This is a genomic window from Brachybacterium endophyticum, assembly GCF_003130585.1.
Lineage (GTDB): Bacteria > Actinomycetota > Actinomycetes > Actinomycetales > Dermabacteraceae > Brachybacterium > Brachybacterium endophyticum.
Genome location: NZ_QFKX01000007.1, coordinates 1 through 55440, shown reverse-complemented (window position 1 = coordinate 55440; position 55440 = coordinate 1). Strand labels below are relative to the sequence as shown.

54 protein-coding genes and 3 pseudogenes (1 of these 57 only partly in view) are annotated in these 55440 nt (G+C 70.5%); 34 read left to right on the top strand and 23 right to left on the bottom strand.

Annotated features, from left to right (window positions below; translation table 11 throughout):
* A protein-coding gene (locus DEO23_RS14990) for a DUF808 domain-containing protein (RefSeq protein ID WP_109276837.1) crosses the window boundary here: on the top strand, positions 1–630 show its 3' portion. 324 nt of this gene lie to the left of the window's left edge; only the last 630 of its 954 coding nucleotides appear in the window; the start codon falls outside the window, past its left edge; it ends in the stop codon at positions 628–630.
* 60 nt (positions 631–690) lie between these two features.
* Here the strand turns inward: DEO23_RS14990 and DEO23_RS14985 are convergent, their stop codons facing one another.
* On the bottom strand, positions 691–1335 hold the full coding sequence (locus DEO23_RS14985; RefSeq protein WP_109276836.1) for an NAD(P)-dependent oxidoreductase: 645 nt from the start codon (positions 1333–1335) through the stop codon (positions 691–693).
* 198 nt (positions 1336–1533) lie between these two features.
* Here DEO23_RS14985 and DEO23_RS14980 point away from each other — a divergent pair, with 198 nt between their 5' ends.
* Complete coding sequence (locus DEO23_RS14980; protein ID WP_109276835.1) at positions 1534–3144, top strand: glycoside hydrolase family 10-like protein; 1611 nt, start codon at positions 1534–1536, stop codon at positions 3142–3144.
* A gap of 40 nt (positions 3145–3184) precedes the next feature.
* Here DEO23_RS14980 and DEO23_RS14975 read toward each other — a convergent pair whose 3' ends face one another.
* A complete protein-coding gene (locus DEO23_RS14975; RefSeq protein ID WP_109276834.1) occupies positions 3185–3700 on the bottom strand; it encodes a phosphoribosyltransferase in 516 nt (171 codons plus the stop codon).
* Positions 3701–3940: 240 nt separating this feature from the next.
* Between DEO23_RS14975 and DEO23_RS14970 the strand changes: the two genes are divergently transcribed.
* From DEO23_RS14970 to DEO23_RS14935, 8 genes are all read left to right on the top strand, one after another.
* Complete coding sequence (locus DEO23_RS14970) at positions 3941–4702, top strand: DeoR/GlpR family DNA-binding transcription regulator (RefSeq protein WP_109276833.1); 762 nt, start codon at positions 3941–3943, stop codon at positions 4700–4702.
* Positions 4699–5694, top strand: a complete 996-nt coding sequence (locus tag DEO23_RS14965) for a 1-phosphofructokinase family hexose kinase (protein ID WP_109276832.1) — start codon at positions 4699–4701, stop codon at positions 5692–5694. The genes DEO23_RS14970 and DEO23_RS14965 overlap by 4 nt, the downstream gene beginning before the upstream one ends.
* A 71-nt stretch (positions 5695–5765) precedes the next feature.
* Positions 5766–7874 (top strand): PTS fructose transporter subunit IIABC, encoded by a 2109-nt coding sequence (locus tag DEO23_RS14960; protein WP_420808031.1) that lies wholly within the window; start codon positions 5766–5768, stop codon positions 7872–7874.
* Positions 7875–7937: 63 nt separating this feature from the next.
* On the top strand, positions 7938–8771 hold the full coding sequence (locus DEO23_RS14955; RefSeq protein WP_240613441.1) for a YwaF family protein: 834 nt from the start codon (positions 7938–7940) through the stop codon (positions 8769–8771).
* Positions 8768–9397 (top strand): mismatch-specific DNA-glycosylase, encoded by a 630-nt coding sequence (locus tag DEO23_RS14950; protein WP_109276830.1) that lies wholly within the window; start codon positions 8768–8770, stop codon positions 9395–9397. Before DEO23_RS14955 ends, DEO23_RS14950 begins: the two co-directional genes overlap by 4 nt.
* A 63-nt stretch (positions 9398–9460) precedes the next feature.
* Positions 9461–9895, top strand: coding sequence for a hypothetical protein (locus DEO23_RS14945; protein ID WP_109276829.1), 435 nt, complete (start codon positions 9461–9463; stop codon positions 9893–9895).
* Positions 9896–10023: 128 nt separating this feature from the next.
* Positions 10024–10353, top strand: a complete 330-nt coding sequence (locus tag DEO23_RS14940) for a plasmid stabilization protein (protein ID WP_109276828.1) — start codon at positions 10024–10026, stop codon at positions 10351–10353.
* 126 nt (positions 10354–10479) lie between these two features.
* On the top strand, positions 10480–11610 hold the full coding sequence (locus DEO23_RS14935; protein WP_109276827.1) for a baeRF2 domain-containing protein: 1131 nt from the start codon (positions 10480–10482) through the stop codon (positions 11608–11610).
* Positions 11611–11719: 109 nt separating this feature from the next.
* Here the strand turns inward: DEO23_RS14935 and DEO23_RS14930 are convergent, their stop codons facing one another.
* Positions 11720–12415 (bottom strand): FadR/GntR family transcriptional regulator, encoded by a 696-nt coding sequence (locus tag DEO23_RS14930; RefSeq protein ID WP_109276826.1) that lies wholly within the window; start codon positions 12413–12415, stop codon positions 11720–11722.
* 258 nt (positions 12416–12673) lie between these two features.
* Here DEO23_RS14930 and DEO23_RS14925 point away from each other — a divergent pair, with 258 nt between their 5' ends.
* The 8 genes from DEO23_RS14925 (at position 12674) to DEO23_RS14890 (ending at position 22215) form a co-directional block, all read left to right on the top strand.
* A complete protein-coding gene (locus DEO23_RS14925; RefSeq protein ID WP_109276825.1) occupies positions 12674–14287 on the top strand; it encodes an ABC transporter substrate-binding protein in 1614 nt (537 codons plus the stop codon).
* A 110-nt stretch (positions 14288–14397) separates the two neighbouring features.
* Positions 14398–15363 (top strand): ABC transporter permease, encoded by a 966-nt coding sequence (locus DEO23_RS14920; RefSeq protein ID WP_109276824.1) that lies wholly within the window; start codon positions 14398–14400, stop codon positions 15361–15363.
* 28 nt (positions 15364–15391) lie between these two features.
* Positions 15392–17422: a dipeptide/oligopeptide/nickel ABC transporter permease/ATP-binding protein gene (locus DEO23_RS14915; protein ID WP_165831871.1), complete on the top strand. Its 2031-nt coding sequence runs from the start codon at positions 15392–15394 to the stop codon at positions 17420–17422.
* Positions 17419–18249 carry an ABC transporter ATP-binding protein gene (locus DEO23_RS14910; RefSeq protein ID WP_109276822.1) on the top strand — a complete coding sequence of 277 codons (831 nt, stop codon included), beginning with the start codon at positions 17419–17421 and terminating at the stop codon, positions 18247–18249. The genes DEO23_RS14915 and DEO23_RS14910 overlap by 4 nt, the downstream gene beginning before the upstream one ends.
* Positions 18250–18299: 50 nt before the next feature.
* Entirely contained in the window at positions 18300–19256 is a 957-nt protein-coding gene (locus tag DEO23_RS14905; RefSeq protein WP_109276821.1) for a dihydrodipicolinate synthase family protein, read from the top strand.
* The gene (locus tag DEO23_RS14900) at positions 19243–20223 is read left to right on the top strand and encodes an ROK family protein (RefSeq protein WP_109276820.1); all 981 of its coding nucleotides are present in this window, start codon (positions 19243–19245) and stop codon (positions 20221–20223) included. Before DEO23_RS14905 ends, DEO23_RS14900 begins: the two co-directional genes overlap by 14 nt.
* Positions 20224–20270: 47 nt before the next feature.
* Entirely contained in the window at positions 20271–20954 is a 684-nt protein-coding gene (locus tag DEO23_RS14895; protein ID WP_109276819.1) for an N-acetylmannosamine-6-phosphate 2-epimerase, read from the top strand.
* A gap of 19 nt (positions 20955–20973) precedes the next feature.
* Positions 20974–22215: a sialidase family protein gene (locus DEO23_RS14890; protein WP_109276818.1), complete on the top strand. Its 1242-nt coding sequence runs from the start codon at positions 20974–20976 to the stop codon at positions 22213–22215.
* A 16-nt stretch (positions 22216–22231) separates the two neighbouring features.
* On the opposite strand, the gene DEO23_RS14885 is transcribed toward DEO23_RS14890, so the two are convergent.
* From DEO23_RS14885 to DEO23_RS14870, 4 genes are all read right to left on the bottom strand, one after another.
* Entirely contained in the window at positions 22232–23116 is an 885-nt protein-coding gene (locus DEO23_RS14885; protein ID WP_109276817.1) for a helix-turn-helix transcriptional regulator, read from the bottom strand.
* Between the two features lie 77 nt (positions 23117–23193).
* Positions 23194–24720, bottom strand: coding sequence for a tripartite tricarboxylate transporter permease (locus DEO23_RS14880; RefSeq protein WP_109276816.1), 1527 nt, complete (start codon positions 24718–24720; stop codon positions 23194–23196).
* A 1-nt stretch (position 24721) separates the two neighbouring features.
* Positions 24722–25357, bottom strand: coding sequence for a tripartite tricarboxylate transporter TctB family protein (locus DEO23_RS14875; RefSeq protein ID WP_240613440.1), 636 nt, complete (start codon positions 25355–25357; stop codon positions 24722–24724).
* Positions 25354–26346, bottom strand: coding sequence for a tripartite tricarboxylate transporter substrate binding protein (locus DEO23_RS14870; protein WP_109276815.1), 993 nt, complete (start codon positions 26344–26346; stop codon positions 25354–25356). Before DEO23_RS14870 ends, DEO23_RS14875 begins: the two co-directional genes overlap by 4 nt.
* A gap of 527 nt (positions 26347–26873) precedes the next feature.
* Between DEO23_RS14870 and DEO23_RS16540 the strand changes: the two genes are divergently transcribed.
* From DEO23_RS16540 to DEO23_RS14840, 6 genes are all read left to right on the top strand, one after another.
* Positions 26874–27884 (top strand): transglycosylase family protein, encoded by a 1011-nt coding sequence (locus tag DEO23_RS16540; protein WP_109276814.1) that lies wholly within the window; start codon positions 26874–26876, stop codon positions 27882–27884.
* 192 nt (positions 27885–28076) lie between these two features.
* Positions 28077–28913: a SurA N-terminal domain-containing protein gene (locus tag DEO23_RS14860; RefSeq protein ID WP_109276813.1), complete on the top strand. Its 837-nt coding sequence runs from the start codon at positions 28077–28079 to the stop codon at positions 28911–28913.
* A gap of 411 nt (positions 28914–29324) precedes the next feature.
* Entirely contained in the window at positions 29325–30497 is a 1173-nt protein-coding gene (locus DEO23_RS14855; protein ID WP_109276812.1) for a Gfo/Idh/MocA family protein, read from the top strand.
* A gap of 51 nt (positions 30498–30548) precedes the next feature.
* Entirely contained in the window at positions 30549–31403 is an 855-nt protein-coding gene (locus DEO23_RS14850; RefSeq protein WP_240613439.1) for a sugar phosphate isomerase/epimerase family protein, read from the top strand.
* A gap of 84 nt (positions 31404–31487) precedes the next feature.
* Positions 31488–32255, top strand: a complete 768-nt coding sequence (locus tag DEO23_RS14845; protein WP_240613438.1) for a helix-turn-helix transcriptional regulator — start codon at positions 31488–31490, stop codon at positions 32253–32255.
* A 114-nt stretch (positions 32256–32369) separates the two neighbouring features.
* Entirely contained in the window at positions 32370–33167 is a 798-nt protein-coding gene (locus tag DEO23_RS14840) for a VOC family protein (protein ID WP_109276809.1), read from the top strand.
* Between the two features lie 58 nt (positions 33168–33225).
* On the opposite strand, the gene htpX is transcribed toward DEO23_RS14840, so the two are convergent.
* Positions 33226–34092 carry a zinc metalloprotease HtpX gene (gene htpX, locus DEO23_RS14835; protein WP_109276874.1) on the bottom strand — a complete coding sequence of 289 codons (867 nt, stop codon included), beginning with the start codon at positions 34090–34092 and terminating at the stop codon, positions 33226–33228.
* Positions 34093–34329: 237 nt separating this feature from the next.
* On the opposite strand from htpX, the gene xylB reads away from it, so the two are divergent.
* Together xylB and DEO23_RS14825 are read left to right on the top strand one after the other, a co-directional pair.
* A complete protein-coding gene (gene xylB / locus DEO23_RS14830) occupies positions 34330–35736 on the top strand; it encodes a xylulokinase (RefSeq protein WP_109276808.1) in 1407 nt (468 codons plus the stop codon).
* 267 nt (positions 35737–36003) lie between these two features.
* On the top strand, positions 36004–37581 hold the full coding sequence (locus tag DEO23_RS14825) for an AMP-binding protein (RefSeq protein WP_109276807.1): 1578 nt from the start codon (positions 36004–36006) through the stop codon (positions 37579–37581).
* A gap of 105 nt (positions 37582–37686) precedes the next feature.
* On the opposite strand, the gene DEO23_RS16175 is transcribed toward DEO23_RS14825, so the two are convergent.
* Positions 37687–38016: a DUF4282 domain-containing protein gene (locus tag DEO23_RS16175; protein ID WP_165831870.1), complete on the bottom strand. Its 330-nt coding sequence runs from the start codon at positions 38014–38016 to the stop codon at positions 37687–37689.
* A gap of 782 nt (positions 38017–38798) precedes the next feature.
* Between DEO23_RS16175 and DEO23_RS16170 the strand changes: the two genes are divergently transcribed.
* Positions 38799–39524, top strand: a complete 726-nt coding sequence (locus DEO23_RS16170) for a hypothetical protein (RefSeq protein ID WP_165831869.1) — start codon at positions 38799–38801, stop codon at positions 39522–39524.
* A gap of 167 nt (positions 39525–39691) precedes the next feature.
* The gene (locus DEO23_RS14810; RefSeq protein ID WP_109276805.1) at positions 39692–40012 is read left to right on the top strand and encodes a putative quinol monooxygenase; all 321 of its coding nucleotides are present in this window, start codon (positions 39692–39694) and stop codon (positions 40010–40012) included.
* A gap of 187 nt (positions 40013–40199) precedes the next feature.
* Here DEO23_RS14810 and DEO23_RS14805 read toward each other — a convergent pair.
* Together DEO23_RS14805 and DEO23_RS14800 are read right to left on the bottom strand one after the other, a co-directional pair.
* Positions 40200–40760, bottom strand: a pseudogene (locus DEO23_RS14805) (DUF899 family protein); the annotation flags it as partial.
* 222 nt (positions 40761–40982) lie between these two features.
* A pseudogene (locus DEO23_RS14800) lies at positions 40983–41636 on the bottom strand (dihydrofolate reductase family protein).
* A gap of 86 nt (positions 41637–41722) precedes the next feature.
* On the opposite strand from DEO23_RS14800, the gene DEO23_RS14795 reads away from it, so the two are divergent.
* Positions 41723–42313, top strand: coding sequence for a 1-acyl-sn-glycerol-3-phosphate acyltransferase (locus tag DEO23_RS14795; protein WP_109276804.1), 591 nt, complete (start codon positions 41723–41725; stop codon positions 42311–42313).
* Here DEO23_RS14795 and DEO23_RS14790 read toward each other — a convergent pair.
* Both DEO23_RS14790 and DEO23_RS14785 read right to left on the bottom strand, forming a co-directional pair.
* Positions 42253–43065, bottom strand: coding sequence for a phosphatase PAP2 family protein (locus DEO23_RS14790; RefSeq protein WP_109276803.1), 813 nt, complete (start codon positions 43063–43065; stop codon positions 42253–42255). The genes DEO23_RS14795 and DEO23_RS14790 overlap by 61 nt on opposite strands.
* A 106-nt stretch (positions 43066–43171) precedes the next feature.
* On the bottom strand, positions 43172–44500 hold the full coding sequence (locus tag DEO23_RS14785) for a hypothetical protein (protein ID WP_109276802.1): 1329 nt from the start codon (positions 44498–44500) through the stop codon (positions 43172–43174).
* 75 nt (positions 44501–44575) lie between these two features.
* Between DEO23_RS14785 and arfB the strand changes: the two genes are divergently transcribed.
* The gene (arfB, locus tag DEO23_RS14780) at positions 44576–45016 is read left to right on the top strand and encodes an alternative ribosome rescue aminoacyl-tRNA hydrolase ArfB (protein ID WP_109276801.1); all 441 of its coding nucleotides are present in this window, start codon (positions 44576–44578) and stop codon (positions 45014–45016) included.
* 14 nt (positions 45017–45030) lie between these two features.
* On the opposite strand, the gene DEO23_RS14775 is transcribed toward arfB, so the two are convergent.
* Both DEO23_RS14775 and DEO23_RS14770 read right to left on the bottom strand, forming a co-directional pair.
* Complete coding sequence (locus DEO23_RS14775; protein WP_109276800.1) at positions 45031–45240, bottom strand: hypothetical protein; 210 nt, start codon at positions 45238–45240, stop codon at positions 45031–45033.
* 191 nt (positions 45241–45431) lie between these two features.
* Positions 45432–45995, bottom strand: a complete 564-nt coding sequence (locus tag DEO23_RS14770; protein ID WP_109276799.1) for a dihydrofolate reductase family protein — start codon at positions 45993–45995, stop codon at positions 45432–45434.
* A 244-nt stretch (positions 45996–46239) separates the two neighbouring features.
* Here DEO23_RS14770 and DEO23_RS14765 point away from each other — a divergent pair, with 244 nt between their 5' ends.
* Complete coding sequence (locus DEO23_RS14765) at positions 46240–46494, top strand: PspC domain-containing protein (protein ID WP_109276798.1); 255 nt, start codon at positions 46240–46242, stop codon at positions 46492–46494.
* A 12-nt stretch (positions 46495–46506) separates the two neighbouring features.
* Here the strand turns inward: DEO23_RS14765 and DEO23_RS14760 are convergent, their stop codons facing one another.
* The 4 genes and pseudogenes from DEO23_RS14760 to cmtR all read right to left on the bottom strand — a co-directional run bounded on the left by DEO23_RS14760 (position 46507) and on the right by cmtR (position 49462).
* Positions 46507–46800: a putative quinol monooxygenase gene (locus tag DEO23_RS14760; RefSeq protein WP_109276797.1), complete on the bottom strand. Its 294-nt coding sequence runs from the start codon at positions 46798–46800 to the stop codon at positions 46507–46509.
* A 137-nt stretch (positions 46801–46937) separates the two neighbouring features.
* Positions 46938–47069 carry a hypothetical protein gene (locus tag DEO23_RS16535; RefSeq protein WP_276309462.1) on the bottom strand — a complete coding sequence of 44 codons (132 nt, stop codon included), beginning with the start codon at positions 47067–47069 and terminating at the stop codon, positions 46938–46940.
* 15 nt (positions 47070–47084) lie between these two features.
* Positions 47085–49101: pseudogene (locus tag DEO23_RS14755) on the bottom strand (heavy metal translocating P-type ATPase).
* Complete coding sequence (gene cmtR / locus DEO23_RS14750; protein ID WP_109276796.1) at positions 49094–49462, bottom strand: Cd(II)/Pb(II)-sensing metalloregulatory transcriptional regulator CmtR; 369 nt, start codon at positions 49460–49462, stop codon at positions 49094–49096. Before cmtR ends, DEO23_RS14755 begins: the two are co-directional and overlap by 8 nt.
* 117 nt (positions 49463–49579) lie before the next feature.
* Here cmtR and DEO23_RS14745 point away from each other — a divergent pair, with 117 nt between their 5' ends.
* Together DEO23_RS14745 and DEO23_RS14740 are read left to right on the top strand one after the other, a co-directional pair.
* The gene (locus DEO23_RS14745; protein ID WP_109276795.1) at positions 49580–50188 is read left to right on the top strand and encodes an acyl-CoA-like ligand-binding transcription factor; all 609 of its coding nucleotides are present in this window, start codon (positions 49580–49582) and stop codon (positions 50186–50188) included.
* Between the two features lie 33 nt (positions 50189–50221).
* Positions 50222–51772, top strand: a complete 1551-nt coding sequence (locus DEO23_RS14740) for an FAD-dependent monooxygenase (protein ID WP_109276794.1) — start codon at positions 50222–50224, stop codon at positions 51770–51772.
* A 30-nt stretch (positions 51773–51802) separates the two neighbouring features.
* Here DEO23_RS14740 and DEO23_RS14735 read toward each other — a convergent pair whose 3' ends face one another.
* The 4 genes from DEO23_RS14735 to DEO23_RS14720 form a co-directional block, all read right to left on the bottom strand.
* Positions 51803–52660, bottom strand: a complete 858-nt coding sequence (locus DEO23_RS14735; protein ID WP_109276793.1) for an aldo/keto reductase — start codon at positions 52658–52660, stop codon at positions 51803–51805.
* Positions 52657–53091, bottom strand: a complete 435-nt coding sequence (locus DEO23_RS14730) for a cupin domain-containing protein (protein ID WP_109276792.1) — start codon at positions 53089–53091, stop codon at positions 52657–52659. The genes DEO23_RS14735 and DEO23_RS14730 overlap by 4 nt, the downstream gene beginning before the upstream one ends.
* Positions 53092–53306: 215 nt before the next feature.
* Positions 53307–53564 (bottom strand): toxin-antitoxin system YwqK family antitoxin, encoded by a 258-nt coding sequence (locus tag DEO23_RS14725; RefSeq protein ID WP_109276791.1) that lies wholly within the window; start codon positions 53562–53564, stop codon positions 53307–53309.
* A 14-nt stretch (positions 53565–53578) separates the two neighbouring features.
* Positions 53579–54454, bottom strand: coding sequence for a LysR family transcriptional regulator (locus tag DEO23_RS14720; RefSeq protein ID WP_109276790.1), 876 nt, complete (start codon positions 54452–54454; stop codon positions 53579–53581).
* A 68-nt stretch (positions 54455–54522) separates the two neighbouring features.
* Here DEO23_RS14720 and DEO23_RS14715 point away from each other — a divergent pair, with 68 nt between their 5' ends.
* Positions 54523–55269 (top strand): SDR family NAD(P)-dependent oxidoreductase, encoded by a 747-nt coding sequence (locus DEO23_RS14715; RefSeq protein WP_109276789.1) that lies wholly within the window; start codon positions 54523–54525, stop codon positions 55267–55269.
* Positions 55270–55440: the final 171 nt, after the last annotated feature.

Sequence of the window (55440 nt, the reverse complement as noted above, 5' to 3'; positions counted from 1 at the left end):
GGCGCCGAGAAGATCTGGGAGCTCGTCCATCCCCACGGTGAGCACGAGGAGGAACCGGCGGCGGCATCGGGCGCCGACGCCGAGAAGAAGGTCGTCAAGGGCGCCGTGCGCACGGACCTGATCCTGTCGGCCGAGATCATGGTGATCTCCCTGAACACCGTCGCCCAGGAGCCCTTCCTCCTGCGCACCGCGGTGCTGATCGTCGTCGGCGTGGGACTGACGGTGCTCGTGTACGGCGCCGTCGGTGTGCTGGTGAAGATGGACGACATCGGTCTGGCGATGGCGCGACGCGATTCCCCCGGCGCCCAGCGCTTCGGTCGCGGGCTCGTCGCCGCCATGCCCAAGGTGATGACCGCGATCAGCTACATCGGCATGGCCGCGATGCTCTGGGTGGGCGGGCACATCCTGCTCGAGGGCACCCACGAGCTCGGCGCCGCCGTCCCCTACGAGTGGGTGCACCACCTCGAGGAGGCGCTGGCGGGCGTCCCGGGCGTCGGCGGGGTGCTCGCCTGGCTCGGCGCGACGGTGTGCGCCATGATCCTCGGCGTGATCGTCGGAGCACTGGTGCTGCTCGTCGTGCTGGGGATCGGACGACTGCGTGGCAGGACCGCCGACGCCCAGGAGGCGTGAGCGGCCCCGCCGCGCGAGGCCCGAGGTGCCGGTTCGCCCGGCACCGGGAGAGGACCGCGCTCAGTCGGGCACGATCGCCTGCGCGATCGGCGTCTCCCCGTCGTTGAACTGCAGGAACGTCTCGAACGTCGCAGGCTCCTCGAGAACTGCGGCGATGACCTGCGCGACGTTGCCGCGGCTGACCTCGCCACCCTCGGACGCCGCGGCGTCGATGCGCCCGCTGGCGGGCTCGTCCGTGAGACGGCTCGGGCCGAGGATGGTCCAGTCCATGTCCCCGCCCCGCAGGTGCTCGTCCGCCTCGGCCTTGGACTGCGCGTAGGCGAAGAAGCCGTCACCCGGGTCGATCCCGTGGTCGAGGGTCGCCCCGTAGTAGCTGACCATGACGTAGCGCGGGATCCCTGCGCTCTCCGCCGCGTCCATCGAGGCGATCGCCGCCTCACGGTCCACGGCGTAGGTGCGTCGGGGATCGCCGCCGCCGGCGCCCGCGGCCCACACCACCGCGTCGGACCCCTCGACGAGGTCCTTCCATCCGGCGACGTCGAGCTTCTCGATGTCCAGCACCACGGCGCTCGCGCCGGTCGCCTCCACCTCGGCGACCTGGTCGGGGTTGCGGATCACCGCCCGCACCTCGTGCCCCGCCTGGACGAGCAGGGGCTCCGCGAGCAGCGCGATCTTGCCATGTCCTCCGATGAGTGTGATCTTCATGAGCCCCACTCTGGCACTCCCCGACCGCATCGTGAAGGGGGTGCGCCCTCGGCGGAATCCGCCCCCTGGCTGTGACGCTTGCCACTGGCCCTCCGGCATGGAAGCGTGAAGGCCCCTCGGCCCGTCCCCCACCGAGCACAGAGCAGTGCACGGGCCCGTCGGCCGTCCCACCACCCCACCTCGCCCCGGAGGCACCTCATGGATCCGCTCGACCGTCGACGTTTCATCCGTGTCACCACCGGCGCCGCGACCGCGACCACCGCCGTCGCCCTCGGCGCCCCCGCCCTCGCAACGCCGCCCGCGCCCGCAGGGCGCGGAAGAGGCCACGGGCCGGGGCACGGCCACGATCACGACCGGCCGCCCGGGAAGGATCGCGCACCGGTGCGGGAGTTCCGGGCGCTGTGGATCGCCTCGGTCGACAACATCGACTGGCCCTCGAGGACCGGGCTGAGCGCTGATGAGCAGAAGGACGAGTTCGTGGCCTGGCTCGACCTCGCCGAGGAGCTCGGGATGAATGCGGTGATCTCCCAGGTGCGCCCCACCGCGGACGCCATCTGGCCCTCACCGTTCGAGCCGTGGTCCGAGTGGCTCTCGGGAACCCAGGGTGAGGGCCCCGGGTACGACCCGCTGGACTTCCAGGTGCAGGCGGCTCACGAGCGGGGTCTCGAGTACCACGCGTGGTTCAATCCCTACCGCGTCACCATGGACAGCGTGGACCCGACCGACCTCGTCGAGGACCACCCGGCGCGCACGCACGAGGGCTGGACCTTCGCCTACGGCGGGAAGCTGTACTACGACCCCGGGGTCCCCGAGGTCCGGGCGTTCGTGCAGGACGCGATGATGGACGCGGTCAACCACTACGACGTCGACGGCGTCCACTTCGACGACTACTTCTACCCCTATCCCGTCGAGGGCGAGGAGCTGCCGGACCAGGAGACCTACGAGCGCCACGGGGACGGATCCACATCGATCGAGGACTGGCGGCGGGAGAACGTCAACCTTCTGGTCAGCGAGATGCACGATCGGATCCGTGGGGACGCGCCGCACGTGCGCTTCGGGATCAGCCCGTTCGGGATCTGGCGCAATGCCAGCAGCGATCCCGCCGGATCGGACACCTCGGGCTCGGAGTCCTACGAGATCATCTCCGCCGACTCCCGGCGCTGGGTGCAGGAGGGCTGGGTCGACTACATCAACCCTCAGATCTACTGGCAGATCGGCCACGAGCTCGCCGACTACGACACCCTCGTGCGCTGGTGGGCGGACCTCGCCGAGGACTCGGGCGTGATGCTGTTCATCGGGGAAGGCGCCTACAAGGCCGTCGACGGCACGTTCGAGGACCCCGCGGAGCTCTCGGAGCACGCCGCCCTGGGACGCAGCCTGGACGGGGTGAGCGGAATGGTCTACTTCAGCGCGACCAGCATGCGCGACGACACCACGGGAGCCGTCGACCAGCTGGTGCGCGAACGCTTCGCCCACCCGGCGATCGTCCCGGTGATCGAGTTGCCCGAGGGGGCGGCACCGGACGCCCCCCGGCTGCACCACGTGCGCTGCGACGAGGACGGGGTCGTCCTGCGGTTCTCGGGCGAGGGCACCAACTTCGCGATCTGGCGTCTGCGGTCACCGCACGTGCGGTCGACGGACCTCGCCGACGCCCGGAACCTGGTGGCCGTCGTCCGGGCCGACAACGACAGGAAGATCCAGCGCTACCTGCACGCAGGAGCGGACCCGCACGCCTGGTACGCCGTCAGCGCACTGGATCGCACCTGGCACCAGAGCTACCCCTCGAGGGCGGCGCGCCCCCGCCGATGACCCCCGGGCAGCGACCCAGGGGCGATGAGCGCCGGCCCGCTCAGGCCGAGGCGGCGGGCGTGACCGGCGGCTCGGCCGACCACGGGAAGACGATCCACTCGTCGGTGCGGCGCCAGACGAAATCGGGCGAGACCACCGAGGACGACTTCGCGTAGAGCACGGCGCTGCGGGCGTCGGCCCCCATCTCCCGCAGCAGTTGCAGGACCAGCGCGAGGGTGCGCCCGGAGTCCGCGACGTCGTCGACGACCAGCAGGCGCTTGCCCTGGATCGAGTCGGTGTCGAGCATCGGCGCGAGCAGCACGGGGTCGGGAAGGGTCTCGTGGACATCGGTGTAGAACTCGACGTTGATCGCGTCGGCGAGCTTGAGCCCCAGGGCGTAGGACAGCGAGCCGGCCGGCAGCAGGCCCCCGCGTGCGACCGCGATGACGATCTCGGGATCGAACTGCGAGTCCGCGATGGTCTGGGCGAGCTCACGGGAAGCGGTCCCGAACAACTCCCAGTCCAGGACCTCCTTCGTCACGAGATCGGCGGAATCGGCGTGGTAGGCCTGCGTCATCTGGGCTCCTGGAGCGGGTCGTGCGGGGGTCCGACGATGCTACCGCCCGAGTGCGCGGGCGGTGCGCCGCCGTCCCCCGAGAGCAACACGTTGCCATGTGGCTTCCTGTTGTTCCATGTGGCTTCATGTCGTAGTCTGTGGTGCGTTGCGGCGCACGACCCACCGACCCACCTGGTCATGGCGTCACGACCGAACCTCTGCACCGGTCCCCGATGCTCCTCCGACGACGCAGGTGATGTGATGTACGCACAGGAGAGACAGCGCCAGATCCTCGATGCTCTCGAGGCGTCCGGTCGTGTCACCGTCTCCGCCCTCGCCGACACCTTCGAGGTCGCCACCGAGACCGTGCGACGGGACCTGGACGACCTCGAGCAGCGGGGGATGCTGATGCGCGTCCACGGCGGCGCCCTCGCGCGCCGCACCGATGCCGCGGAGCCGGACCTGGACACCCGACGAACCACCAACCCGCAGGTCAAGCGCCGTATCGCCGACGCAGCCCGGAAGCTGCTGCCCGCCGACGGCGATGCGTCGGTCCTGCTCGACGCGGGCACGACCACGCTGGGGCTCGTCCCCCACCTCGCCGGGCGTCGTGGCCCTCTCCTGACCCACGCCCTGGACGTCGCGCAGGCGATGCTGACCCTGGACGCTCCCCCGGTGCATCTGCTCCCCGGACGGCTGCGCCCGGGCACGGGAGCGGGAGTGGGTGCCGACACGGTGGCCGCCCTCGAGCGCCTGCGACCGGACATCGCCTTCCTGGGGTGCAACGGGTTCGACGGCGCCGAGCTGTTCACCCCGGACCCCGAGGAGGGAGCGGTCAAGAGCACGATCGTGGCCCGCTCGGGGCTGCGGGTCGTCCTCGCCGACTCCTCGAAGGCGCAGGTCCACCAGCTCGTCGCCTTCGCCCGCGCATCGGAGATCGACGCCCTCGTGAGCGATGACGGTCTCCCGGCGCAGATCCGGCGCGACCTCGAGGACGCCGACGTGCAGGTGGTGATCGCGTGATCCGCACCGTCACCGCCAATCCCTCCCTGGACCGGTCGGTGGAGCTCGCTGCACCGCTCGTCGCAGGGGGCGTGCACCGCATCGTCGCCGACAGCACCCAGGTGGGCGGCAAGGGCGTGAACGTCGCACGCGCCCTCGCCCTCGCCGGGGTCGAGACCGAGGCGCTCGTGCCCGTCGGCCCCGAGGACCAGTACCTGCGCCTCCTCGTCGGGACCGGGATCCGTCATCGCGCCGTCCCCGTCGCGGGAGCCGTGCGCACGAACCTCACGGTGCTCTCGCCGACGGCGTCCGGCACGAGCGTCACGACGAAGCTCAACGAGCCCGGATCCGCGATCACCGCGGCGGAGCTGCGGAGCGTCGAACAGGAGCTTCTCGAGGCCACCACGAGCGGAGGCACGGTGATGCTCTCGGGCTCCCTCGCCCCCGGGTTCCCCGTGGACTGGTACGCCGGCATCGTCCGCGCACTGCACGAGCGGAATGCCTGGGTGGGCGTGGACACCTCCGACGTTCCTCTCACCGCCCTCGGCGCGGCCTGGCGCGAGGACCGCTCCGCAGCGCCCGACCTGCTGACGCCCAACGCCCTCGAGCTGGCCCAGCTCACGGGACAGGACGCCGGCACGCTCGACGCGCTGGAGGCGGCCCCGGGAGACCTCGGGCCCGCCGAGCTCGCGCCCGTCGCCCGTGCGACGCAGGACCTGCGCGCCCAGGGTGTCGCCGAGGTCCTCGTGACCCTCGGCGGCGCGGGGGCGGTGCTCGCGGACGCCCGCGGCACCTGGTACTGCGAGGCCGACACTCCGTCGGTGGTCTCGACGGTGGGCGCGGGTGACTGCGCCGCCGCCGGCTATCTGCTCGCCCGCAGTCTCGGCGAGGACGGCCCGCAGGCGCTCGCCCGCGCGGTCGCCTACGGCAGCGCGGCCGTCGCACTGCCCGGCACCACGATCCCCCGACCCGACCAGGTCCACGTGCGCCCGGGCGCCGTGCGATCGCTCTGACCGAACCCGATACCTCCGCCCGGCACCTGCCGGGCCCACCAGTGAAGGAGCTGGCCGTGTCAGATCCCCTGATGACAGCAGACCTCGTCCGCCTGGACGTGCAGCCCGCCGGCGACAAGACCGCCGTGATCGGCCAGCTGGCCGATCTGATCGCCGCCACCGGCCGCTCCGAGCGCGACGGGCTCGAAGCGGGCCTCCTGGCCCGCGAGGAATCCTTCGCCACCGGCATGCCGGGTGGCTTCGCGATCCCCCACTGCCGCACCGAGGCCGTGCACGAGGCGGCTCTCGGGCTGCTGCGCCTGAGCGAGCCGGTCGACTTCGGCTCGGCCGACGGACCCGCCGACCTGGTGATCGGCATCTCGGCGCCCGCGGGCACCGACGATCAGCATCTGAAGCTGCTCGCCCAGCTCTCCCGCGCCCTGGTGCGCCCCGAGTTCCTCACCTCCCTGCGCGGGGCCTCCACCCAGCAGGAGGTCTCCGACCTGGTCATGGGCGTGCTCGAGCCCGAGCCGGCCGAGCCCGAGCCGGCCGAGCCCGGATCGGCCGGGACCGCGTCGGGCGGACCCGCCGAGACCGGATCCGAGGCGGCCGCTGTCGCGACCTCGCGCGAAGGATCCGATGACGACCCTGCCGATGCCGAGGCCGGGACCTCCGAGGACACCCCCGTCCTGCTGGCGATCACCTCCTGCCCCACCGGCATCGCCCATACCTACATGGCTGCCGAGTCGCTCGAGACCGCTGCCGCCGAGAAGGGCGTGCGCCTGCACGTGGAGACCCAGGGCTCGGGCGGCATCACGCCCTTCACCTCCGAGCAGATCGCCGAGGCCGACGCGATCATCGTGGCGGCCGACGTGAACATCTCGGGCCGCGAGCGCTTCGTCGGGATGCCGATGATCGAGCACCCCGTCAAGCGCGCGATCTCCGACGGACCCGCGATGATCGACGAGGCGGTGAGCGCGGCCCGGGATCCGCGAGCCCGCACGGTGGCCGCGGGCGGCTCGTCGGAGGACGACGCGAAGGAGAAGTCCTCGACCGGCGCGGTCTCCTGGCCCAAGCGCATCCAGGCCGCCGTGATGACCGGTGTCTCGTACATGATCCCGTTCGTCGCGGCGGGCGGTCTGCTGATGGCGCTGGGCTTCCTGCTGGGCGGTTTCGACGTCTCCTTCGTCGCCAAGGACGTGGCGACCGGCAACTCCCTGACGAACCTTCCCGGCCACGTCGGCTACGACGGCTCGAGCGGGCACGAGGTCACCGCCAGGACCGGGCTGCTGCTGTACCTGGGCGCCGTCGCGTTCACCATCGGCAACGCCGGGATGGGCTTCCTGGTCGCCGCGCTCTCGGGATACATCGCCTTCGGGCTGGCCGGCCGGCCGGGGATCGCCCCCGGGTTCATCGGCGGCGCCATCTCGGTGATGGTGGGCGCCGGCTTCCTCGGCGGCCTGGTCACCGGTCTGCTCGCCGGCCTGATCGCCTTGGCGCTCGCGTCGCTGCAACCGCCGCGCTGGCTCGCCGGGCTGATGCCCGTGGTCATCATCCCGCTGGTGACCTCCGGGATCGTGGCGGGTGCGATGCTGCTCGTGCTCGGTCGGCCGATCGCCTGGGTGATGACGACGCTGCAGGACGCACTGACCGGGATGAGCGGGACCTCCGCGGTGCTGCTCGGCGTGATCCTGGGCCTGATGATGTGCGTGGACCTCGGCGGGCCGGTGAACAAGGCCGCCTACCTGTTCGCCACCGCCGGCCTCTCGCAGGGCACCGAGGCCTCCTTCCACATCATGGCCGCGGTGATGGCCGCCGGCATGGTGCCTCCGCTGGCGATGGCACTGTCCACGGCCGTCCGCCGCTCGCTGTACACCCGGGCCGAGCGCGAAAACGGCACCACCGCCTGGCTGCTCGGCGCCTCGTTCATCTCCGAGGGGGCTATCCCCTTCGCGGCCGCGGACCCGCTGCGCGTCATCCCCTCGATGATGGCGGGCGGCGCCGTCACGGGCGCGCTCAGCATGGCGCTGGGCGTCGGGTCCCAGGCGCCCCACGGCGGCATCTTCGTGTTCTTCGCGATCAGCCCGGTCTGGGGCTACCTGATCGCGATCATCGTCGGCACGCTGATCGCCGCTGCCCTGGTGACGCTGCTCAAGGCGCGCCACGCCCGTCGCACCGCCGCGGCCCCCGCCACCGCCTGAGCCGGGCCCCGCGGCCTCGCCGATCGGGGGACGATCGGCGCGGCCGCGGGCTACGCTTCCGATGTGCACAGCGCGGACGGCTCCCTGATCGGGCACATGACGCCCTACGGCCCCGAGCACGTCACCGTCCTGGTGCTCATCGCCCTGGTCGCCCTGATCGCGCTGCGCCGCATACGCCGGTCAGCGCGCACACCGCAGGCGGTGGACCGGATCGAGAACCGGCTGCGGGTGCTGGGCTGGGTGCTGCTGGCGAACTCGATCCTGTGGACCCTGTGGGGCGTCATGCCCTGGGCGTGGAACATCGAGGAGTCCCTGCCCCTGCACTTCTCCGACGCCCTGCGGTTCATCGGTCCGCTCGCCCTGATCACCCGTGCCCGCTGGGCGGTGGTCGTCTCGTACTTCTGGGGCCTGACCCTGAACATGCAGTCGGTGCTCACGCCGGACGTCAACTACTTCGTCTGGCCCCCGCTGGAGTTCTGCGAGTACTGGCTCGCCCACGGAACCGGAGTCCTGATCCCGGTGCTGCTGGTCTGGGGGCTCGGTCTGCACCCGACCTGGCGCGGTTTCGCCCTCGCCTACGCCGCCACCGTGGGCTGGGCGCTCATCGCCCAGCTCGGCAATCTGCTGACCGGCGGGAACTACGCCTACCTGCACCACGCTCCCGCAGGGCCGAGCCTGCTGGACGTGATGGGGCCCTGGCCGGTCTACATCCTCGTCGAAGCGCTCGTGAGCGCCGGGGTCTGGGCGCTCATCACTCTTCCCTGGGTCCTCGTGGACCGTCGCAGCGGGGCGCTCCCGGCCGGCCCCGGGGGCCTGGTGCGGCGTCGACCTCTGCGGTCCGAGCCCGACACCGCCCACAGCCCTGTGCGGGACACCCTCGATACAGTGCAGGGATGACTTCACGTCGCCCTTCCCCGCTCGGCGGACGCCGCCCCTCCAAGGAAGATCTGGCACAGGTCTCGACGACCGACCCGCACGGTGTCGACGACGTCCTCCCCGGCCCGGACGATCCCCCTCCCCTGCGTCTGCTCATCGTCGGCATCAACCCCGGACTGTGGACCGCGGCGGTCAACGCCCCCTTCGCGCGTCCCGGCAACAGGTTCTGGCCCTCGCTGCACCGCGCGGGCCTGACCGACCATCTGGTCGACTGCGCGGCAGGTCTCGATGCGGCCGATGAGCAGCACCTCCTGGACAGCGGCATCGGGATGACGAACCTGGTGGGTCGCGCCACCGTGCGCGCCGACCAGCTCGATCGCGAGGAGCTGCGCGAGGGCGGGCGCGCGCTCGTGCGCTCGGTCCGCTCGCTGCGCCCGCGGACGGTCGCGATCGCCGGGATCACCGCCTACCGCACCGCCTTCGGCCTGCCCAAGGCACGCCTCGGCCGGCAGGACCCCGCCGACGTCCCCGACTGGCCCGAGGACGTGGCGCTCTGGGTGGTCCCCCAGCCCAGCGGCCTGAACGCGCACGAGAACATCGACTCGCTCGCCGCCAAGTGGCGCGAGGTCTGGGGATCGGCCGACTGAGGCGGCCCGATCGGGGGACCTCGGTCCCCCGATCCACCGAACGGGTGCCCTTAAGATGACACCATGTCGAAAAACGCTTCGGGCACCGCTGTCCCGCCCATCAGCCCCGTCCTCCATTGGCTGCGCATCGTCTCCGGTGCCGCCGGACTCCTCGTCGTCGTCCAGGCGCTGCTGGGGTTCGGTCTGCTCGGGAACCTCGGAGCGCTGTTCCCCGTCCATCAGGGCATCGGCTACCTGATCCTCCTGGCCACCGTGGTCGCCGCGGTCTTCGCGGTGCTGTGGTCCCGTGCCGGCGGCAATACGGGGATGATGATGCACGCGATCGCCGTGGCCGTCCTGGCCCTGATCCAGATCGGCATCGCCGAGACGGGCGTGATCTGGCTGCACGTGGTCGTCGGCCTGCTGATCCTGGTCGCAGCCGTCGCGCTGGCCACCCTCTCCCTGCGCTCGGGCGGCAGCTCCCGCCCACGGCGCCGCAGCGCGTCCGCCTCGGCCTGAGCGGACAGGGCACCGTCCAGGGCCCGGGCCCACCGAGCAGCGGACCCTCCGAGCTGCGGGCCTGCCGAGTACTGTGGACAGGGAGGGCACGAAGCCCCGCGCCCTCCCCACCGTCCCAGGAGGATGAGATGCCCCAGTCGTGGAGCGACAAGCGCGAGCGCCAGTACGAGCACGTGAAGGACAGCGCGAAGGAGCAGGGACGCTCCGAGGAGACGGCCGAGGAGATCGCGGCGCGCACCGTCAACAAGACCCGAGCCCAGGAGGGTGAGGCGGACGAGGCCTCCCGCACCGCCACCGACGAGTCCTCCCCCAGCCGCCGCGGCGGCGAGCACTCCCATGACGGCCCGCAGGGTCGCACGAAGGAGCAGCTCTACGAGGACGCCAAGCGCGAGGGCGTCGAGGGGCGCTCCTCGATGTCCAAGGACGAGCTCGAGGACGCGGTGGAGGACCGCGACTGAACCCGTCCGGCACCGGGTGTCCGTAACCGGTTGCGGGCGACCAGGCGCCGTGGAAAGGTGAACGCACCCCGCGGCGTCGTTGCCGTCAGGCTCCGGACTCCGCACACGCCGATGCAGGAGGTACACGTGAAGCTTCCCTGGCTCAGGTCCGCTCTGGAGAACGAAGGCCCCTACGTCAGCGTCCACATGGACACCACCCGGCTGGATCCGCAGGCGGCGACGGAGATCGAGACGCGCTGGGCGCGCTTCCGCGACCACCTCGCCTCCGACGGCGTCGCCCCCGCCCTGCTGGACGCGATCGGCGAGACCCTGCTGACCCCGTCCCCCATCGGCGGTCGTCACGGGCGCACCGTGATCGCCGCGGGCGATCGGATCGTCGTGGATCGCGTGCTGCCGGTGCCCCCGCTGCACGAGTCCGCTCACGCGGGCGAGGAGCCGCAGCTGCTGCCCCTGCTCGAGATCACCCCCTTCGCCGTCACCCAGCTCCTGATCGAGGTCGACAGGGCAGGAGCGGATCTGCGACTGCGGGCACCGGACGCCCCGACCCTGGACAAGCACACCGAGGGCCTGGGGCCGGACGCGAGCGTGGACGGCGGCCACGACGAGCTCCACAAGGCGAACCTGGGCGGCGGCAACCAGCACGGCTGGCGCGCCAGCAACTCGCAGGCGCGCGTCGAGGATTCCTGGGAACGCAACGCCGAGGCGGTGGCCCGCACCGTGGACCGGATCGTGCGCGAGCACCGACCCGACATGGTGCTGCTGACCGGTGACGTGCGCACCAGTGCGCTGCTGAAGGCAGAGCTCGGCCAGGAGGTGCTCGAGCGACTTCACGAGGTCCCCGGCGGGACCCGCGGCAAGAGCCTGGACCGCCCGTCCTTCCGCGAAGAGGTCGTGCAGGTGACGCGCGAGTTCATCGCCGAACGGGAACAGGACCTCCTGGACCGCTTCCTCGAGGCCAGCGGGCGCGACGGGGCCGCCGCCACCGGCGGCACGGACGTCTCTCAGGTGCTCGACCGCGGCCAGGTCGACGAGCTGCTGGTGGTCTCGGGGCGCGCCTGCCCCGACATCGAGAGCAAGCTCCTGCAGGCCATCCGCACCGATGCCGGCGTCAGCGCCGTGCGCGAGGAGACCGACGGCGGCGACGTCCTGGTCGACGGCATCGGCGCGCTGCTGCGCTGGCACGACGATGCGACGCCCTCGGCCAGCATCGGCAGCATGAGCGGAGACGCTCAGCGCGAGCGCCCCACCGGGGGCTGACACCGGGACGGTCCAGGACCGGCGGCCGGAACGTTCCGGCCGCCGGTCCTCGACGATGCCTGGTCGAGGACCGTCCTCGGTCGAGCGTGACGATCTGCCCGTCGCTCCCTCAGTCCGACGCGGCGGTCAGGGCGCGCTCGAGCGGCGCGTAGTGCGCGTGGACCGCGCGGGCGTAGGCCTCCGCGTCCCCGACCTCGAGAGCGTCGACGATCGCGTCGTGGGCCTCGACGGTGAGGCGGATGTCCCCGGCGGGCGGCACGTCCAGCAGCGGGAGCGCCGAGGTGTGGACCTGCCAGAACGCATCGCTCAGCTGGATCATCAGCTCGTTGTCGAGCTTGGCGAGGATCGCGGCGTGGAAAGCCTGGTCCGCCTCGGCGAAGTCGCGGCCGGCGGCGAACGCCTCGCGCATCCTCTCCACCTCCGCCCGCGCCGGCGCGAGATCCTCGTGCGCCCAGGCGGCGAGCAGGCCCGGGCCGATCGAGAGGTCCAGGGCGATCCGCGCCTGGACCACCTCGCGCAGCGTGCGCAGATCGTTGCCGTCGTTCAGCCGGGCACGGAACAGCAGGCCGTCCACGAGAGGAGCGAGGGACATCCTTCCCACGAAGGTGCCGTGGCCATGACGGACCTCGACGATGTCGAGCGAGGACAGGGTGCGCATCGCCTCGCGCACGGAGGAGCGCGCGACGCCGAGCTCCTCGACGAGGTGCGCCTCGGTGGGCATGGGATCCCCCGGATGCAGCCCCGAGCGCAGGATCAGCTCCTTGATCCTGTTGACGACGTCGCCACCCGCGTCCTGTCGGCGCATCTGCTCTCCTCCCTCGCGGTCGCCACGGAGCGACCGATGACCGGTGCGATGCGGATCACGGTTCGGTAACCGACTCGGAATCGCGCACCTGCGGGGCTACAGTACATGGTGAACATCGGACATCAGACGTCTGATGAACACTTCGCTCGATGCGCGAGGCCGGATGCAGGGACGCAGTCGTCCCCGCCACCCCGGCGTCAACGGCACCGGACCAGCCGGTCCCTGCCGAGCATCCCCACCGGAAGGGACGCACCGATCATGACCCCACAGACCACACGCCGCAGCCTCCTGCGCAGCGCCGGGTTCCTCACCGCGGCCGCCGGGATCGCCGGGACCGTCGGCGCCTGCGCACCCCGCGACGGTGGCAGCACGTCCTCCGACTCCGGCGGCAGCGCCGCGGCCGAGGCGAAGAAGGACGGCACCATCCACGCCGCGATCTCCTACGAGCTCGGCACCAACGGTTACGACCCGATGACCACGAGCGCAGCGCTGACCGTCGCGGTCAACTGGCACACCCTGGAGGGCCTGACCGAGCTGCACCCCGTGACCCACGAGGTCTACGCGGCCCTGGCCACCGAGCTCCCGAAGAGCGATTCCGACAGCGTCGAGGTCGCCCTGCGCGACGGCGCCACGTTCCACGACGGCAGCCCCGTCACCGCCGACGATGTCGTCTTCTCCTTCGAGCGCGTGCTGGATCCGAAGAACGCCTCGCTGTACGCGAGCTTCATCGACTTCGTCGAGAAGGTCGAGAAGAAGGACGACTCCACGGTCGCCATCTCCCTCGCCCACCCCGTCTCGATCCTCGCCGAGCGTCTGAGCGTTGTGAAGATCGTCCCCAAGGCCGCGGTCCAGAAGGACCCGAAGGCCTTCGACGCCGAGCCCGTCGGCTCCGGTCCGTACACGATGACGGACAACGGCGCCTCCTCGAAGAAGGTCGCCTTCGAGCGCTTCGAGGACTACAACGGTCCGCAGCCGGCGAAGGCCGCGAAAATGGAGTGGCAGATCATCCCCGACGCCTCCACGCGCACCAACGCGATGCAGTCGAAGACGGCCCAGGCGATCGACTCCGTCCCCTACCTCTCCATCGACCAGCTCAAGGGTTCGGGCACCGTGGAGTCCCCGCTGGGCTTCGGACTGCTGTTCGCGATGTTCAACAACAGCGAGGACAACCCGTTCCACGACGTGAGGAACCGTCAGGCCCTCCTCTACGCGATCGACATGGACAAGGTCATCAAGGACGGGCTGGCCGGCCAGGCCACGGCCGCGACCTGCTTCGTGCAGAAGGACCACCCGGACTACAAGAAGGCCTCGACCGTCTACTCGCTCGACCTGGACACAGCGAAGTCGCTGTTCAAGGAGACCGGGCTGACGAAGTTCCGGCTGCTGGCGACCGACCACGACTGGGTCAAGCAGTGCACGCCGATCATCCAGCAGTCCCTCGAGGCCGCCGGGGTGAGCATCGAGTTCTCGGAGAAGCAGTCCGCGGACGTCTACAACACGATCGACGGCAAGCCCGACTCCTACGACGTCGTGATCGCGCCCGGTGACCCCTCGGTCTTCGGCACCGACCCCGACCTGCTGATGCGCTGGTGGTACTTCACCGACACCTGGACCGACACCCGCATGCACTGGAAGGGCTCGAAGGGCTACGAGGAGATCACCGGTCTGCTGAAGAAGGGCATGTCGGAGCTGGACGCCGACAAGCAGAAGGAGATCTGGCAGAACACCTTCGACGCTCTGTCCGAGGAAGTCCCGCTGTACCCGCTGTTCCACCGCAATGCGCCGACGGCCTGGGACCCCGAGACGCTCGCGGGCTTCGAGCCGACCTCGCTGACCGGCCTGAGCTTCGTCGGGGTCGGCAGCACGAAGTGAGGCGCGGCGGGTCGGAGCCCCTCCCCTGATGCCCTGCTTCCCCCGGTGCTCCGCCCCGCCGCCCGCCCGTCCCCGTCCGCTGTCCGCTCCCGGCACGCCTGGAGGAACCGTTGTCCTCGCTCATCCGCCTCATCGGCCGGCGACTGATCTCGCTGCCGCTGATGATCCTCGGTGTCACGCTGCTCGTCTTCGTCGTGATGTCGTTCTCCCCCTCGGATCCCGCGCGTCTCGCTCTCGGCGAGTCCGCCTCCCCCGAGGCCCTCGCGCAGTACCGCCAGGCCAACGGCCTCGATGATCCCCTGCTGGTGCGCTACATGCGCTTCCTGGGCGGGATGCTCCACGGGGACCTCGGGACCACCAGCGGCAACACGCCGGTGACGGACGTGGTCGCCAAGGCCTTCCCGATCACGCTGCAGCTGACCTTCCTGGGACTGGCCTTCGCGATCGTGCTGGCCGCGGTCCTCGGCGTGCTCGCTGCCCTGTTCCGCGACCGCTGGGTCGACCAGGTGATCCGCGTGCTCTCGGTCGCCTCGCTCGCCACCCCCTCGTTCTGGCTGGCGATCCTGCTCATCCAATGGCTGGGCCAGGTGCCCGGCGGCTGGGGAGCCTTCCCGGCGCTGGTCAGTCAGTGGGTCAGCCCCCTGACCGATCCGGCCACCTGGGCCCACAACGTGATCCTGCCGGCGGTCGCGCTGGGCGTGCCCGTCGCCGGCTCGCTGACCCGCGTGGTGCGCACGGCCATGGTCGAGGAGCTCGACCGCGACTACGTGCGCACGGCCGTCGGCGCCGGCGTCCCCTACCCGGTCGTGGTGAGTCGCAACGTGCTGCGCAATGCCCTGATCACCCCGATCACCGTGCTCGGTCTGCGGGTGGGATACCTGATGGGCGGGGCGGTGATCATCGAGATCATCTTCAACATCCAGGCCATGGGCCAGCTGATCCTCGACGGCGTCAAACGCAACGACGTCTTCCTCGTCCAGGGCGTCACCCTCACCGTCGCGATCGCGTTCATCGTCGTGAACATCCTCGTGGACCTGCTGTACGTCCTCGTCAATCCCCGGATCAGGAGCATCTGACATGCGTCGACGTCGACTCGGATCCCGCATGACGCGCGTCAGCGGTGCCCCGGCGGGAGCCCTGCGCAGCCTCCCCCTCATCTCCCGGATCGCGCTGGGCTTCCTGGCGCTGCTGGTGCTGGCGGCGATCCTCGCCCCGGTGATCTCGCCCTTCGATCCGCTCGCGACCGGCAGCCCCGTTCAGCCGCCCAGCGGCGAACACCTGATGGGCACCGACAGCGTGGGGCGCGACGTGTTCTCGCGTCTGTTGAACGGTGCCCGCACCTCCCTGGTGATCGGCCTGTGCGCGACCGGGCTCGCCCTGGTGGTCGCCGCCGTCATCGGCTCGTTCGCGGCCACCGCACCCCGTCTGCCCTCGGAGATCCTGATGCGGATCCTCGACGTGGTGATGGCGTTCCCGGGGATCGCGCTGGCCGCGGTGTTCGTCGCGGTCTTCGGCACCTCGGTGCCGGTGCTGATCCTCGCGATCGGCTTCCCCTACATCCCGCAGCTGGCGCGCGTGGTGCGCGCCAACGTGCTGGCCCAGTTCGGCGAGGACTACGTGGCCGCGACACAGGTCATGGGCGCCTCCACCGCCTGGATCCTGTTCAAGCACGTGGCCCGCAACTGCCTCGCCCCGATCCTTGTCTTCGCCACCGTGCTGGTGGCCGACGCGATCGTCTTCGAGGCCTCGCTGTCCTTCATCAACGCAGGCGTCCAGCCGCCCTCCCCCTCGTGGGGCAACATCATGAGCGAGGGCAAGTCGGTGCTGCTGGCCGGGTACTGGTGGCCCACGTTCTTCCCGGGCGTGGCGATCGTGCTCACCGTGCTGAGCCTGAACATCCTCTCCGAGGGGCTCACCGACACCTTCGCCAGCCCGCGTATCAAGGCGACGGCCGACGTCGAGGCCGACGAGCGCGCCGAGGAGGAGGCCCGCGAGAGCGAGCAGCGCTCCGAGGACGTGCTCGGAGCCGTCGAGGCCGACGAGGCGGCCGCGGTGCTGCACGCCTCCCTGCAGCGCCTGCGCACCGCCGAGCAGGCACGCGGCGCCCGTCCCGACGCCGCCACGGGCGAGCCGCTGCTGGAGGTCCGGAACCTCTCGGTGGCCTTCCCCGCTGCCCACGGCGACGTGGATATCGTCGACGACGTGTCCTTCACCGTGCGACCGGGCGAGACCATGGGCCTGGTGGGAGAATCGGGCTCCGGGAAGTCCGTCACCAGCCTCGCGATCATGGGGCTGCTGCCCCGCACCGCACGGGTCAGCGGCGAGGTGCTCCTGGACGACACGAAAATCCTCGAGCTGGACGCGAAGCGCTTGAACGCCCTGCGCGGGCACGGCGTCGCCATGATCTACCAGGACGCCCTGAGCTCGCTGAACCCCTCCATGCTGATCCGGTCCCAGATGAAGCAGCTGACCAGCAGGGGCGGCACCCGCAGCGCCGAGGAGCTGCTCGAGCTCGTCGGCCTGGAGCCGCAGCGGACGCTGTCCTCCTATCCCCACGAGCTCTCGGGCGGTCAGCGCCAGCGCGTGCTGATCGCGATGGCCCTGACCCGCGACCCGCGCCTGGTGATCGCCGACGAGCCCACCACGGCTCTCGACGTGACCGTCCAGAAGCAGGTCGTCGAGCTGCTGGAGAGGCTGCGCGAGGAGCTCGGGTTCGCGATGGTCTTCGTCAGCCACGACCTCGCCCTGGTCTCGCAGCTCGCCCACCACATCACCGTCATGTACGCCGGTCAGGTGGTCGAGCAGGCCTCGACCGCCGAGATCCTCACCGATCCCCGGCACGAGTACACGCGCGGTCTGCTGGGCTCGGTGCTCTCGATCGAGACGCAGGCGGATCGTCTGCTGCAGGTGCCAGGCACGGTGCCCTCCCCGCGGGAGTTCGCCCGCGGGGACCGTTTCGCACCGCGCTCGCAGGACCCCGGCGCCCGCGCGGACGTGCGTCCCGCCCTGATGCGGGTCGACGGCGGCGACCATCTGGTCGCGACCACGGGCTCCGTGCCCGAGCCGCTCGCCGTGGCCGCGACCGGCGCCGCCCCCGGCACCCCCACGTCCGTCCCGGAAGGAGACCGCGCATGAGCGTCACCGTGACGCCCGCCGCAGGGGATCGCACAGATCGCACCGGTGGCCCCGTGATCGAGCTGCGCGACGTGCACGTCGTGCACCGGCTGCGCACCGGATCGCTGCTGCGTCCCGACACCATCCGCGCCGTCGACGGCATCAGCGTGAGCGTGGAGCGCGGGCAGGTCCTCGGGATCGTCGGCGAGTCCGGATCCGGCAAGTCCACGCTGGCCCGCGTGATGATCGGCCTGCAGAAGGTCAGCAGCGGCGAGGTGCTGTTCGACGGCCGCCCGCTGGGGCGCTCCCGGGCGGCCCGCAAGCAGCTGGGACGCACCGTCTCGGTGATCTTCCAGGACCCTGCGACCGCGCTGAACCCCCGCCTGCCCGTCCGCGAGGCCCTCATGGATCCGCTGCGTGTGCACGGCATCGGCACCGAGCAGGAGCGCCTGCGCACGGTCACCGAGCTCGTGCACCAGGTGGGCCTGCCGGCCTCCGCCCTGGACGTCCTGCCCCGGCAGATCTCCGGCGGTCAGCGTCAGCGCGTGGCGATCGCCCGCGCCCTCACCCTTCGTCCGGACGTGATCGTGGCCGACGAGCCCACGAGCGCCCTGGACGTCTCGGTCCGTGCGCAGGTGCTGAACCTGCTCATGGATCTCAAGCAGGAGCTCGGACTGGGACTGGTGTTCATCTCCCACGACATCTCCACCGTCCGCTTCGTCTCCGACGACATCCTGGTGATGAACCGCGGCCGCGCCGTCGAGCACGGTCCGGCCGAGCGCATCTTCACCGATGCCGAGGACTCCTACACCCGCTCCCTGCTCGCCGCGGCCCCGACGCTGCTGTGAGCAGCGCCCGGGTCCCCCTGCACGCCACCGACTCTCCCGAAGGAGCCCCCATGACCACCGCTTCCACGACCGCTGCCGACGCCACCCGTCTGCGCGGAGTCGTCCCGCCGATCCTCACCCCGCTGACCGCCGAGGGAGAGCTCGACGTCCCCAGCCTCGAGCGCCTGATCGCGCGCCAGCTGGAGGCCGGCGTCGACGGCCTCTTCGCCCTCGGCTCGAGCGGCGAGGTCGCCTTCTGGGACGACGCCATGCGCGAGAAGATCCTGGAGACCGTCGTCGGGACCGTGGCCGGCCAGGTCCCGGTCCTCGCAGGCGTCATCGACACGGAGACCCACCGGGTGATCGCCCACGTGCGCGAGGCCGAGAAGCACGCGATCGACGGTGTCGTCGCCACCGCGCCGTTCTACGCGATCACCGGGCCCGAGGAGGTGGGCACCCACTTCCGCGCGATCGGCGAGGCGGCCTCGGTGCCGGTGTGGGCCTACGACATCCCGGTGTGCGTGCACCTCAAGCTCGCCGCCGAGCAGCTCCTGGAGCTCGCCGCCGACGGCGCGATCACCGGGGTCAAGGACTCCAGCGGTGACGACGTCTCCTTCCGCCGCCTGGCCGCGAAGAACCGTGCCGCGGGCTCCCCGCTGACGCTGCTGACGGGTCACGAGGTCGTCGTCGACGGCGCCTACCTCTCCGGGGCCGACGGCTCCGTCCCCGGCCTGGGCAACGTGGACCCCGCCGGGTACGTGCGCATGGACCGTGCTGCCCGGGCGGGCGACTGGGAGACCGTGCGCACGGAGCAGGACCGCCTGGCCGCTCTGATGGAGATCGTCTTCCAGCCCGTGGGCAAGGTGGGCCCGGCGGCCGGCGTGGGAGCGTTCAAGACCGCCCTGCGCGAGCTCGGTGTCTTCAGCACCAACACCATGTCGCTGCCGATGTCCCCCATCGAGGGCGACGCCGTGGGCCGCATCCGCACCATCCTCTCCGAGGCGGGACTGCTGGATGCGGCACGCTGATCCCGCAGCCCCCGGGGCCGAGGTCCGCGGCCCGGACGGGGACCTCGCCGAGGTCCTCGCCCTCGACATCGGCGGGACCAAGACCACGGCGGCGCTGGTGCGGATCGCGGCCGACCGCTCGTCGGCCGAGGTGACCTCCGAGGTCACCGTCGCGACCCCCGCACGGGACGGAGCATCGGCGGTCCTCGGTGCGGCCCTCGAGGCCGGCGAGCGCGCGAGCTCCGGGAGCGCGGGACCCGTCGCCGTGGGGCTGTCCTCCGCCGGCGTCGTGGACGTCGAGCACGGCCTCATCACGCATGCGACCTCGTCGCTGCCCGGGTGGCCCGGCACCGCGATCGCCCCGGCCTTCGCCGAGCGCTTCGGCGTGCCGACGAGGGCGATGAACGACGTCCACGCCCACGGCCTGGGCGAGGCCCTGTTCGGCGTCGGCCGCGAGGCCGCGTCGCTGCTGCTGGTCGCGGTCGGGACGGGCATCGGCGGTGCGCAGGTCATCGGGGGCGCCCCGATCACGGGCTCCCGCGGCGCCGCCGGCCACGTCGGCCACGTCACCGTCCCCGAGGCCGACGGGGTTCCCTGCACCTGCGGGCGCACCGGCCACCTCGAGGGCCTCGCCTCCGGCCCGGGGATCCTCGCCCTCGCCTCCCGCCTGGGCGCCGAGCCGGCCCACTGCGCCGACGGACGCGCACTCGCCGCCGCTGCGCGAACCGCGGCAGGGCCCGCCCGCGATGCCTACGAGCTCGCCGGCACCGCGACGGGCCGCGTGATCGGCTCGCTGCTGAACGTGCTGGACGTCGAGGCCGTCGCCCTCGCGGGCGGCGTGGTCGGAGCGAGCGACGTCTGGGAGGATGCCCTCCATCGCGGGGTCGCGCGCGAGGCCATGGACGTGGTCGCGAGCACGCCGGTGCTCCCCGCCCGCGCCGGCTCCCGGGCCGCGCTCCTCGGAGCGGCCGCCTGGGCCATCGACTGACCCGCGGCCGTTCTCGCTCCCCCACCTCTCTCCGGAAGGACCCCGCCATGCATCCTCTCGTCGCCGCTCTGAAGGGCGAGCTGATCGTCTCCTGCCAGGCGTACCCCGGTGAGCCCATGCGCGATCCGCGCACGATGGCCCAGGTCGCCGCCGCGGTCCAGGAGGGCGGCGCGGTCGCCGTGCGCGCCCAGGGCCTCGAGGACATCCGCCAGGTGAAGGAGGCCGTGGACGTCCCGGTCATCGGCATCTGGAAGGACGGCGCCGAGGGCGTGTTCATCACTCCCACGCTCGATCACTGCCTGGCCGTGATCGAGGCGGGAGCGGACATCCTCGCGCTCGACGGCACGCGTCGGCCGCGTCCCGACCATCGCAGCTTCGCCGAGACCGTGGCCGGGGTCCGCGAGAGCGGCTTCGAGGGCCCGATCATGGCCGACTGCGACAGCGTGGACTCCGCTCTGGAGGCGGCCGCCGCGGGCGCGGAGATCGTGGGCACCACCCTCTCGGGGTACACCGATGCCCGCGCGAAGGTCGAGGGTCCCGATCTCGCCCTGCTCAACGAACTCGCCGAGAAGCTGCCGGAGGCCTCCGTGCTCGTGGCCGAGGGCCGCGTGCACACCCCCGCCCAGGCGGCCGCCTGCGCCGACGCGGGCGCCTTCGCGGTCGTCGTCGGCACCGCGATCACGCATCCCACCACGATCACCACCTGGTTCCGCGACGCCGTGCGCGGCTGATCCGCAGGAGCTCTTCGCGATGACAACTCCCACCTCCCTGCCCGTGGTCCGGGATCCCGCGGGCGGCGCCCCGTACCGCGTCCTCGCCCGCGGTGGCGAAGGGCCGATGCCGGCCTACCGCATCTGCGCCCTGGCGGCGCTCGAGGACGGCAGCCTGCTGGCCGTCTTCGACGGCCGCGACAGCTGGAACGACGTCCCCGACCCGACGGGCCTGTTCCTGCGCCGCTCGAGCGACGGCGGGGAGTCCTGGGGCCCGATCGAGCCGCTGCGACCGCCCGAGCGCGAGGCCCGTATCTGGTCGACCGACCCCAGCCTGATCGTGGACCGTGACACCGGCACCGTCCACCTGTTCCACACCCGGGCGAAGGACCGCGGTTTCTGGGATGCCGTGCCGGGCACCGACGACTCCGCGCGCGACGTGCTCGGCTCCGCCCTGGCCACCTCTCACGACCACGGCGCCACGTGGACCTTCCGTTCCCTGACGGCGACCGCCCAGCCCTTCCCCACCCATGGGGCCTTCGCGACCTCGGGTGCGGGGATCCAGCTGCGGGTCGGAACCCATCGCGGACGGCTGGTCCAGCCCTACTGCGCCTGGCATCCCGCAGACCTCGCTCGCGCGAAGGCCGATCGGGAGGGCACCGCGGTCGAGGCGCCGACGGAGACGGTGCGCAGCTTCGTCCTGTTCTCGGACGATCACGGGGAGACCTGGCAGCGCGGTGAGCCGACCGGCTCCGCGATGGACGAGACCACCATCGCGGAACTGTCGGACGGTCGTCTTCTGCTCAGCTCCCGCGATCACCACAAGGGCGGGCACCGCCGGCGCTCGGTCTCCGCGGACGGCGGGGTCAGCTGGCAGCACCTGGGGCTCGACGAGGATCTCGTGGACCCGGGCAACAATGCCCAGCTCGCCCGGCGCTCCCCCGATGCTCCGGGCTCCGATCCGCGCTCGCGCGAGCTCTGGTTGACGAGCACCTGGGATCCCGCCGAGCGACGCCGCGGCACTCTCCATCTCTCCCGCGACGACGGCGAGAGCTGGCAGGAGATCCTGGTCTTCGCCCCCGGCGCCTGCGAGTACTCCGTGGTCGTGGCCCTGCCGGACGGTGGCGTGGCCCTGCTCTGGGAGGTCGACGCCGCCGAGATCCGCTTCGCACGCCTGGAGGCGAAGGAGCTGGAGAGCGTGAGAGCAGACGCCGCGAGGAGCGCCACCGCGGGAGCGGGCAGCGCGGGCGCAGGCAGCGGGCGAGCTCGCACCGAGGGGTGAGTGCCCCTCGGCGGTCTCACCGGGTGCTGGGAGCCCCCGACCGTCCGCCCTGGTCCACGCCGTCGGCGACCCAGCTGCCGAGGACCTCGAGGGCGTCGGCCGCGGGTGTCCCCGGCGCCGCGGTGTACACGTTCAGCCGCAGACCGGGGCTCGCCGGGAGCTCGAAGGCCTCGTAGTCCAGCTCCATCTCCCCCACCAGCGGGTGGCGCAGGTGCTTGGTGCCGGCCCGGTGGACGCCGACGTCCTGGACCGCCCACAGCTCGCGGAAGCGCTCCGAGCGCGTGGAGAGCTCCCCGATGAGGTCCTGCAGCTCCTTGTTGAAGGGATCGCGCCCCGCCTCGCCGTGGAGGTAGGAGACCGAGCTCCTCTGGACGGCGGGCAGATCCACGAAGAACTGCTCGGCCGCGGGGACCAGGAAGGTGAAGCGGGCCGTGTTCGGCACCCGCATCGCGTCGAACACCGGGCTGTACAGCGCCCTGCCCAGCGAGTTGGCGGCGACCACGTCGAAGCGCCCGTTGCGCACGAAGGCGGGCGCGGGGAGCATGTCGAGCATGCGACGCACGGTCGCCGACAGCGTCGGCGTGCGGGGCGTCGACGAGGCCGGGCGCCGCGGACGAGCGCCCGTCGCGCGGACCAGCCGATGCAGGTGCTCGGTCTCGATCTCCCCCAGCTGCAGGGCGCGCGCGACGCCGTCGAGCACCTCCTCCGAGACGGAGCCCACCCGCCCGCGTTCGAGCCGTGTGTAGTACTCGACGCTGATCCCCGCCAGGAGGGCGACCTCCTCGCGGCGCAGCCCGGCGACCCGCCGGTTGGTGCCGAAGGCCGGCAGTCCGGTCTCCTCGGGCCGCACGCGGCCGCGGCGCGCGACCAGGAATTCGCGGAGCTCGGTCGTCGGATCCATGTCCCGAGCCTACGGCGCGGGGCAGAGGATGGCAGGCCCTGCGGGTACCCCTCTGCCGACGCACCTGCGACGGGACGTCATCCTTCCGTCCGCGAGCTCTGGCGGCGTCGGCTGCGCGCGTCGAGCAGCCGGGTCGCCACGGTGAAGACGATGGCTGCCAGCAGCAGGGCGTAGATCAGCCAGACGATCGGTCCCTCGAACAGGGCCAGCGGGCTGCCGTCAGCACTCTGGATCGCCTCCCGCACGCTCGACTCGGCGAGCGGTCCGAGCACCATTCCGATGATGAGCGGGGCGAGCGGGTAGTCGGCCAGACGCATCATGAAGCCGATCAGGCCGATCACCAGCAGGATGAGGAGGTCCGAGACCGAGGGGCTGGTCGCGTAGATGCCGAGGCCGCAGAACACGGTGATCCCGGCGTACAGGTAGGGCTTGGGGATCAGCAGCAGCTTCGCCCACAGCTGGGCGAAGGGCAGGTTGATGATCAGCAGCACGACCATCGCCAGGAAGAAGCTGGCCAGTAGCGTCCACACCAGGTCCGGGGAGCGGTCGAACAGCAGCGGGCCGGGCTGCAGCCCGTACTGCTGGAAGGCCGCGAGCATGATCGCCGCGGTCGCCGAGACCGGCAGACCGAGAGCGAGCAGGGCGCCCATCGCCATGCCCGTCGTCGAGTTGCCGGCCGCCTCGGGTGCCGCGAGACCCCGGATCGCGCCGCGCCCGAACTGGGGATCCTTCCGCCGTGCATCCAGGCGCCGCTCGAGGCCGAAGGCGAGGAACGTGGGCAGCTCGGACCCGCCGGCGGGGATCACCCCGAAGGGCAGGCCGATCGCGGTGCCCCGGGCCCAGGCCGGCCCCGCCTCCTTCAGCTCGGCGCGGCTCAGCCAGGGCCTGCCGCTGGAGCGCATGGGAGCGCGGTCGGGGTCGAAGCGCTCACGACAGGCCACGTAGATCACCTCGGCCAGGGCGAGCATGCCGACGGTGACCGTCACCAGCGAGATGCCGTCGAACAGCAGCGGGGAGCCCGCCGTGAAACGCGGCGCGCCGCTCACCCCGTCGATGCCGATCACCGAGATCCCGATGCCCAGCGCCAGGGCGAGCAGCCCCTTGAGCGCGGAGTCGGCGAGGATCGAGCTGGTGGCGAAGAACGCGAAGACGGCGAGTGCGAAGAACTCGGCGGGCCCGAAGCTGGCGGAGAAGTCCGCGAGCCACGGCGCAAGGAAGACCACCAGCACGGAGGCGGTCATCCCGCCCACGAAGGCGCCGATGGCCGCGGTCGCGAGGGCCTGTGGCGCGCGGCCCGAGCGTGCCATCGTGTGGCCCTCGAAGGTCGAGGCGATGGCGGAGGCCTGGCCGGGGGTGTTCATCAGGATCGCCATCGTGGAGTCGCCGAAGAGTCCGCCGAAGTAGATGCCCGAGAACATGATGAAGGCGGCGGTGGGGTCCAGCGCGAAGGTGACCGGGAGCAGGAGCGCCACGGCCATCGAGGAGCCGAGACCGGGCATGACGCCCACGGCGGTGCCGAGCAGGCACCCCACGAGCACCCACAGCAGGTTCACCAGGCTGAGCGCCTCACCGAACCCACCGAGCAGATGACTGACGGAGTCCATCTCAGAATCCCCCTCCCAGCAGGCCCGAGGGCAGGGAGAGCCCGAGTGCCATGTCGAAACAGATGTAGGCGACCGAGGAGACCGCGAGGGCGATCACCACGTCCAGCAGCGGGCGGCGGGACCCGAAGGCCCGCGAGACGCACCAGAACAGGAGCGCCGCCCCCAGCACCCAGCCCAGGAAGGGCAGGGTCACCGAGAACACGGCGAACCCGCCGACGGCCCAGGCGAAGGATCCCCAGGCGATGCCGGGACGGCGCGAGACCGTCCCGGCGATGCCCTCGGTCTCGTCCCGCCCGGCAGGACGGACCCTGTCGGCTGCGAGCGGTGCGCGCTGTCGCAGCACGGTGACCACCTGCGCGATCACGAGCACCGCGATGCCCGCGGCGACGATCGCCGGGACGAAACGGGGCCCGGGGAAGGTCGTCCCCTCGGGCAGGTCCATGGTCACGAGCCCCACCAGGAGATAGAGGGCGAAGGCGGCGAGCACGAGGGGGACGGAGAGCTCCGCGAGCAGTCCGACCTCCTTCTCGCCGCCGGCCTCGCTCGGGGCCTCCGGCGCGGGCGCCCCGCCGGCCTCGGGACCGGAGCCGGCGATGCTCCCGCCGGTGTTCTCGGGGGTGGTGTCGGCGGTGCTCAAACTCCCAGCTCCTCGTACAGTGCGCGGATGGTCTCGGCCTGCTGACCGAGGAAGTCCTCGATCCCGTCGCGATCGACGACGTTCTCGGCCCAGTGGTAGTGCTCGATGGATTCCTTCCAGTCGGGCGTCGCGACGGTCTCCTCGATGATCGCGAGCAGATCGGCGATCTCCTCGTCGCTGATCCCCGCCGGCGCATGCAGCGAGCGCCAGTTGGTGAGGGTGACGTCGTAGCCGAGGTCGACCGTCGTGGGCAGGTCGATCCCCGGGATCGGTTCCTCCGCGACCAGCGCGAGGGCCTTCAGACGCCCGGACTCGATCATGTCCACCGAGTCGGGGTACCCGCTCGAGGCGGCCTTGGCGGTCCCGTTGAGCAGTGCCTGGGTGGCCTCGCCGCCGCCGTCGGAGGCGATGTAGTTGACGTCGGACCCGCGCACCCCTGCGGCGACCGCGAGCTGGGTGACCACCAGCTGGTCGAAGGAGCCGCCGCCGGTCCAGGGGACCCCGCCGACGTCCTTCTTCCACGCATCGACGAGGTCGTCGAGCGTCTCGAGCTCGGAGTCCCCGGGCACGACGATCACATCGTTCTCCTCGACGACGACGCCGAGGTTCGTGACGTCCTGCAGGGTGGTCGCGGAGTCGTACTGGATCGTCGCGGCGAGCAGCCCGGTTCCTCCCACGAGGAGCCGCTCGGCCCGGCCGCGTTGGGCGGCGAGGCTCGACAGCGCGATCGTGCCGCCCGCGCCCGGGATGTTCACGACCTGGGTGTTGTTGACGATGCCGCCTGCCCGCTGCGCCTGCTGCATGGACCGGGCAGCGGTGTCCCATCCGCCCCCGGCAGCGGCCGGCGCGATCAGGGTGAGGGAGGACCGCAGGTCCCCTCCGGCGGAGGCGGAGGAGATCGACCCGTAGGCGGCGGTGCCGACGGCACCCGCGGCGATCACGCCGCCCAGCGCCTTCAACGCCGTGCGGCGCGGTGGGGTGTGGGACATCGATGTCTCCTGGTACGAGGCACGCAGCCGCGAGCAGGAAGCAGTGCGCAGCGACGGTGCCGAGCGGGTCGGGTTCATCCCCGACGGGGAAGGGAGGAGCCACCCTAACGCGGGGAGCGACCCCCGCCGCACATCCGCCCGGGTGGCGGGACCCGGGCTCCCTCTGAGAGCGTGGCCGGTGCGGCGAGCATCTGCGACTTTACTTCGACGTAGACCGCTTTACGGCCACGACCTGCAGCGATGCTCCGCCGCGAGGCCCGCGTCACGGAGCGGGCCATGATTCCTTGGGATTCCGGTCAGTCGCTGTTGCAGTCGCATCCAGGTAACGCGCAGATAACGGCGTGCCGTGTGACCTACCGAGCATTCCGGGTCAAGGGTGTGCCAACTCTTGGCCGTGACCCTTGAGGCCCTCCCCCGCGCCGCCCGTATCGTCGCCGACGCAAGCGCAGCCCGGTTCGCATGCTTCCCCGGTCCGCGGCACTGCATCTGAGCTTCCCACCAAGACCACTCTTGAAGGAGTCACTTTCATGACGACCCATGAGAGCACCTCGCCCCTGAACGCTTACCTGCGCCGCGGGGCCATCGCCCTCGCGGGCGGCGCCGTCATCGCCTCCGGCATGATGGCCGCCAACACCACCGACGCCCACGCCGACCAGTGGGACAAGGTCGCCCAGTGCGAGTCCACCGGCAACTGGTCCGCCAACACCGGTAACGGCTTCAAGGGCGGCCTGCAGTTCACCGACTCGACCTGGAAGGCCTACGGCGGCCAGGGCGAGCCCCAGAACGCCTCGAAGTCGCAGCAGAAGGCCGTGGCCGAGCGCGTGCTCGCCGGCCAGGGCAAGGGCGCATGGCCCGTCTGCGGCACCGGCCTGTCGGGTTCGGGCGACTCCAACGCCTCGATCCCCAGCGGCGGCTCCTCGAGCTCCTCCAGCTCGGACCACAAGAGCACCTCGCAGCGCAGCTCCTCGCAGGAGAGCACCTCGCAGAAGCAGTCCTCCAAGCCCCAGGGCTCCTGGAACTGCGACGGCGACGGCATCGCGGACAACTGCACCGAGAACGGCTTCACCAAGAAGACCGAGAAGAAGTCGGCCCCGCAGCAGCAGTCCACCTCCTCGCAGAAGCAGTCCTCCCAGCCCCAGGGCTCCTGGAACTGCGACGGCGACGGCATCGCGGACAACTGCACCGCCGATGGCTTCACCAAGAAGACCGAGAAGAAGTCGGCCCCGCAGCAGTCCACCTCCTCGAAGTCCGACTCGGCCCCCGGCGTCGCCGTGGCCGGCAACCTGGACGTCGACGGCAAGATGGGCCCGAAGACCGTCTCGGCCCTGCAGGACTGGCTGAACATCGACCAGACCGGCAAGATGGACGCCCAGACCGTCAAGGCGGTCCAGGCCTGGACCGGCAACACCCAGGACGGCAAGCTCGGCAACTCCACCGTCAAGGGCATCGAGCACCAGGTCGGCGCCTCGCAGAACGGCGGCGACGAGCTCGACGGCGGCAGCGTCAAGACCCTGCAGGCCTTCCTGAACCTGTACTGATCGGCCGCGGACCCCGCGTCCGCACGATCACGTCACGAGGACCGTGGCGGAGATGCTTCGGCATCACCGCCACGGTCCTCTTCCGTTCCCGGAACCGCCTGACCACACCCTGAACACCACCGGGCGCGGCGCGCAGCAGCCCTCAGGATTCGACCTGTACGGTCGCCCCGGTCGCCCAACCGAGGAGGACTCATGACCACCGCCATCAGGCGCACCCTGGCCACTGTCACCGTTGCCGCCGCTCTCGCCCTGACCGCCTGCTCCGGAGGCCAGGGAGCCGACGAGGCCGGCTCCGGCAAGCAGGCCGACTCCCAGCAGCAGAGCTCCGCGAGCGACGCGGGCGGGCTGCAGGACCAGAAGAGCCAGGAGCAGGGCCAGCCCGACCTCTCCGGCATCCCGAAGACCGTCGCAGAGGTCAACGGGAAGAAGATCAGCAAGGACGAGTTCACCCAGAGCTACAAGGCCCAGTACCAGCAGGCCGCGATGTCCCAGCAGTCCGGCGGGCAGGCGCCCGACCAGGACGACCTGAAGAAGCAGGTGGCCGATCAGCTCGTGGACACCGAGCTGCTGACCCAGGCCGCGGACAAGGCGGGCGTCAAGGCCAGCGACAAGGACATCGACTCCACGCTCGACCAGATCGCGAAGCAGAACGGCATGTCCTCCGGCGACGACGTCGTCAAGGCCATGGAGAAGCAGGGCAGCAGCGAGAAGAAGGTCCGCGAGGACGCCGCCTCGCAGTTCGAGCTCACGAAGTACATCGACAAGAAGGCCGACATCTCCGATCCCAGCGAGAAGGAGCTCAAGAAGCAGTACGAGCAGCTGAAGGAGCAGTCCAAGGCCTCCCAGCAGCAACAGCAGCAGGGCGGCGGCCAGTCCGGCGCCTCGGGCGGGTCCTCGCAGCAGGTCCCGAAGTACGAGGACGTCAAGGGCCAGCTGGCCCAGCAGGCCAAGACCCAGGAGGAGGGCAAGGCGGCGCAGAGCATCGCCAAGGACCTCCGGAAGGACGCGGACGTGAAGGTCAACCTCTGAGATCGTCCGAGGGGTATCGAAGCCCCCTCCGCACGCCCGGGCATCGAGCCCGACCGGGAGCCCCCGTCGACAGCCGTCGGCGGGGGCTTTCGCGCAGGGGCGAGCTCTGATGCCTGGACGCGCGAGGGCGCGCGACCCGGCTCGGATGAGAGCACCCCCGGGGCGCGGCCGCATGCAAAGGGTGGCAACAACGTTCCTCTCGGGCATCGGGCGGCCAGCATCGACCCCACGCGATGCGCACGGACGACGACGAACGCCGGACGAGCGGCGATGCACGGGGCACCGGGAAGATGGCCGTGCCCGGCGTTCCGTGCCCCGCTCCGCTTCTCGAGGACGAGACATGGAGACACCACCGAGAGCGGCGGCTTCGTCCTCATAGGCTGAACGACCGACCCTCGAACAGGAGAGACCATGACCCAGAAGACCGTGCGGCTCGGCATCATCGGACTGGGAGCACAGGGCGGCATGTACGCCGGCCTCCTGGCCGAGGGGAAGATCCCCGGCATGACCCTCGGCGCGATCGCCGACATCGACCCGGCCAAGAAGGACCTCGCCGCCCAGAAGCATCCGGACGTCCCCTTCCACGACGACCACGTCGCGATGCTCGACTCGGGCGATGTCGACGCCGTCGTCACCACGGTCCCCCACTACCTCCACCCGGAGATGACGATCACCGCGATCGGCAAGGGGATCCACACGCTCACCGAGAAGCCGGCCGGCGTCTACACGAAGCAGGTCGAGGAGATGAACGACTTCGCGGCCGCCCATCCCGAGACCACCTTCGCGATCATGTTCAACCAGCGCACCAACCCGGTGTACACCGACCTCAAGGAGCTCATCGACTCCGGCGAGCTCGGGGCGCTGCGCCACACGTCGTGGATCATCACCACCTGGTGGCGCCCCCAGGGCTACTACGACCAGTCCGCATGGCGCGCGACCTGGGGCGGCGAGGGCGGCGGCGTCCTGGTCAACCAGGCACCCCACCAGCTCGACCTCTGGCAGTGGCTGGCCGGGAAGCCGAAGAGGGTCTTCGCCCGCCTCGCCTTCGGCTTCCAGCGCGACATCGCCACCGAGGACGAGGTCAACGCCGTCGTCGACTTCGGCGACGGCGCCTCCGGCCACTTCATGACCAGCACGAACGACCTCGTCGGCACGGACCGCCTGGAGATGCTGTTCGACGGCGGCAAGATCGTCGTCGACGGCTCGAAGAAGGTCACCATCACGCGGCTCTCCAAGAACGAGCGCGAGCTCAGCGACGAGATGTCCATGCAGGACGTCGCCAAGCTGTTCCGGGGCGAGATGGACCCCTCCTCCGTCTACACGGTCGAGGAGAAGGAGTACGAGTCCGTGTGGGGCCAGCAGCACATCGACGTCCTCACCAACTTCGCGGCGCACATCAACGACGGCACCCCTCTGATCGCCGACGGCGCCGAGGGGATCAACGGTGTGCGCCTGGCCTCCGGCATGCAGCTCTCGGCGTGGACCGGCCGCGACATCGACCTCGTGGACTTCCCGGCCGACGAGTACCTCGCCGAGCTCAACGCCCGCATCGAGGCCGAGGGCGAGTACTCCCCGCGGTCCTGAGCGCGTCCCTCACAACAGCCCCCCAGAGACATCGACGACCTCGAAGGAGAGATGACAGTGCCCGTTCTCGGACTCCAACTGATGATGCTCAAGGACCGGATCAACGAGCAGGGGATGTACGAGGTGCTGCGCCAGGTGCGCGACCTCGACATCGACGCCGTCGAGGTCTCCCAGGTGGAGATGACCGACGAGCTGATCGACGACCTCGTGCGCGGGAAGGCCGACCTCGGCGTCGAGACCGCCGCGATGAGCGCCTCGATCGCCCCCGGAGGCAATGGCTTCGCGCTCGAGACCGAGTTCGACCGCGCCGTGGACGCCTGCCGTCGCACCGGCGCCCGCTTCCTGCGCATCGGCATGATGCCGTTCTCCGCGATGGTCTCGAAGGACGCCTGCGAGGCGTGGGCGGCCGAGGTCGAGCCCTACGCCGCCCGTCTCGCCGAGCAGGGTGTGACGCTCTGCTACCACAACCACCACGTCGACCTGATCCAGTTCGACGGCGAGCGCATCTTCGACATCGTGCGCCGTGTCGCCCCCTCGCTGCTGTTCGAGGTGGACCTGCACTGGGTCCAGCGCGGCGGCATGGCGCCCCTGGACATGCTCGAGGCGTACACCGGAGCCTGCAAGCTGATCCACGTCAAGGACTTCCGCATCGCGCCGCTGGACGCCGACGTGTTCGCGCGCTTCGACGCGGGCGACATGGACCGCGCGGAGTTCTACGGCCACTTCCTCTCCCTCGCCCAGTTCGCCGAGGTGGGCCAGGGCAACATGAACTGGCCGGACCTGCTGCCGGCCGCCGAGAAGGCCGGTGCCGAGTACTTCCTCATCGAGCAGGACGACACCTACGGGCGCGATCCCCTCGATGCGATCCGCGACTCGCGGGAGTACCTGCGCTCGATCGGGTACTGAACGACCGGATCCGCTCCGTACGACGCCGCGGTCCCGGCGTCGGCCTCGTGGCCGATGTCGGGACCGCTTCGTATACTCGCGATCGTGAGCTCACCGACGAGCCCGACCGACGATCCGCGTGCGCAGGCCCGCTGGGCCTCCGTGCTCGCCCTCGCACGCTCCGAGGCCGCCGTGCTCGGCGTCGAGGACCTCGCCGATCACGCCGGTTACAGCCCCTTCCACTTCTCCCGTCTGTTCACGGCCCGCTACGGCCTCGGCCCCGGCCGCTACCTCACGGCCCTGCGCATCGACGCCGCTAAGCGGATGCTGCTGGGCGACGACGCGGCGGTCATCGACGTGGCCACGGAGGTCGGCTTCGATTCGCTCTCGAGCTTCTCCCGCCGTTTCCGCGACAGCGTCGGGGTGCCGCCCGGAGCGCTCCGGCGTCTGGCGGACCGCGTGGCCGACGTGCCGCCCCGGCCCTTCGCCCTCTCCCCCGACGCACCGGCCCATCAGGTGAGCGTGCACCTGGAGCTGCCCGCCGCCTTCAGCTCGCGCGGGGACGCCTCGGTGTGGGTGGGCTGGTACCCGCACCCTGCACCGATCGGCCTGCCGCGCGCCGGTGTCCTCGCCCGCGGCGAGCGCACGCTGCATCTTCCCCTGTGCCCGGGAGCGCCGTTCCTGCTGGGCTTCGCCGTGCCCGCCCAGGCGAGCGTCGAGGAGCACCTGATCCCGGCCGATCCCGTGGTCGCCGTCCACCCCGCGGCCGTGGTGCCGGGCGACGCCGTCGTCCTGCGCTTCGCACCGCAAGGGGCGATGAGTCCCGTCCCGCTGCTCTCGGCCCTGCCGGTCCTCTGCGGCAGCGGTGCCTGAGCCGCGCAGGATCGGACAAAGGACGTCCGCCGTCGGCTCCTAGCGTGAGGGCACCACGGCCCGCCGGGCCCACGGGGGCGACGTCGCCCCCGGCCCTCCGACCAAGGAGCACCCATGTCCCGCAGCATCGGCACCAGCACCTGGCTCGACGTGAGCGTCAAGGACCTCGACGCCGCGAAGGCCTTCTACTCCGGCCTTTTCGGCTGGGAGTTCGAGAACCTCGGTGACGACTTCAACGGCTACCACCTGATCCGCAACGACGGCGCGCTCGTGGGAGGGCTGATGGACGTCTCGGGGATGACCTGCCCGGAGGGCGATCCCCTGCCGGCGGCCTGGGGCGTGTACCTCCTGGTGGACGACGCCGAGGCCCGCGTCCGCAGGGTCACCGACAACGGCGGCACCGTGATCGTCCCGCTCGACGGGATCAGCGACACCGGCCGTATGGCGATCGTCCTGGACCCCACCGGCGCCGACGTCGGCCTGTGGGAGCCCGGGACCCTCGAGGGCTACGAGTTCACCGGCTCCCCCGGCTCACCGGTGTGGTTCGAGCTGATGACCCACGAGTTCGACGCCGCCTGCGCCTTCTACACGGCCGTGGTCGATGCGGACCTGGTCCCGATGAGCGAGCCGATGGAGGACGACAGCTTCCGCTACGTCACCAACGGGCCGGAGGGGAAGAACGGCTGGGGCATCGGCGACGCCACCGGGGTGATGCCGAAGGAGGCCACCGGGTGGCGGGTCTATCTCGGGGTCGAGGAGGCCGACGCCGCCGTCACGCGCGTGCAGGACCTCGGCGGGAAGCTGCTGGAGGGTCCCGTCGACTCCCCGTTCGGCCGGATCGCGACGGTCACCGATCCCGACGGCGCGTCCTTCCAGCTCTGCGCGATGAGCGAGGCCGTTCCCGAGGGCTGAGGGGTGAGGGCTGAAGGCTGAAAGCTGAGGGTCGTCGCCCCTCGACGTATCGCTCGGCTCAGCGCGGGCCCATCTGCTGGGCCTGCTGCTGCAGCCGGGCGATGCGCTGCTCGGTCGGCGGATGGGTCGAGAACAGCTGGCCCATGCCGCCGCCCTTGAAGGGGTTCGCGATCATCATGTGCGCGCTGTCCTGGAGGTTCTGCTCCTTGGGCAGCGGGTGCGCCGCCACTCCCCCGGAGATCTTCTGCAGGGCGGAGGCGAGGGCGAGCGGGTCACCGGTCAGGTCCGCGCCGTCGTGATCGGCCGAGTACTCGCGGGTGCGGGAGATCGCGAGCTGGATCAGCGTCGCGGCGATCGGGGCGAGGATCATCGCCAGCAGCGCGCCGACGATGCCGCCACCGCCCTCACGGTCCCGCCCGCCGCCGAACCACAGCGCCATCTGCGCGAGCGAGGTGATCACGCCCGCGATCCCGGCGGCGACGGAGCTGGTGAGGATGTCGCGGTTGTAGACATGCATCAGCTCGTGGCCCAGCACCCCGCGCAGCTCCCGCTCGTCCAGGATCTGCAGGATGCCCTGCGTGCAGCACACGGCCGCGCGCTGGGGGCTGCGGCCCGTGGCGAAGGCGTTGGGCTGCTGGGTCGGCGAGATGTACAGGCGCGGCATCGGCTGCCCGGCCTGGTTCGCGAGGTCCTGGACGATCCGGTACAGCTGCGGGGCCTCCTGCGGGGAGACCTCCTGGGCGCGCATCGAGCGGATCGCGATGGTGTCGGAGTTCCAGAAGCTGATGAAGGTTCCGACGAGGCCGATGATCGCGAAGATCCAGATGAAGTGACCGCCGAGGGCGTAGCCGACGGCCAGAAGAACGCCCCACAGCACCCCGAACAGCAGGGCCGTCTTCAGGATGTTCCAGACGCTGCGTCCCACCACTTCTCCTCCTGTCCGACGGTCAGCACGTGTCGGCTCGACGATTCGTCGGCCCCAGAGTATGGGGGCGACTCGGGTCCTGACTGCACGAACGCTCGACGGGGCGGGGATGTTCCGAGGCCCCGTGCGCGATGGTCCGGGTCACCTGTCCCGCCGTCCACGGGAGCCACTCGGTGCCGCCCGCCCTCGGCGCAGAGTGGTCGCTACGCTGGCATCCCGCGACGAACTGGAGGCCCCATGCCCACCGTGCTCGGTATCGATTCCTCGACCCAGGCGACCAAGGCGGTGCTGGTCGATGCGGAGAGCGGCACCGTCATCACCGAGCAGCGCGCGGGGCACCCCGAGGGCACGGAGGTCGATCCGAACTCCTGGCTGGAGGCGCTGGAGACCGCGGCCGACGGGCTGCTGGAGAAGGCCGACGCGATCGCCGTCGGCGGGCAGCAGCACGGCATGGTCCTGCTCGACGAGAACGACGACGTCGTCCGTCCGGCGCTGCTGTGGAACGACACCCGCTCGGCCCCGCAGGCCGCCTCGCTCATCGAGGACCTCGGCGGTCCCGGGCCGACGGTCCGGCGCATCGGGTCCCTCCCGGTCGCCTCCCTCACCGCGGCGAAGCTGCGCTGGGTGGCCGAGCACGAGCCCGAGAACCTCGACCGGTCGGCGCGCGTGGTGCTCCCCCACGACTTCGTCTCCCATCGTCTCGCCGCCGAGGGCACTCCCTGGTTCAGCGACCGTGGGGACGCCTCGGGGACCGGCTACTACTCCACGGCCGACGAGGACTGGGACACCGACCTCCTCCACCTGGCGACCGGCGGCCGGCCCCTCGAGCTGCCGGCCCTTCCCGCCTCACCGCAGCAGGTCATGGGTCGCACGGCGCGCGGCGCCGCGATCGCCGCCGGGACCGGGGACAACATGGCCGCGGCCCTGGGGCTGTCGCTGCGGCCGGGCGACCTCTCGGTCTCGATCGGCACCTCCGGCGTGTGCGCGATGGTCGCGGAGGCCCGGCCCTGCGACCCCTCCGGCACCGTCACCGGCTTCGCCGATGCGACCGGACGTTTCCTGCCGATGACCACCACCATCAATGCCGCGCGCATCCTCGACGTCAGCTGCGCGATGCTGCAGGTAGACGCCCAGGGCCTCGCCGACCTCGCCCTGGCATCCGCGCCCGGTGCGGGCGGGGTCAGCCTGCTGCCGTTCTTCGACGGCGAGCGCACCCCGGACCGTCCCCAGGCCCGTGCCACGCTGCACGGGATGAGCACCTCGACCACCCGCGCCGACATCGCTCGCGCCGCCGTCGAGGCGCTGCTGTGCTCCCTCGCCGGCGGGATCGCCGCCCTCGAGGAACGGTTCGCCTCGACCCTCCCGGGCGGGCGCGCGCGCAGGATCGTCCTGATCGGCGGAGCGGCGAGGAACGAGGCCGTGCGGCGCCTGGCCCCCGCGATCTTCGGTCGCGAGGTCACCCTCGCTCCGGCTGCCGAGTACGTCGCCCTCGGCGCGGCGCGCCAGGCCGCCTGGGCCCTGGCCGGGACGAACGAGCCCCCGCAGTGGCACCTTTCCGGATCCACGACCCTCGAGGCGGAGCCCACGCCCCAGGTGCTCGAGGCCTACCGTGAGCTCGAGGAGCGCACGGAGACGTGGACGTGAGCACGGGCAAGCCGGCGTGAGCGGGGAGAAGCAGGCGTGAGCAGCGAGAAGCAGGCGTGAGCACGGTGCGCATGCTCCCCGAGCCCGCGCTCGCGGACAGGCTCCCCGGACGCTGATCCGGACGGCCCGATCCCACGAATCGGACGATTCGACATAGACGGACTTCAGGCAACAGGCTCGTGGCGTGGGTCTCACTCGCTAGACTCCACGCGAACCGCGCTCCGTCGGCCGCTCCGGCGGGGCACGACCTCTGTCGAAGGAGACGCCATGCCGTTCCGCAGCCCGTACCCGGACGTCGAGATCCCCGATGTCACCCTCTACGACCTGCTGTTCACCTCGCTCACCGAGGAGGACCTGGAACGGCCCCTGACGATCGACGGGTCCAGCGGAGCGGAGACGAGCTACGCCGAGCTGCGCGACCAGGTCAACGCGATCGCCGGCGCCCTGGCGGCTCGGGGCGTCGGGCAGGGCGACGTGGTGGCGCTGCACTCCCCCAACTCCCCCGCCTTCGTCGCGACCTTCCACGGGATCCTGCGCGCAGGTGGCACCGCGACCACGGTGGGGGCCATGGCCACTGGCAAGGAGATCGCCACGCAGCTCGAGGATTCCGGAGCGCGTCTGCTGATGACCGTCTCGCCGCTCCTGGACGCGGTCCGCGAGGCGGCAGCGCTGGTGGGCCTCGCCGACGACAAGATCATCGTGCTCGACGGCGCCGACGCGTTCGAGTCGCTCACCGATCTCATCGCCGAGAACCGCCCCGCACCCGAGGTCTCCGTGGATCCCTCCACCGACCTCGCGGTGCTCCCATATTCCTCGGGCACCACCGGGCGCCCCAAGGGAGTGATGCTGACCCATCGCAACCTGGTCGCGAACGTGGCCCAGGCCGCCGAGCTCCTGGGCGTGCGTCGGGACGACAACCTGCTGGCAGTGCTGCCCTTCTACCACATCTACGGGATGACGGTCCTGTTGAACCTCGCGATCCTCAAGCGCGCTTCGCTGGTGACGATGCCGCGCTTCGACCTGCCGGAGTTCCTGCGCATCATCCAGGACCGTCGGTGCAACTTCGTGTTCATCGCCCCTCCCATCGCGGTGGCCCTCGCCAAGCACCCCCTCGTCGACGAGTTCGACCTCTCCGTCGTCTCCAGCGTGTTCTCCGGCGGCGCACCGCTGGACGGCGAGGTGGGCGGAGCGGTCGCACGGCGACTGGGCTGTTCGGTGCGCCAGGGTTACGGGATGACGGAGATGAGCCCGGTCAGCCAGCTGATCCCCGCCGGGAGGGACGACATTCCGCTGGCGAGCGTGGGCGTCACCGTGCCGAACATGGAGTGCATGCTGCAGGACCCCGCGACCCGGGAGGAGATCCCGGTTCCCGAGAGCGGGGTCAGCGCACCCGGCGAGCTGTGCTGCAAGGGCCCCAACGTGATGCCGGGCTACCTGAACAACCCGGAGGCGACCTCGCTGACGATCGACGACGACGGCTGGCTGCACACCGGTGACATCGGGACGGTCAGCGCCGAGGGCGTGGTCACCCTGATCGACCGCCTCAAGGAGCTCATCAAGTACAAGGGCTACCAGGTCGCACCCGCCGAGCTCGAGTCGACCCTGCTCACCCACGAGCTCATCGCCGACGCCGCCGTGATCGCCGGGTACGACACGGAGGGCGAGGAGGTGCCCAAGGCGTTCGTGGTGCTGCAGGAGGGCGCGCAGCTCACCGAGCAGGAGGTGATGGACTTCGTCGCCGCTCGTGTGGCGCCCTACAAGAAGGTGCGTCAGGTGGTCATGATCGAGGCCATCCCGAAGTCCGCCAGCGGCAAGATCCTGCGCAAGGAGCTGCGGGGCGCCTGAGCCGGTTGGGGCGGATCGAACGACACAGCCCGGCGGGGAGAGCAATCGGCCGACGACGGGAGCTCCCGTCGTCGGCCGTTGCGTGGTGCACGGGGCCGCCGCGACTCAGCGAGTCTGCTGGTCGCCTGCGCCCTGCTGCACGAGTGCCCCGGTGTTCTGGGCAGTTCGCACCACGGCGACACTGAACTCCAGGCCGAGCCGGAAGACGATGATCGCGATCACCGAGGGGATCCAACCGAGCAGGATCGCGAGGATCAGGGGCCAGGCACTGAAGGTGGAGTCGCCGTAGTAGTCCGCAGCGGGAATCGCGAAGCCCATGAAGATGCTGGAGACGATGCTCCAGAGCCACATCAGCGCGGCGACGATCCAGGCGATCGTGTAGAGGAACGACGAGAAGCCGATCGTGATGAAGTGACGGAAGCGGAAGTCGAACATGGCGCGGAAGAACCCGACACCCTCGGCGTGCGATGCGCCGCTTGTCGGCCCCGAGCCCGGCGGGGTTGACGGTGCCGCTCCGGCACCCGCAGTCCCCTGCCATGCGGGGGACTGCGCAGGCTGCGTCCCGTATGCGGACCCCTGCGGAGCACTGTGGGGCGAGGTGTGAGGCGCGGACTGGGCCGCTGACGTCCAACGACCATCATCGGAGGAGGCGGACGGCCCGGATGACGGGTAGGGAGGCTGCTGGGACACGGAGACCTGCTCTCGGTTCTCGAGGGAAAGGGATGGGTGGGCGCACCCCGTCGAGGGGTGCTCGAGACCCTGGAACAGGGCCCGCCCCACCGGCGGACCATGCTCCTCAGCCCCTGTGGAGCAGAGTATCCGAGGTATCGGACATACCATTGCGAACCACCAGTCCAGATTCCCACCACACGACGCCGGCGGCGCCGACGATCAGGGGTGGACGGCGGAGACAGCACGCGTCATCCGCTTTGAGGAATACCGTGCGGGCCACGCGCCCAGTGCAGGCGTCCCGCGGCAGTGATGCAGACGATAGAGCAGTTGCTCGCAACCATGCCTGGAATGTCGCCCGGGGGTTGTATGTTCCCCTCATCCGGGTTCGGAGGGGTCCCGGAAGCTCGGTTCGACGGTGAACCGATCCGCCTGCTCCCTCACCCTGTTCCGTCTGCTCTTCGTTGCCGCCCTGGCAGCGATCCGATCAGCTCTATCCCTCTTCACCTTGTCTGCGGGTCTCCCGCTCATCCTGCCCTGGAGGCACTGTGTCCAGAACCCTGCGCCTGACGGCGTCCACCATCGCCGTCCTGTTCGCATTCCTCGCAACGCTCGTCCTCGCCCCGCCGGCGGAAGCGAGCTCCCGCCCGATCGACATCACCGGGTACAAGGTGGCCGATCAGGTGTTCTCGGCGGATGGCTGCCGGAAGATCACGGTCTCGATGACCACCAAGAAGCAGAAGGACTACAAGGAGTCCTCTCTCGATGTGGATGTCACCCGGAAGGGCAACTTGGCGAACTCGCTCTACTCGTCGAACGGGAAGACCTTGAGCCGCCTCCAGATCTGCCCATGGCTCGACGGCCTGGGCAAGTACACGATCGGTCCGGCCGACGTGTGGGCGGGATACACCAAGCGCGACAGCTGGGGCTCCTACACCGATTACAAGGACTACACCGACTACACGAAGAAGTCCTTCTACGTGCGGGGCAAGGCCAAGGCCTCGCTCTCGTCCAGCCGCAAGGGTCGCACCGTCACGTTCACTGCTAGAGCCAGCACCGTCGACTTCGACTGGACCGGATACAAGAGCTACAACCCGAAGTCGGCCACCCTGCAGGTGAAGTCCGGGAAGCACTGGAAGACGGTCAAGAAGGTCAAACTCTCCAAGGGAAAGGCGACCGCGAAGGTCTCCTCGAGCGCGAAGAAGCAGTACCGCTTCACCTTCCCCAAGACGACCACCCGCACCGGGGCGACGTCCAACACCGTGAAGCGCTGAGCCGTGGTGGGCGACGGGGTCACCCGTCACCCACCACCTCGACGGCGCCGGTCTCCGGAGTCGGGATGGTGCTCGGATGCGTCGAGAGCCGATGCGCGGCATGCTGGGTGCCGTACACGGTCCGTGCGTCCGCACTCCCCCATCGCACCCGTCTGAAAGGACCCCTCATGATCCTCATCAACGTGAAGTTCCCGGTGAAGCCCGAGTTCGCCGACGAGTGGCCCGAGATCGCGCGCGCCTTCACCGAGGCCACCCGCGCGGAGGACGGCAACAAGTGGTTCGAGTGGTCCCGCAGCGTCGAGGACCCCACGACCTACGTGCTGATCGAGGCGTTCACCGACGAGGGCGCCGAGCCGCACGTGAACTCCGAGCACTTCGCGACCATGCAGCAGGAGTTCCCCCAGTACCTCTCGGCGACCCCGCAGATCGTCTCCGAGCAGGTCGAGGCCGAGGGCTGGGGACCGATGGGCGAGCTGCAGGTCGACTGACGGCACTCACGGAGAGGGCGCCGAGGCGCCCTGATCCGTATGAAGGCCGCAGCGGGACGAATAGCGCACCAGGGCGTGTCCACTGCGGCGTCGGCCGACTGCTCTCGCCCCAGGTGGGTGTTCCCTTCTCGTCGGTCCGCCAGCTCCAGCAGGCCTGCTGACCCGTCGGCCATCCCTCCGGCTGCACCTCCCACTCCTCCCCGCGCCCGCGCACCGTCATGTCCAGCAGACCCATCGACGGGTTCGCCCGCTCGACCCCACGGCCGGTGGTGCGGTACGTCAGGAACACCCGCTCACCCACCCGCAGGAAACACGCGATGTAGCCCATCTCCCCGCCGATCGGGGCAGGCGCGTCCCGCACCGAGTACCAGGGGACGGTGTCGTAGCCCATGAACTCGACGAAGGGCTCGACCTCGTTCCACTCTCCGACGGTCACGATCGCGAGGGACACCCCGCTCTGGTGGAGGTAGGTCGCGTCCTGCAGGTGCCAGGCACTGACGGTGCAGCCCTCGCACTGACCCTGGTGCGGGGCTCCGTCGTGCCACATGTGCTGGTAGACCACGAGCCGGTCGCGGCCCTCGAACAGGTCGACGAAGGGCACGGGACCGTCTGCTCCGACGACCTCCGTCCGCCCGTCGACCTCGACCATCGTCAGACGGCGCCGGGCCGCTGCGATGGCATCGCCCTCGTGCGTGTGCGCCTTCTCGCGCACGAGCAGCTCCTCGCGCTGCGCCTCCCAGGCGTCCATGTCGACGACGTCGGGGAAACCGTGACCTGGTGATGCTGTCTGCGTCATGGGGATCCTCCTCCGCGTGCCGAGGAGCCGGTGCGGCGAGAGCCGCGAGGGGCCGGACCTCTCGGACGACGATGACGTGCCACGAACCGTGGCTCTGCTGACGCTAGTGCGGGCAGAGCTGGACCGGATGTCCGAATCTGCGCTCTCGTCCCCGTCCTCGGAGACCCACGGTTCCTACCTCTCCCAGGCGGTGCCCGGCGGGGAGGTGAGGGGCGTGGGCCGGTACTCGAGCAGCTGCAGCCCACCCTCGAATGTCCGCGACTCCACGAGGTCGAGTGAGAAGTCCTCGTCGAAGCCATCCCAGATCCTCTCCAGTCCCGTGCGCCCGGTGATCACGGGGAAGACCACCAGACGGAAACGGTCCACGAGGCCGGCGTGCAACAGCGAACGGCTCAGACTGATGCTGCCCACGGTGGTCAGCGGCCGAGTCGAGGTGGACTTGAGCTCTCGGACCGCCTCGATCGCATCGGTGCTGACCAGGCGAGTGTTCGGCCATGCGAGGGGCTCGTGGAGGGAAGCGGAGAAGACGATCTTCTCCGTGATCGCCATCTGCGCGAAGCTCGTCCTCTCCTGCTCGGAGATGTCGATCTGCTGGGCCTGCTGGGACATCGCGGACATCAGCCGGTAGGTGGTCGCGCCCATCAGGTTCACGCACTCCGGCTGCGCGGCCAGCCAGTCGAGGTACTCGGGGCTCTCGAGCCCCCACCAGCCGGGCTACCCGTCGGCCGCGGCGCAGCCGTCGAGCGACAGGATGAGGTCGACCATGAGCGAGGAACCGGATGCACCGGGACCACCGGTCGGCGTTGCGTGTGCAGAGTGTCCGTCCATGAGGAGTCTCTCGGCCGGGGCGCAGCGGACAGCGCCTGTGCCGCCGAAGACTACTCCTGCGGGGATCGATCCTCTACGGTGAGCCGATGATCCGACGTCTCCTCGCCCGCGCCTACTGGCGAATCAGTCCGTGGCACCTCGACACCGAACCCTCGCCCGGTCGGCCCACGGTGCTCATCGGTGCGCCGCACACCTCGAACTGGGACTTCGTCCTGATGCTCGCGATCGCCTGGCGCATGGACATGGACGTGCACTGGCTGGGCAAGTCGAGCCTGTTCCGCTCGTGGCGCGGCCCTCTGATGCGAACGCTCGGTGGCATCCCGGTGGATCGTGAAGACCCGGGCCGGGTGGTCGACGAGGTGGTCGCCCGCATCGATGCGGGCGAGGTGTTCGGCCTCGTGGTCACTCCCGACGGCACACGCAGCGGGAACAAGTACTGGAAGTCCGGGTTCTACCGGATCGCGCTCCGGACGGGGATGCCGGTGACGCTCGGCTTCGTGGACCGCACGACCATGAGCGCAGGGCTCGGGCCGACCTTCCCTCTGACCGGGGACGTGCCCGAGGACATGGAACGCATCCGGGCCTTCTACGCCCCCAAGTCCGGGCTGCGACCCGCTCAGCGGGTGGAGCCGAGGCTTCGGGAGGAGGATGCTTCGGGGTCGGCCGGAAGCGACTGAGCTCGCACCGGCGGTTCCACCGAGGGCTTGTGGATCCATCGCCGGTCGACCTCGATGAGGATGCGCAGGAACAGGGCTCCGGCGACGACGCCGCCGATCAGATCGGTGACCCAGTGCCAGCCGAGCGAGAGCGAGACGGCCACCGAGTTCACGGTGATCAGCCCGACCAGACCCCACAGCAGGCGCACCACCCGGCGGGAGACACCTGTGCGGGAGGCGATCAGGTAGACGGCGGTGCCGTAGATCAGGACCGCCTCCGAGGCGTGCCCCGAGGGGAAGCTGATGCCCTTGCCGCCCAGGGTGAACAACCCGCCCTCGAACATGTCGGGCTGGCCTATGGAGGGCGCCGGGCGGGCGAGCAGCACCTTGATCCCGCCCACTCCGCCGAGGAAGCCGACCTCGGCGAACAGGACCAGCAACAGCGGCGTGAAGGATCTGGTGCGCCAGGCGATCACGATCGCGACCAGGGACAGCACCGGCAGGCACACGGCCTGGCCCGCGATGGGATCGAGGACCCCCTGCACGAAGGGAAGCGCCTGGGGGAAGTGGTTGCGCAGCCAGTAGTGGCGCAGCATCTCGTCGAAGCCCTGCGCGGGTCCGGCGGCGGCGATGGTCACGATGCCGAGCGCGATCACGAGCGCCGGGAGCGAGGTGAGGCGTGCACGCAGACGTGCCGCCCCCGAGTGGGCGGAGGCGGATTCCAGGGGGGCGCCGACGTTCATGTCCGGCGCCGAGCGTGTGTCGGCGACCATCGTTCCATCACCCTAGATGCCCAGGCCAGGGATGGTTCCACTGTTGGCGAGCAGTATCACTGCGACCCGTCGTGGCCTGCATGTTCGAGCCCTGCCCCCGCGTGTCTCAGGCATCGTCGATCACGTCCCGCCCATCGGCTGCGAGGAACGAGCCGGCGGCCGGAGCAGCGATACCCGGGGCGCGGCGGACGGGGCGGGATCGCGCCCCGCTCGCGACGACGCCTCCCGCGACGTTCCAGCTGCCCACGGCGGAACCGAGATCGACGCTCACCACGTCGTCACCGGCGGTGCGGATCTGACCGCCGACCTCGAGGACCTCGATGCCTCCGCCCTGCGTGAGCCGCAGTGCGCTCCCTGGCCTCGCAGACTGTGTGTCGTCCATCGTGCAGTCACCGGCACCGCCCTCGGTGGCGATGTCTCCTCGCGCGCTCAGAGTGGGCAGCGGGTGCGAGATCTGCACGCCGGTCGCACCGTCGCCGCGCGTGAGCACCGAATCCAGCGCCACCTCGATCAGGGTGCCCGCATGGAGGTCGACAGCGCAGGCGCCGTCCCCCGAGGTGTGCACGGGCGCGTCGACCTCGAGGGTGCCGATGTCGCCACGGTTGGCGATCCCGATGGCACCGGGCCCGTAGGTGGTCAGGGGCGCGTCCACCGTCCACATCATCACGCCGCCGGCGTTGGCGAGCGCGACGTCGAAGGGGCCGTGGGTGGTCACGGTCCCGTGGACGGCGACGGCCCCCAGGACCGCGCCGTCGAGCACGAGCACCCCTGCGCTGAGGAGGCCGTCGCCGTCGGGGACGAGGCCGCCGTCGGTGACGATCGCGCCGGTGCTCAGCGAGGAGACCGCCAGACGCCCGCCCGCTGTCGCGCCGCCATCCCGGCCGCGGCCTGCCAGGACCACTCCGCTGCCGCGCACGGGGGACTCCTCCGTTCCCGCGCGGACGTTCTCGATGCGGGCGGTGATCTGGACGGCGTCGTCGTCCTGCTGGTTCCAGATCGTCAGGGCTCCCTGCACTGCCTCGTCGCCGCCGAAGCGGGGGCGTGCCCGGCGGTCCCGCAGGTCCGCCTCGCGGATGGTGAGGTCGCCGATCTCGATGTGCCCGGAGGTCACCGCGCCGGCGGCGATCAGCGCCACCTGTCCCACCACGGTGACACCGCGCAGGGCGAGGGTCCCCCAGGTCTCCTGGTCGGTGTCGACGCCCACGGCGACCTCGTGCGGAGGTGCGATGATCTCGAGATCCTCGAGCGCGGCGTCACGGGTCAGCTGGAGCCCCTCGGACTCGAACTCGAGGCGCCCGCCGTGCAGGCGGGTGCCGGGACCGAGGACCATGCGCGGCAGACCCGAGATCGTGGCCGCGACCTCGATGTCGCTCACACCCTCCTCGACGGCCTGCAGGAGCTCCTGGGAGTCATGGACCGCGCGGGGGTCCGTCACGTCGGGCTCCTTCGATCGTCGTCAGGGGGATGGGGTGATCGTACGTCGGGACCGGCCATACGGCAGACTCGTCCCGTGGATGATCTGCGCGTGAGGCCGGGCCCCGGCGCCCCTCAGGGCCTGCGGATCCCCGCGAGCGAACTGACCGAGCGCTTCACCCACGCCTCCGGCCCCGGCGGACAGGGCGTCAACACGGCCGACTCGCGCGTGCAGCTGAGCCTGGATCTGCGCACCACGACGGCTCTCGATCCGGTGCAGCGCGAGCGGGCACTGGAACACCTGGGACCTCGGCTCTCGAGCGGGGTGCTGATCGTCACCGCCTCGGAGCATCGCGCACAGCGACGCAATCGGACCTCGGCGCGGCTCAGGCTCGCCGAACTGCTGTGTGAAGCGCTCATGCCGCCACTCCCCCGTCGACCGACGCGGCCCACGCGCGGCTCACAGCGCCGACGGCTGGCCGCCAAACGACACCGCGCCGAGATCAAGGGCAACCGTCGCTCGCCCCGGGAGGAGTGAGCGCGCCGAGCGGACTACTCGCGCAGGAGGCGCAGCAGCCCGCCGGCGCGGGCCGACGCGCGCGGGGCTCCGACGAAGGGGAAGATCTCGCGCAGCGACTCGTCGTCGAAGGGGCCGACGGTCACCTCGTCGGTGCCACTGGTGGTCGTGATCCAGGTGAGACCCTCGTCGCGCGTGACGGTGAGGGCGTCGCCATCACGGTCTGTCAGTTCGTGGGTGGTCATCTGTGCTCTCCTCAGAAGGAACGGTGCGGGGCCGGGGCACTCGACGGCTCCCGATCGATGAACCCATTGTCGACCACACATCCGACATTCCGGATTCGCCAGTTTTACTAGTGGAATCTTCTACCTTATCTACCACGTGGGACATGACGTGTCAGCCGGTGGCCGACCCAGGCACTCGCTCATCGCGGACCTCACCGCGCCCGCAGGTGGAGAAAGCTCGTGCCGTCGTCGAAGACGCGATGCTCCACGGGGCGCAGATCGAGAGCGACGCCCTCGGGAAGGGCACGCAGGCCACCTCCGACGACCTTCGGCACGATGAAGAAGCGGAAGTCGCGAACTCTCCCTGACCCGACCGCCTCTGCCGCGGTCGTCGGACCGAAGATCTCGACCTCCCCCGCGGCGGCCTCGACGATGTCGTCGAGTTCCTCCAGGGTCAGGTCGGACACGAGACATGCCCGACCTGGGTCAACGTCGTCCGCGGTCAACGTCGCTGAGGCCACGTAGTGATCGAGGCCCTGCCACCTGCGGGCGAACTCTCGTTCGGCATCGCTCCAGCTCTCCCCCTCCGGCTCGCTCCGCCAGTACTCCATGAGGGCGAAAGTCCGACGGCCGAGCACCTCCGTCGTGACCTCGGACAGTCGCTGGACATGGAGGGCGAAGACCTCGTCGCCCGGTGCGGACCACTGGAAGTCGCCGTCGGCGTCGGCGGCATAGCCGTCCAGTGACATCGTGACGGTGTAGCTCAGTGTTCCCATGTCCCCTCCATGGCGCTCCGGGAGTCGACGCCCCCTTGCGTCGGCCGGTGCCTCGACAGTGATGGTAGGCATGGAAGCTCGAGAGCGCGAGGGATCCCGCAGACTGCCTGATCAGCCGCGGCATGCTCGCCGGGGTTCACGGCCGGACGCCGGACGCCCGACGGGCGCGTTTCGGGCTACCCCCGGACCGATCCTCCGGTCAGCACCAGTGCGCGGTGCGCCGGCCCCGCGTACCGTCGAGGACATGGCACAGATCTTCGACAACATCCGCGGCATCGGTTTCCAGCGCGGTCCCCGGCGGCTCGTGGGCGGGATCGGTGGTGGTCTCGCGCGCCGGTTCGACGTCAACGTGTGGCTCGTGCGCCTCCTGCTCCTGGCGTCCTTCCTGCTGCCCGTCCTGGGCTTCGCCGCCTACCTGGTGGTCTGGCTGCTGACGCCCTGGCAGGACGGGACCATCCCGGTCGAGCGCATCCTCGGTGGGAAGCGCCCCACCCGTTGAGCCTCCACGGCCCTACGTGAGGTCCTGCCCGTCAGCATTGACCTCGTAGCGGCGCTCGATGTCGGCCGTCGCCAGGCCCCAGGCGCTGCCGGCGACTCGCTCCTGGTGAGCTGCGAAAGCGGCGTCGTCCGTGAAGGCTTCGTCCACCTGCCAGACCAAGGGGTCGGCAGTCTGCTGGACATCGAAGGCCAGGCACCCGGGCTCGGCGCGGGACAGCTCGCGATGGCGGTCCAGGTGGGTTTCCACGGCCGCCAGTTCCTCGGGGCCGGAGCAGATCAGCTGCCCGGACAGTCGCACCGGTGTCATGGTCTGAACGTACTACGCGCCCGCCCGGTACCGGCCGACGCCAAGACCCGGACCCCGCGAGCGGGGCGGAGGGGTACACGAGCGCACGTTGCTCGTCGCCCCGGCGGGTTCGACGGGGTGACGAGCAACGACGACGTCTAGCGGATCGCGCGGTTGACGGCCTTGTGGGCAGCCCGGCGACCGGCGCGCTTGCCCACGGCCTCGGGGCCCTTGGAGACGGCTTCGGCGTCCCCGCTGGCTCGGCGGAGCTTCAGGAGCCACTTCAGCATCGCTGTCATCCTCCTTCATCGGCGTTTCCCCGACCCTACGCGCGGTGACCACGCAGGGACAGGGCCCCTGGGCAGGGGCGTGCGCCGCGGACTGCGGGCGACGCGGATGCCGTTCAGGATCACGAGGACCTCGGCGAGCTCGTGGACGAGCACCACGCCGGCCAGGCCGAGAACCCCGAACAGGGCGAGCGGGAACAGCACCACGATGATCGCGAGCGCGAAGATGATGTTCGCCGTCATGATGCGCCGGGCCCGACGCGCGTGGAGCAGGGCGCCCGGGATCAGACGCAGGTCGTTACCGGTGAAGGCGATGTCGGCAGCTTCGACGGCGGCCGCGGTCCCCGTCGCCCCCCATCGCGACGCCGACGGTCGCCGTCGCGAGGGCCGGTGCGTCGTTGACGCCGTCGCCGATCATCGCCGTCGGCCGCTCGGCGGACAGCCGCGTGATCGCCTCGGCCTTGTCCCGGGGAAGGCGGCCGGCGCGGACGTCCTCGATGCCGGCCTCCGCCGCCAGAGCGCGTGCTGTCCGTTCATCGTCGCCGGTGAGCATGAGCGTGTCGAAGCCGTGCGCGTGGAGCATCCGCACAGTCGATGCCGCCTCACCGCGCAGCTCGTCGCGCACGCCGATCACGCCCGCGACATCACCGTCGAGCTCGACGACCACGACGGTCATCCCAGCTTCGGCCAGAGCTTCAGCGTCCTCGCGCAGGTACGCCGGGTCTACCCACCGAGTGCTTCCCACCCGGACGAGGTGCTCCCCCACGCGTCCGCTGATACCGAGGCCCGCATCCTCCCGCACGTCGCATGCGGCAGGGACGCCCTGCGCGGCTGCGCAGATCGCGGAGGCGACGGGATGTGCGCTGCTGACCTCGAGCGCCGCAGCCATGGCCAGCACACTCTCGTCCGTGGAGCCTGCGGCGGAGCGGACCGCGGACACCTGCGGGCTGCCATAGGTGAGGGTCCCCGTCTTGTCGAAGGCGACGGTGCGGATGGTGCCGAACTGCTCGAAGGCGGCCCCCGAGGTGATGACGACTCCGAGCTTCGAGGCCGAACCGATCGCACTGATGACCGTGACGGGAACGGCGATCGCCATCGCGCACGGCGAGGCGGCGACCAGCACCACGAGCGCTCGTTCGATCCAGGTCCATGGGTCGCCGACGACGACCCCGAAGACCGCCACCAGAGCCGCGACCACCAGCACGGCCGGCACGAGCGGGCGGGCGATCCGGTCGGCCAGTCGTGCGCGCCGACCCTTGCGCGCGTGCGCCTGTTCGACGAGGGCGACGATCCGCGTCAGCGAGTTGTCGCGTCCATCTGCCGTCGCCTCCACGCGCAGGGCTCCCGGACCGTTGACCGCGCCGGCGGGGACATGGTCCCCCGGACCCACCTCGAGGGGCATCGACTCCCCGGTGACGACGGAGGCATCGATGCTGGACCGACCCTCAGCGACCACGCCGTCTGTGGCGACGCGCTCCCCTGCGGCGATGATCAACCGGTCGCGCTCACGGATCTCCGTCACCCGGACGGTCGTGAGACCGTGCGCGCCGACGACGTGGGCGGTCTCCGGGACCAGGCTCAGCAAGGCCCGAAGGCCCTCCTTCGCCCGATCCATCGCACGGTCCTCGAGCGCCTCGGCGAGGGAGAAGAGGAACGCCAGGGCCGCAGCCTCGGCGACGTGGCCGAGCAGCACCGCCCCTACCGCGGCGATCGTCATCAACAGTCCGACGCCCAGACGCCCGCGCAGCAGGCGCCGCACGGCTCCGGGCACGAAGGTGGATGCCCCCACCAGGAGCGCGATCCACTGCGCCGCCCCGGCCGCCGTGGCATGACCCGTGACGTCCAGCGCGTACCCACCGAGGAGGCAGAGCCCGGCGACGAACGAGGGCACCAGGGCCGGGTCCTTCCACCATGGCGGTCGGCGCTCCGATCCTTCGTGCGGCCCCTGGGGCGTCCGCACCGGATCGGGACCGCAGCAGGCGTCGTCCTGCGCCTGTGTGACGACGGCGGGCCCGCCGCAGCACTCGTCACTCACCGGGCACCTCCTCACAGGAGGCGCAGCAGCCCGGCACGGTGCACTGCGGATCCAGGCACGGAGTGCTCTCGTCGATCGCGATAGTCGCCTCGAGCAGCGCGGTGAGTGCCGCGGCGATGTGCGGGTCGGCGATCTCGTAGCGCGTCCGACGTCCCTCGTGCTCGGCGACGACGATCCCGCACCCACGCAGGCAGGCCAGGTGGTTGGAGACGTTCGTGCGAGTGAGTGCGAGGGCCCGGGCGAGCTCTGCCGGATATCCGGGCGCATCGAGCAGGGCGATCAGGATGCGCGATCGGGACTCGTCCGCCATCGCGCGGCCGAGGCGGTTCATGACCTCGATACGGCTCGCAAGAGTCAGCATGCACTGACCATACAGCGAACGGTGACCTATGAGGCGACCGGGAGCTGCATTCAGGTGACTCATAATTGCCCATTGCGCAATATTGCCCATTGAGCACGTAAGCCGTACGCTCCTGCCATGGCAGAGACGGGATCCCTCCGCGAACGCAAGAAGGCGGCGCTGCGCGATGAACTCAGCGTCACCACGGTGCTCCTCGCTCGCGAGCGGGGAATCGAGAACGTCCGGGTCGAGGACGTCGTGGAGCGGGTCGGGGTCTCCCGGAGGACGTTCGGCAACTACTTCCCCAGCAAGGAGGCCGCCATCGCCGACCGCCACGTACAGCGCGCACAGACGGCGGCGATCGATCTGCTGGAACGCCCCGCCATCGAACCCGTCTGGGCCGCGATCACGGAGGCCCTGATCACTCCCTACGCCGCGGCCGCGAGCACGGCCGCCCCCTCCGAGAAGGAGCAGAGCGACCTGCTGGCGGTGCTCTCGACCCCTGGCATACGGGCCGCCGTGGACCGCGGGGCACGCGAGGCGACCGAGGTGTTCGCGCAGGCGATCACCGCGCGCCTCGATGCCGCGGCCGGGGATCCGCTGCCCCGCTCCCTGGCCACAGCGGCCCTGTCGACCCTTCTGTGCACGCTCGAGGGCTGGGTGGCCAGCGGCACCGCCGACCCCCTCGAACCGCTCCTGCGCACGGCGTTCGACCGCCTCGGTGCCGGCTTCGACCGTCTCGGGTGAGACGACTCTCCTGCATTCCGAAAGGACCTGATCATGTTCGACGTCATCATCGTGGGCGGAGGTCCCGTCGGCCTGTTCATGGCCTGCGAACTGAAGCTCGCAGGCATCGACCCGTTGGTGATCGAAAAGCTGCCGCAGATCAACCAGACCGACAAGGCCCACGGCCTGACCGGGCAGGTCGTGCGGCTGCTGGACCATCGCGGACTGTTCGAGCGCTGCTCCGGGGAAGCCACCCCGGAGCCCGCCCCGGATTTCTACTTCGGTGCCCTGCCGCTGCCCCTGCACGCCCTCGGCGACCACAACCCCATGTATCTGCTGCCCATCAACCAGCGTGACCTCGAGCGCGTGTTCGATGACCGAGCCGCGGAGCTGGGCGTGGAAGTCCGCAGAGGTGTCGAGATGAGGTCCTTCGTCCAGAACGAGGACAGGGTAGACGTCACCGTCGTCGGCACCGGGCCCGGCGCCGGGACGCGCGAGGAGACGACCCTGTCCGCCCGCTATCTGATCGGCGGCGACGGGGCGCGCAGCACCGTGCGAAAGCAGTCCGGGATCCCCTTCCCCGGGAACACCGATCGGCACATCGTCGCGCGGTCCGCCCTGATCGCCCCCAGTGACCAGCTGACCCCAGCCGGTCCCGGAAAGCTGCATGTCGCCGGCCTCGGTGACATCGCCGAGGCCTTCCATCGTACGGAGCGTGGCGTGGTGACGATCGCGCTCAGGGATCCGGCGCATCCCCTGGTCCACACGACCGAATGGGAGGAGACACCCGACGGCAGCTCACCCGGCGACGGTTCACCGATGATCCTCGGGGAGATGGAGGACAGTCTCGAGCGCGTCCTCGGCGTCCGGATCTCCTTGCTGCCCCCCGCCGAGGGCGAGCCGAGGCTGCTGCGGCGCCTCAGCGGACGGAACACGCGGGTGGCCGAGCACTATCGTGACCGGCGTGCCTTCCTGATCGGGGACGCCGCACACGTGCATTCAGCCGCCGGTGGACCGGGGCTGAACCTGGCCCTGCAGGACGTCGCGAACCTCGCCTGGAAGCTCGCCGCGGAGCTGCACGGGTGGGCTCCGGTGGGACTGCTGGACACGTACGAGTCGGAGCGGAGGCCGTTGGGGCTGCGGGTGTTCATGCAGACGCAGGCGCAGACCGCCCTCATGGGCCCCGCTTCGGACGTCACAGCCCTGCGGGAGCTGTTCGGAGAACTCCTCCAGGAAACCAAGGTCGTGCAACGGATCGCCGACCTGATCGCCGGATCGGACGTCCGTTACGACATGGGGGCGGCCGCGCACGCGAGCCCCACCGGCTGGTTTGCTCCGTCCGAACAGGTCGAGCTCGCGGAGGGCGACGTCGTGCGGATCCCGGAGCTTCTCCGGTCCGCCCGGCCGATCCTGCTCGATACGACGGGGCGCCTCGAAGAGGCCGCGGCACCGTGGCGCGATCGAGTGGACCACGTGACCATCGCCGGGAACGACGGCATCGAGTCGATGCTGATCCGTCCCGACGGATTCGTCGCCTGGAGCGCCACGGACCCCGCCGACGTCACCGACGCCCTTCGGAGCTGGTTCGGGGAGCCGGGGATGTGATGCACCGTCATGGCCGGGTCCCAGCACATCTCACCGGCCCGAATACACGGGGAACTCGCTGGCCTCGCCGTAGTCCTGGTCCTCCAGTGCCCGCAGCGTGGCCATGTCCTGCTCGAAGATCTCGAAATCGACCTCGGCGTTGGAGCGCAGGTGCTCGGGGTTCGCGGTCTTGGGCAGCGAGACCGTGCCCAGCTGGAGCGTGTAGCGGATGCACAGCTGCGGAACGCTGACGTCGTACCTCCGGGCCATCGCCTGGACGTCGGCGTTGTCGAGGATCTGACCGTGAGCGATCGGCGAGTACGCCTCGACGAGGATCCCCTGCGACTCGCAGAAGGCCAGCAGATCGGAGGGTGTGTTGCCGGCGTGGACCAGGAGCTGGTTCACGTGCGGGGTGACGGTCGCCGTCTGCAGAAGGTTCTCGAGGTCGTCCTGCAGGAAGTTCGAGACGCCTATGGCGCGCAGCTTGCCCGCCCGATGCGCCTCCTCCAGCGCCCGCCATGCCTCGCGGTTGCCCTCGGCGTAGTCGCCGCCGCGGAAGTCGTCCCAGGGCTGCGGGGAGTGGATCAGCATCAGGTCCACGTACTCCAGGCCCATCGTCCGGAGGGACTGATCGATGGCGGCGACGGCACCGTCGTAGTCCTTGATCTCGGCGGCGAGCTTGGTGGACACGAACAGGTCCGAGCGGGGCACGCTCGCGGTGCGCACGCCCTCGCCGACCCCCCGCTCGTTGCCGTACGCCTGGGCGGTGTCGATGTTGCGGTAACCGATGGTGACGGCCTCGCGCACCGCCTGCGCCACCTTGTCGTCGTCGATGAACCAGGTGCCGAGCCCCAGCCGGGGGATCTCGACGTCGTTGCTCAGGGTGTAGGTCTGCTCCAGGATGCTCATGCGTTCCCTCCGTTCGTCGGCAGCGCGCCGTACACCTCGTCGGTGACCGGCTCGAGCCAATCGTTGCTGACGCCCTCGCCGGGCGTGATGAAGGCCAGGTGGGAGAACCACGCGTCGGCCTTCGCCCCGTGCCAGTGCTTCGTGCCCGCCGGGACGCGGACCACCGATCCGGGCTCCATGCTGATGGGGTCTTCGCCCTCGGCCTGGTACCAGCCGGAGCCGGCGGTGCACAGCAGGATCTGATCGCCGCCGCCGTTCGCCCCGTGGTGGATGTGCCAGTTGTTGCGGCAGCCCGGTTCGAAGGACACGTTGCTCACCGGGACGCTGCCGTCGGTCAGCGGGGCCAGGTAGCTCTGACCGATGAAGTACTGGGCGAAGGCCTCGTTGGGCTGCCCGGTCGGGAAGATCTGGTCGAAGTCTGCGGTGGTCATGGATTCTTGCCTCCGGGGACGGCGCCTGAGGGCCACAGCGACCCCCACCTCACCGTACGGCAACAGGCTCCGGTCGCGTCGGCGAGGCCACCACTGTCGCGAAACTCAGGGGGCCACCTCTCCTCCCGTTCCGCACCCCTGCCCCCTCGCGGCGGGGCGGGCGCGCGGTCAGGACTCGTCGTCGGACGCTCGTTCACGCACACCCGACCACAACGTCATCCCGCTCCGGGACCGCCGCGGTCCGTGATCTTGTAGATCTCGCCCTTCTGGTCATAGGTGGTCCACTCGCCCACCGGCTGTCCGGCGTCGAAGTGCCCGGAGCGTTTGAGGGTGCCGTCCACCCGGTACCACTCCCAGTACCCGACCGGATGGCCGTCCTCGATCACGCCCTTGGACCACCGGCTCGTCCCGTTCGCGTGGTATTTGATCGTGAAGCCATCGATGACGTCGGTCTTCTTCTCGTCGGCAGCCATCTGTCCCCCGCTCGTCATCGGTCGGTCCGCTGGACGTTGACCCGGATTCCATCACATCCGCGCGCAGCCGCCTCGGTCGCGGCGCGCACGAAGGTCGCCACATCGGGCGACGTCGAGGATTCCTGCCAGGCGAGGACGAGCGTGGCCGGAACGGCGTCCGTCACAGGGCGCCAGACCACGCTTACGGGCAACCGCTCACGAACCGACTCCGGGAGGAGCACGACCATCCGCCCGAGCTGCACGAGCTGCAGCACCTCCTCCAGATCGGAGACCGGACGGCCGGTGCTGCGCGCCAGCGACTCCGGCCAGAGAGGGTGCGGCTCGGCCTCCAGCTCCACCATGGACACCGCCGCGAGCCCCGCCAAGCGGTGCCCCTCGGGCAGGAGCACCACCTGGCGTTCCGTTCGAAGATCGGTCCAATCCAGCCCCGCCATGTCGTTCTGGGGCCGATGCAGGAGGGCGAGATCCGCTCGCCCGTCACGCACCATCTCGCCGCGCTCGGCGGAGTTGAAGACGAGCTCGATCGGTAGCGCGTCCGGCGTCTCGGCATAGTGATCGAGGATCGGTTTCAGGAGCGCGGCATCGCCGCCCGGTTTGATCGCCAGTACCAGGCGTCGCATTCCCCTGCCCACACGCTGTGTCTTCCGCGCCGCAGAGGACACGGCACCCAGAGCGCGGCGACCCTCGACGAGGAGGGTCTCCCCAGCATCGGTCAGGCGCACGGATCGGCTCGTGCGGACGAAGAGCGGGACGCCGAGGCGGCTCTCGAGCAGCCGGATCGCTCGGGAGAGAGGAGGCTGCGAGACACCGAGGCGTTCGGCGGCCCGACCGAAGTGGAGTTCCTCCGCGAGTGCCACGAAGTAGCGCAGTTCGCGAGTCTCCAGATCCATACCTGGAGGGTATAGGTGGAGGCTCATTCGGTCTTGGTCCGGTGGGCGACGAGTGCTTGACTCCCACCATGGAGGACGACGCACGCATCGCGTTCATCACCGGTGCGAACAGAGGAATCGGGCGGGCTGCAGCGCACGGGCTGGCGACTGCAGGTCTGACCGTGGTGATCGGCTCACGACGTCTGGAACACGGCCGAGCAGTCGCCACGGACATCGTGCGTGCCGGCGGTGAGGCGATGGCTCTCACCGTCGACGTCCGCGACCAGCGCAGCATCGCGGATGCGACGCAGGAGATCGATGACCGGTTCGGCCGACTCGACGTGCTGGTCAACAACGCCGGGATCTCCGGTGAGGTGGACGCGCAGACTCCGGGATCCGCCGACCTCGACGCCGTGCGGGACGTGTTCGAGACCAACCTGTTCGCGGTGATCGCGGTGACGGAGTCGATGCTCCCACTGCTGCGCCGCTCACCCGCAGGTCGCATCGTCAACGTCTCGAGCGGCACGTCGTCCATGGGATGGACGTCGGATGCCACGCACTACATGAGTCGCAGCCCAGGGCTCCTGGCGTACCCGACGTCGAAGACCGCTCTCAACATGCTCACGATGCAGTACGCGAAGTCTCTTGCCGGCGACGGCATCATGGTGAATGCCGTCGCCCCCGGCGCATGTGACACCGACTTCACGGCCGGGATCCCTGGGGCGATAACGCGCACAGCGGACGAGGGGGCGGCTGTCGTCGCTCGCCTGGCGACGCTCGGGCGAGAGAGTCCGACCGGCGGGTTCTTCGATGACGACGGCAGCGTCCCGTGGTGAAGCAGCGGGCGAACGATGGCGGCCGGAATCGTGGCCGCTATCGTGCTGCGTACCTGGATCGGCAGGTACTGAGGCCGAACGGTGATGCGACTAGGGCGTGTCTCCCATATGTGAGCGTGTAGGGGCGAGAAGGTCGAAGGATGAGCACTTCCGCGGCATCTCGGCAACAGA

Coding starts and splice junctions, on each gene's coding strand:
- DEO23_RS14810 (WP_109276805.1), top strand. CDS start 39,692: ATGATCCTCATCAACGTGAAGTTCCCGGTGAAGCCCGAGTTCGCCGAC.
- DEO23_RS14855 (WP_109276812.1), top strand. CDS start 29,325: ATGACCCAGAAGACCGTGCGGCTCGGCATCATCGGACTGGGAGCACAG.
- DEO23_RS14770 (WP_109276799.1), bottom strand. CDS start 45,995: ATGGGAACACTGAGCTACACCGTCACGATGTCACTGGACGGCTATGCC.
- DEO23_RS14790 (WP_109276803.1), bottom strand. CDS start 43,065: ATGGTCGCCGACACACGCTCGGCGCCGGACATGAACGTCGGCGCCCCC.
- DEO23_RS14740 (WP_109276794.1), top strand. CDS start 50,222: ATGTTCGACGTCATCATCGTGGGCGGAGGTCCCGTCGGCCTGTTCATG.
- DEO23_RS14945 (WP_109276829.1), top strand. CDS start 9,461: ATGTCGAAAAACGCTTCGGGCACCGCTGTCCCGCCCATCAGCCCCGTC.
- DEO23_RS14735 (WP_109276793.1), bottom strand. CDS start 52,660: ATGAGCATCCTGGAGCAGACCTACACCCTGAGCAACGACGTCGAGATC.
- DEO23_RS14960 (WP_420808031.1), top strand. CDS start 5,766: ATGACAGCAGACCTCGTCCGCCTGGACGTGCAGCCCGCCGGCGACAAG.
- DEO23_RS14730 (WP_109276792.1), bottom strand. CDS start 53,091: ATGACCACCGCAGACTTCGACCAGATCTTCCCGACCGGGCAGCCCAAC.
- DEO23_RS14915 (WP_165831871.1), top strand. CDS start 15,392: ATGACGCGCGTCAGCGGTGCCCCGGCGGGAGCCCTGCGCAGCCTCCCC.
- DEO23_RS14760 (WP_109276797.1), bottom strand. CDS start 46,800: ATGACACCGGTGCGACTGTCCGGGCAGCTGATCTGCTCCGGCCCCGAG.
- DEO23_RS14745 (WP_109276795.1), top strand. CDS start 49,580: ATGGCAGAGACGGGATCCCTCCGCGAACGCAAGAAGGCGGCGCTGCGC.
- DEO23_RS14725 (WP_109276791.1), bottom strand. CDS start 53,564: ATGGCTGCCGACGAGAAGAAGACCGACGTCATCGATGGCTTCACGATC.
- DEO23_RS14720 (WP_109276790.1), bottom strand. CDS start 54,454: ATGGATCTGGAGACTCGCGAACTGCGCTACTTCGTGGCACTCGCGGAG.
- DEO23_RS14840 (WP_109276809.1), top strand. CDS start 32,370: ATGTCCCGCAGCATCGGCACCAGCACCTGGCTCGACGTGAGCGTCAAG.
- DEO23_RS14970 (WP_109276833.1), top strand. CDS start 3,941: ATGTACGCACAGGAGAGACAGCGCCAGATCCTCGATGCTCTCGAGGCG.
- DEO23_RS16540 (WP_109276814.1), top strand. CDS start 26,874: ATGACGACCCATGAGAGCACCTCGCCCCTGAACGCTTACCTGCGCCGC.
- DEO23_RS14910 (WP_109276822.1), top strand. CDS start 17,419: ATGAGCGTCACCGTGACGCCCGCCGCAGGGGATCGCACAGATCGCACC.
- DEO23_RS14925 (WP_109276825.1), top strand. CDS start 12,674: ATGACCCCACAGACCACACGCCGCAGCCTCCTGCGCAGCGCCGGGTTC.
- DEO23_RS14885 (WP_109276817.1), bottom strand. CDS start 23,116: ATGGATCCGACGACCGAGCTCCGCGAATTCCTGGTCGCGCGCCGCGGC.
- DEO23_RS14900 (WP_109276820.1), top strand. CDS start 19,243: ATGCGGCACGCTGATCCCGCAGCCCCCGGGGCCGAGGTCCGCGGCCCG.
- DEO23_RS16535 (WP_276309462.1), bottom strand. CDS start 47,069: ATGCTGAAGTGGCTCCTGAAGCTCCGCCGAGCCAGCGGGGACGCCGAA.
- DEO23_RS14985 (WP_109276836.1), bottom strand. CDS start 1,335: ATGAAGATCACACTCATCGGAGGACATGGCAAGATCGCGCTGCTCGCG.
- DEO23_RS14765 (WP_109276798.1), top strand. CDS start 46,240: ATGGCACAGATCTTCGACAACATCCGCGGCATCGGTTTCCAGCGCGGT.
- DEO23_RS14890 (WP_109276818.1), top strand. CDS start 20,974: ATGACAACTCCCACCTCCCTGCCCGTGGTCCGGGATCCCGCGGGCGGC.
- DEO23_RS14905 (WP_109276821.1), top strand. CDS start 18,300: ATGACCACCGCTTCCACGACCGCTGCCGACGCCACCCGTCTGCGCGGA.
- DEO23_RS14795 (WP_109276804.1), top strand. CDS start 41,723: ATGATCCGACGTCTCCTCGCCCGCGCCTACTGGCGAATCAGTCCGTGG.
- DEO23_RS14895 (WP_109276819.1), top strand. CDS start 20,271: ATGCATCCTCTCGTCGCCGCTCTGAAGGGCGAGCTGATCGTCTCCTGC.
- DEO23_RS14940 (WP_109276828.1), top strand. CDS start 10,024: ATGCCCCAGTCGTGGAGCGACAAGCGCGAGCGCCAGTACGAGCACGTG.
- DEO23_RS14775 (WP_109276800.1), bottom strand. CDS start 45,240: ATGACCACCCACGAACTGACAGACCGTGATGGCGACGCCCTCACCGTC.
- DEO23_RS14715 (WP_109276789.1), top strand. CDS start 54,523: ATGGAGGACGACGCACGCATCGCGTTCATCACCGGTGCGAACAGAGGA.
- DEO23_RS14950 (WP_109276830.1), top strand. CDS start 8,768: ATGACTTCACGTCGCCCTTCCCCGCTCGGCGGACGCCGCCCCTCCAAG.
- DEO23_RS14880 (WP_109276816.1), bottom strand. CDS start 24,720: ATGGACTCCGTCAGTCATCTGCTCGGTGGGTTCGGTGAGGCGCTCAGC.
- cmtR (WP_109276796.1), bottom strand. CDS start 49,462: ATGCTGACTCTTGCGAGCCGTATCGAGGTCATGAACCGCCTCGGCCGC.
- DEO23_RS14975 (WP_109276834.1), bottom strand. CDS start 3,700: ATGACGCAGGCCTACCACGCCGATTCCGCCGATCTCGTGACGAAGGAG.
- DEO23_RS16175 (WP_165831870.1), bottom strand. CDS start 38,016: ATGTTCGACTTCCGCTTCCGTCACTTCATCACGATCGGCTTCTCGTCG.
- DEO23_RS14850 (WP_240613439.1), top strand. CDS start 30,549: ATGACAGTGCCCGTTCTCGGACTCCAACTGATGATGCTCAAGGACCGG.
- DEO23_RS14870 (WP_109276815.1), bottom strand. CDS start 26,346: ATGTCCCACACCCCACCGCGCCGCACGGCGTTGAAGGCGCTGGGCGGC.
- DEO23_RS14930 (WP_109276826.1), bottom strand. CDS start 12,415: ATGCGCCGACAGGACGCGGGTGGCGACGTCGTCAACAGGATCAAGGAG.
- DEO23_RS14825 (WP_109276807.1), top strand. CDS start 36,004: ATGCCGTTCCGCAGCCCGTACCCGGACGTCGAGATCCCCGATGTCACC.
- DEO23_RS14980 (WP_109276835.1), top strand. CDS start 1,534: ATGGATCCGCTCGACCGTCGACGTTTCATCCGTGTCACCACCGGCGCC.
- xylB (WP_109276808.1), top strand. CDS start 34,330: ATGCCCACCGTGCTCGGTATCGATTCCTCGACCCAGGCGACCAAGGCG.
- DEO23_RS14860 (WP_109276813.1), top strand. CDS start 28,077: ATGACCACCGCCATCAGGCGCACCCTGGCCACTGTCACCGTTGCCGCC.